This window comes from Rodentibacter sp. Ppn85 (assembly GCF_001999335.1).
Classification (GTDB): domain Bacteria; phylum Pseudomonadota; class Gammaproteobacteria; order Enterobacterales; family Pasteurellaceae; genus Rodentibacter.
Map to the genome: position 1 here is coordinate 1 of NZ_MLHS01000046.1, position 45,368 is coordinate 45,368.

The following is a 45,368-nucleotide window of genomic DNA, read 5'->3' on the forward strand; positions in this document are numbered from 1 at the left end:
AAAATAGTTTTAACAAGTCTATTAACAAGTGCCCACACAGATTGTCTGATTCGTTGTTAAAGAGCAAAAAACAACGACGCACCGCCAAATCTTCAAACTTCACAACAGCGCGTCGTTGTGTGGTGCGCATTATAGGGAAAACAAAAACGAATGCAAGCAGTTTCTTACAAAAAAATTAAAAAAATGATCTTTCGCTTGAAGTTCATACAAAATGGTTAAAATTTCGTTCTTTTCTGTTATTTTATTGCGCATTTTAAAATGCGTGGCAAATCTGTCACCGAATCCAATACATAATCAGCCAGCTGTTCGCCTTCCTCTGGCACTGCTTTTCCAGTGCGAACCAGCACATTCATTCTCACATTTGCGCCTATTCCCGCTTTTAGATCATCGACTTTATCCCCAACCATTATCGATTTTGTCGGATCGATTTTTAACTCTTTCATTGCCTGCAATAACATTCCTGATTTTGGCTTACGACAATCGCAATCTGCTTTATATTCGCCTTTTCCCTCTGGGTGATGAGGGCAATAATAAATCCCATCTAAATCGACACCTTGCTCTGCTAGTGACCAATCCATCCATTCTGTTAATTTTAAAAATTGATCCTCAGAAAAATAACCGCGTGCAATCCCCGATTGATTCGTGACCAAGACTAGCAAATAGCCCATCGCTTTTAATTCTCGTAATGCCCCTATTGCTCCATCTATAAATTTGAAATGATCAATTTCGTGTACATAGCCATAATCAATGTTCAATGTGCCATCTCGATCAAGAAATACCGCTTTATTCATTTTGTATCCTCAATTCATTAAGATTCCTATATAGTATCATGAATTGAAAATGCTTCCTTTGGAATTAGTGCACCGCGGTGACAAATCACCTTTCCTGCTACACGATGAGCAATTTCGGCCGATTCTACTTCATTGTTATTCTGTAAACGCCCCGCCAAATAACCCGCACTGAAGGAATCACCGGCGGCAGTGGTATCCACAACTTTTTTAATTTTTTGTGCCGGAATGTCAAAACGTTTGTGATGTTCCACAATACAACTCGCCGCGCCACGCTTGATCACGATTTCTGCGACCCCAAATCCACGTGTTCTTTTAATACAATCTTCAATTGAATGTACGCCCCATAGTTTTTCTTCATCATCTAAAGTAAGAAATGCGACATCCGTCAATGATAGCATTTGTTGATAAGCCATTTGAGCATTCAATAAATTCTTCCATAAAATCGCTCTAAAATTATTATCGAATACTATTTTTCCACCTTCTGCCTTAAAGTGCGGTAAAAAATCGAAGAGTTTTTGACGGCTTGATTCACTTAAAATCGCCAAACTAATTCCGCTCAAATAAAGATAATCAAAGTGCTGCAATGTCGATAAAATCCGCCCGGTTTCATTGGTTTCTAACCAACATTTCGCTGCCGCATCGCTGCGCCAATAATAGAAAGAACGCTCGCCTTGTGCATCAGTCACGATGGAATAAAGGCCCGGTAGTTTATCCTTCAATTGCTGAACCAAATCCGTATTCACCCCTTCATCACGCCAAGCATTTAGCATCATCTGGCTATAAGGATCACCACCTAAGGCAGAGACATAATGTACCGAAAAATCCTCTTTAGGTAAAAGCCGAGCCAAATAGACCGCCGTATTCAACGTATCACCGCCAAATCCCACTTGAGCGACCTCATTATGCCGAGACAGCTCGATCATACATTCGCCGATGACTCCTATCTTCATTGCTCGCCCCACTTCACGCAATCAATCGCCTGTTTCGCCAGTTGATGAATTTGCTCGAAATTACCTTTTTCGATAGCCTCTTTTGGCACAAACCAAGTTCCCCCCACACAAAGCACATTTTGAAGTGCAAGATAATCAAGATAATTTTTTTCGTTTACCCCGCCAGTCGGGCAGAATTTCACCTTTGCAAATGGTCCCGAAAAGGCCTGTAACACTTTCACCCCACCATTAATTTCCGCCGGAAAGAATTTGAGAAACTCAAACCCATATTCTGCCGCCAACATCAACTCGGAGGGTGTCGCCACCCCAGGAATAAAAGGTTTGGTATAATCTTGGCTTTTTTGTAACAATGATTGTGTCAGCCCCGGGCTAATCACAAATTGCGCACCTGCTTCAATAGCTTGTACATATTGTTCCGCAGTGGTGACAGTACTTGCACCCACAATGGCTTCCGGCACCGATTCTCGTATCTGACGAATCGCCTCTAATGCACAATCTGTTCGCAACGTGATTTCCAACACTTTCACGCCTGCCGAAATCAACGCTTTTGCTAACGGAATGGCATCTTTCAAGTGCTGAATGGCAATCACCGGCATAATAGGCGAAGTAGTAAGCACATCAAGTGCGGTTAAATTTTTCATTATTTTTCTCCTATAAGGTTACGCCACTTTTAAAAATTGCGAGTTCCCGGAATTCATTAATTTCATTTTTTGTTTTTTTACCGTTTACCGTCTCCACCATCAAATCAATAAATTGATCGAGCAACTGCTCCATAGAAACGTCATACACCAGTTGCCCTGCATTAAAATCAATCCAATGGGGCTTTTTCTCGGCTAACTCGCTATTCGTGGCAATTTTTACGGTAGGCACAAATCCGCCATAAGGCGTACCACGTCCCGTCGTAAATAACACCATATGACAACCTGAACCGGCTAATGCACTCGTAGCGACGGCATCATTACCAGGTGCGCTCAATAAATTTAATCCTGGTACTTTCAAGCGTTCGCCGTATTGCAAAACATCAACCACTTGACTATGTCCGGCTTTTTGCGTGCAGCCCAAAGATTTGTCTTCCAACGTAGTGATTCCTCCGGCTTTATTACCCGGAGAAGGATTTTCATAAATCGGCTGATCGTAAGATATAAAATAACGTTTGAAATTGTTCACCATTTGTACGGTTTTCTCAAAAGTGGCTTCATCACGACAATAGCTCATTAAAATATGCTCCGCACCAAACATTTCCGGCACTTCCGTCAGCACAGTCGTGCCACCATTCGCAATTAAATAATCGGAAAAGCACCCTAGCATCGGATTTGCCGTAATACCGGAAAGCCCATCCGAACCGCCGCATTCCAGTCCAAAATGAACTTCACTTAATTTTCCGCTTTCGCGTTTATCGTGACGCATTGTTTCATAGAGTTGTTGCAAAAGTTGCACACCTTGCTCAACTTCGTCTTCACAATGTTGAGCAATCATAAATTTCACTCGATTTTCATCAAAATCGCCTAATCCTTGCTTGAATGGTTCTATTTGATTGTTTTCACAGCCTAAGCCAATTACTAGCACAGCACCAGCATTCGGATGTTTCACCATATTTTGCAACATGATTTTGGTGTTTTCGTGATCGTCACCCAGTTGCGAACAGCCGTAATTATGATGAAACGTAAACACCCCATCAATATCCGACAAACTATTTTTCTGCATAAAATGTTGTTTGATTTGATTGGCAATCCCCACCACACACCCTACTGTAGGAATAATCCAAAGTTCATTACGAATACCAATTTCACCATGCTTACGACGATAGATCTGCACCTCCCGTTCAGGACGATAAACGGAAAGTGCGGTCAATTCCGGCTGATATTTATAGTCGTTGATATCACTTAAATTAGTTTTCACATTGTGGGTATGCACATGTCTGCCTAAGGCAATATCGTGTAAAGCATGCCCAATAGGATAACCGTATTTCACTACATTCTCACCTTGTACAATATCACGCAAAGCAAATTTATGCCCTCGTGCAATATTTTCAACCAATGGAATCCTCAAACTATCCATCTCTAAAACAGTGTGTGCCGGCAAATCCTGCAATGCCACCGCCACATTATCTTCCGGTTGAATTTTGATAAATTGCTTCATAACTCATCCTTATAGTACTGCCGTCAATGCCTCACGCATGCCTTTCGCCAAAATATTTTCTAACTGCTCCACCACGGTTTCCACTAATTGTGGTACTGCTGTTAAATCTGTTTCCCAATGGGATTTTTGGCTTAATACATGATAGACTAACTGATAAAGTGAGATCTCACCGGTATCCACTTGTTGCCACCATTTTTTGAAATTCACTAACCAAAATTCATCATCTTGTAAAGGAATCACTTGATCGTTTCGCTTACCCTGATAAAAAGCAATCAATGCAGCCAATGCGAACGTTAGACAATTTGGCAAGGCATGATATTTTGCTTGATGAGCCAATAATTGTGGCAAAATACGTGTCCGATACTTCGTCATACTGTTAAGTGCAATCGAGAGTAACTGATGCTGAATGAACGGATTTTTGAAACGTTGAACTACTGCCTGCGCAAACTGTTGTAATTCAGCTTTCGGCGAAGACAAAACAGGAATAATCTCATTTTCCACCGCACTTTTTACAAACTCACAAAGTTGCATGTCTTTCATTGCCTCGCCCACAGTATCTACTCCCGCCAAATACGCCACGGGCACGAGCGCGGTATGCGCACCATTTAAAATTGCCACTTTGCGTGCTTTATACGGCTTAATATCCTCCACTACTAACACATTCAATTTCACTTGCTCCAAGCGGAAAACCTCACGTAACCATTGTGGTCCCTGGATGACAAATAAATAAAAATATTCTGCCGCATCCAAAAATATATCGTGATAACCTAATTCGTTTTTTAACGCTTCAGCTTCCGCCCTCGGATAACCGGTCACAATGCGATCGACTAAAGTAGAACAAAAAGTATTTTTCGTTTCTAACCAATGTATAAAGGTATCGGAAAGTTGCCATTCTTTTGCATAACGCAATACTAAGGTTTTCAACTGCTCACCGTTATAATCAATTAATTCGCAAGGTAAGAGAATAAAACCAGGCGCATTTTCACCCAAAGCAACAAAACGCTCATACAGTAAACGCGTTAATTTTGCAGGATAACTCACCGGCGGACGATCATGAAAACAATCGCCTTCGTGATAGCTAATGCCTGCTTCAGTGGTGTTAGAAAAAATTATGTTGATGTCCGGATTATGCGCCAAAGCCAAATAATCATCAAATTGCTGATAAAGATTAATTTCTTCATTCACCGAGCGAATCACTCGTATTTGTTTTACCGCTTCGCCTTGCTCATTTAACCCACGAATCACTGTGGTATAAAGCCCATCTTGTGTGTTTAATGAAGGCGGAAAATCCGAATTAATCGGACGAACAATCGCCACACCGGAATTAAAATCCGTTTTTTCATTTAATAAATCAATTTGCCAATCAACAAATGCCCGTAAAAAATTCCCTTCACCAAATTGAATAATACGCGTTGGATATTGTGCGCCGGGAAAATTAGTTCTGTTTAGGGTTTTCATAGTCATATCCTTTACTTAATTATTATGCTACACCGTAAACAAGGTTAGGTAGCCACGTTGAAATTGCAGGGATGTAGGTCAACAATAATAGTTCAACTATCAACAATCCCCAGAATGGAATTACGTCTTTAATGAATTTTTCAATAGGTACTGCAGTAATAGAACAAGTCGTAAACATTACTGTACCTAAAGGCGGTGTAATCGTACCAATTGCGCCATTGAAGATAAAAACAATACCAAAATGAATCGGATCGATACCGTAAGAATGTGCGATAGGAGCGAGTAGCGGAGCAAGCACGATCATAATAGCATTGCCTTCTAAGAACATACCTAACACAAGCAATGCAACATTTACCAACATTAAGAAAGTAAGCGGGCTATTCACTACATTGGTCATCCACTCAGCCAACGATTGAGGTACGCGTTCCCATGTTAAGAATTTTGAAAAAGCAACCGCAAAACAGATAATAAGCAGTACATTTGCCGCACTGAGTGCAGATTCTCTCGTTGCCAACCAGAGTTTTTTCATATCCATGTTTCGATAAATAAATACACCGAGAATCAATGCATAAATTACGGCAACCGCACCGGCTTCTGTTGGGGTAAATACCCCCATTCGAATACCACCAATAATGATGATCGGAAGAAATAACGCAAGTACGGCATCTTTTGCAGAAAGCGCAATTTCTTTGCAGCTTGCACGTTTTTCTCTAATTGGTAAATAACCGTGTTTCTTGGAAATAATAGAAACCAAAACCATCATTAAAATACAGAGTAACGTGCCTGGAACAACACCTGCTAAAAATAAGCGACCGATTGAAACATTATTTACATAACCGTAAATAATCATCGCAATACCCGGTGGTATAATCGGTGTAATCAATGAGCCTGCTGCAGTTACCGCCGCAGAAAACGAGGCACTGTAACCACGAGCAACCATTTGCGGAACAAGCAATTTTGAGTTCATCGCTGCATCAGCAATATTTGAACCAGATAAACCGCCCATTAATGTACTCAATACCACATTAACTTGAGCCAATCCACCGCTCATATGACCGGTTAAAACCTCACAAAACTTTAATAATCTGGAGCTTATACCGGAATGATTCATAAACACACCAGCCATGATAAAGAAAGGAATGGCAAGTAATGTCACTGACTCTAATCCTCCGCCGAGACGTTGAACCAACATAATCATTGGTAAATTAGAGTTAAGGAGAAAATAACCTAGTGTCGAACAGAATATACAGAATGCGACTGGTGTACCAATGATAAAGAGAAACAATAAAATACCAATTGGGATGATGACTTCCATAATTAATGTTCTCCTCTGTTCATATTCACCTTAAAGAAATAAATAATTTTTCTTATTTCATAGAAAAACATAAACAATGCACTAATTGGAATAATGGCGTAAATATAGGCATACGAAATCTGCAATGCCGGAGTAAATCTCATTTTTGACATAGGCAATAATTTAAAGCCCAAATAGATCATAAAGCCTAAACAGAAAACCATAACCAAAGGTTGGATAACACCATCAATAAAATTAGCAACTTTATGTGGTAATTTTGTTAATAAGAAATCAATGCGAATTAATTCATTGTTTTTACATAACGCACTGGAAGCAAGAAATGTAAACCAAATGAAAAACACAACACAAATTTCTTCAACCCATGCACTTGGCGTATTAAAGCAATAACGCATCACCACACCATAGCCGGATAACAGAACAATAAGAGCCAGAAAAAAGGAAGCAAGTATTTCATCAATACCACTCAGCCAAAATTTCCTTTTGTAAATTGAAGCAGACATCTTAATATCTCCTTTATTGTAAGTACCTAAAAAAATTTTAGGCACTTATAAGTGCGGTTAAAATTGAGCAAGTTTTTCTTGAACGTTTTGATATAAATTTGGCGACCATTCAGGGAAACCGTTAGCAATTACATCTCGAACCGCTTTCTCAAATGCGAGCAAATCAACTTCATTTACCATTACGCCTGATTTCTTCAAATTTTCTAATGCTTCATTTTCCGCATTCTCAATTAGCCCTGCACCATAAGTCACCATTTCTCGACTCGTATCAATAATGATTTTTTGTTGTTCCGGCGTTAAACTACGCCAAAATGCCGTACCTGCCACAAATGGAGACATATGTTTTGTATGAGCTGTTAAGTTAAGATTTTTAGCGACCTCATAGAACTTACCGCCATATAGCACAACAGTTGGGTTTTCTAACCCCTCAATAATCCCTTCGGATAAACCAGGATACACATCCGACAAGGACATTGGAGTAGGCACGCCACCCATTGCTTTGATGGTTTGTAAGAATAATCGAGAATGTTGAACCCGCACTTTAACGCCTTTTAAATCATCCGGTTTGATAACCGCTTTTTTCGTTAATAAATGACGAGTACCGTACACAACATCAGGCACAACAATATGAATATCCTCTTTATCTAATGTATTGCTTAAATCCTTAAACCAATCTGAATGCAATAATTTTGATTTTTTCTCAAAAGATTGGCTGATATAAGGTGCATTAATCACCCCTAGATCAGGAACAATATCCATCAATGCACCATAGTCACTAATTGTGATAATGTTTGCTCCAAATTTAGCCTGTTCCAATACTTCTGTTTCACTACCTAATTGACTGGAAGGAAACAATTTAAAAATAATATCCCCATTAGATTTTTCTTTAACCTTCTCCGCCCAATAGTGCATAGCTTTATCAATCGGTTCGCCTGGCTGATTTCCGTATGCCACCATAATTTCAGTAACGGCAAATACATTAACGGATAAACCAAACAAACCTAATGAAATAACACTCTTTAAATATTTAGATAATGATTTCATAATGTCCTCACAGTATGTTTTTAATAATTACGGATAGAGACTTGATTGTTTAATACAAAATAACACTTTTAATTAATGTTTTATTTTTTGTGATTTTCTCCTCATAAATATCAACAAGCTCATCATATTTGAATGTGTGGGTTAGCATCATATCCGCACTAATTTTTCCTTCCGACATCAAATATTGTACTTTTTCAAAATCTTCTTTCGTCGCATTCCGGCTTCCCATCATCGTAGTTTCTTTTTTATGGAAATCAGGATCATTAAATTCCAACATTCCTTTAAATAATCCGACAAATACAATTCGACCACCATGACGAATAAGATTAACTGTATTATTCATTGCTTTTTGATTGCCTGTCGCATCAATCACAACTAATGGCAAACGACCATTAAAATAGTCTTCCACTTTTTCATTTAGCGGATTTACAGTCGGTACATCAAGATGTTTTTGAATATGAATACAACGTTCCCTACTTGTATCGGCAATAACGACATTTGCACCATCAGCATGCGCAATAGCTGCCGCGCCCAAACCAATCGGACCGGCTCCCACTACCAAAACATCCGTTCCCTCTGAAAGTTGTGCTCGTCTCACTGCATGAGCACTAATTGCAAAAGGTTCAATTAATGCTGCGGTAATATCATTTACATTACTTGCAATCGGTAAAACATTACTGGCTGGCGCCGCTAAAAATTCACTAAATCCACCATCCTGATGTACCCCCAAGACCGAAATACTTTCACAACAGTTTGTTTTTCCACTTAAACAAGCATCGCATTTACCACAAGATAAATAAGGCACTAAAGCGATACGTTGGCCAACTTTAAAATCTTGAACTTGTTTTCCTATCGCTGTGATTTTTCCACTTACTTCATGACCTAATACGCGAGGGTATTCAAAAAATGGTTGATTCCCTGCATAAGCATGAATATCAGTACCGCAGATCCCTACGGCTGCAACCTGAATCAATACTTCATCATCTTTTAGTTCCGGGATATCTCTTTCTTCAAAAGAGAGTTGAAAAGGATTTTTACATACCAGTGAACGCATAATATTTACCTCAAAAGGTGATTTTAACTATTGGATGAACACATTATTTAGGAGAAAGAATGTTGAGGTCTAATTTAATTTATATTATTGTGATCCATACTCAAGTTTGCCGTTCTTTAACGGTTTTTTATAAAAAATGGAACAAAATATGAGCAGAAATCTTCAACTCAGGCAGAATATTATTAATCAAATCATTGAGGATATTGCAACAGAACTACTAAGTTCCCCTCTTCCGTCACAAACAGAACTGGCTAAACTATATAGTGTAAGTCGAACAACAATTCGAAATGTACTCCAATATCTAATTCAAATAGACATCATAAAATGGGAAGGCAATCAATTTAATGTAACCCGTCTTCCAGATGATGAAGATAAAATCTTTCATATTGCACAAAAGAAGAATCACCCCTTACAACTAAAATATCTAGAGATTTACTTTCAAAATGCTATTCAACAAAAACTGATTAAACCGGGAGATATTTTCAGCGAATTACAACTAGCTAAAGATGCCAATGTTGATATCTACACTGTTCGAGAGTATTTAATGCCTTTTGCTCGTTTTAATTTGTTAACTAACGTAAGCCGTGGGAAATGGAAACTTACCGAATTTTCGCCGCACTACGGTGATAAGTTATTCGAACTAAGAGAGATTTTAGAATGCCACGCATTACGTTGTTTTATGAAACTCCCTACCGATGATCCTCGATAGAAAGATATGAAAATACTTTTACAAGATCATCAAAATTTGAAACTAGAAATTGTAGAAAATTATGCGGATTTTTCTCGTCTCGATCATCGTCTTCACACATTAATACTTTCCGCTGCAGATAACCCATTTATTGATGAATTTATTGAACTCATTACCGTAATATTCCATTTTCATTATCAGTGGAATAACAAAAATTTACGTACAAGAAATATTCTTGCAGTTGAAGAGCACCTCACATTATTAATGAAAATTATTAATAAAGATGAAAATGGAGCACTACTTGAATTAAAAAGGCATTTAAGAACTGCTAAAGTAACATTAATACATAGCACCACTGGAAAATTACCTTATGGCTATAATTACTAGCCCATAACCAATCCATCTAAAAAAGATCCCGTGACATATTGACACGGCAATCTAGACGTCTAGAATACCGAAATAAATTTGAAAATAGCAAAAGAACAAGGGCTTATATGATTAAGCTAAGTAATATTACGAAAATTTTTGAGTTATCGGGCAAAAAACTGACCGCACTTGATAATGTCTCTCTCAATGTTGAAAAAGGGCAGATCTGTGGGGTAATTGGCGCATCCGGAGCAGGAAAGAGCACGCTAATTCGCTGTGTAAATTTGTTGGAAAAACCCAGTAGCGGTTCAGTAATAGTAGACGGGGTGGAACTTACCCAACTTTCTGAGCGGCAATTAGTTCGTGCACGCCGTCATATTGGGATGATTTTCCAACACTTTAATTTACTCAATTCACGCACAGTATTTGAAAATGTTGCTCTACCACTAGAACTGGAAGGAACATCAAAAGCAAAAATTCAAGAAAAAATCACCGCACTTTTAGCACTTGTGGGTTTAAGCGAAAAGCGCGATGCTTACCCAAGCAATCTTTCCGGCGGTCAAAAACAACGTGTTGCCATCGCTCGTGCTTTGGCAAGTGATCCAAAAATATTATTATGTGATGAAGCTACTAGCGCCTTAGATCCGGCAACCACGCAATCCATTCTAAAATTACTTAAGGAAATCAACCGCACTTTAGGTATCACGATTTTACTCATCACTCATGAGATGGAAGTCGTGAAACAAATTTGTGATCAGGTGGCTGTCATTGATAAGGGGCAGCTAGTGGAACAAGGTTCGGTGAGTGAAATTTTTTCTAACCCGAAAACCGAATTGGCACAAAACTTTATTCGTTCAACCTTTCATATCAGTTTGCCTGATGAATATTTGGAAAATCTCACTGACACCCCTAAACACAGTGAAGCCTATCCGATTATTAAATTTGAGTTTACCGGACGTTCCGTCGATGCACCGTTACTCTCACAGGCATCAAAAAAATTTGGCGTGGAGCTGAGTATTTTAACATCGCAAATTGATTACGCCGGCGGTGTAAAATTTGGCTATACCATTGCTGAAGTAGAGGGGGATGAAGATGCCATTACACAAACCAAAATTTATTTAATGGAAAACAACGTGCGCGTGGAGGTCCTCGGTTATGTTCAATGATTTCTGGACAACATTTACCCAACAACTCACACCACAAATGTGGGGTGTTGTCGCAACAGCAACTTATGAAACCGTCTATATTAGTTTTGTTTCTACTTTATTGGCAGTTATCATAGGTTTACCCGTAGGCGTGTGGACCTTCTTAACCGGTAAAAACGAAATTTTACAAAATAAACGTACCCACTTTATTTTGAATATAATCATTAACATTGGACGTTCTATTCCATTTATCATTTTACTTTTGATTTTACTGCCTGTAACACGCTTTATTGTCGGCACTGTACTTGGCACTACCGCAGCAATTATTCCATTAAGTATCAGTGCAATGCCTTTTGTCGCACGTTTAACTGCCAATGCTCTAATGGAAATTCCGAATGGGTTAACTGAAGCTGCACAAGCAATGGGCGCGACCAAATGGCAAATCGTCCGTAAATTTTACTTACCAGAAGCCTTACCTACCCTGATTAATGGTATCACACTTACTCTCGTTACCTTGGTGGGTTATTCAGCCATGGCGGGAACACAAGGTGGTGGCGGGCTTGGTAGTCTTGCTATCAACTATGGTGTATATCGCAATATGCCTTATATCACCTGGGTTGCCACTATTATCATTGTTCTTTTCGTCATGATTAGCCAAAAGCTCGGTGATACCCTGGCGAAGAAAGTTGATCATCGCTAAAATACAACTTACTGTTAACTAACAAGAGGAAACCTTATGAAATTAAAAAATTTATTCGCTATCACAGCCATCGCATCCGCCCTTATCCTAACAGGATGTAAGGATGATAAAAAAACCGAAACTGCGGTAACTACCGCACCGCTTAAAATCAAAGTTGGAGTGATGTCAGGTCCGGAACATCAGGTAGCAGAAATTGCAGCAAAAGTAGCAAAAGAAAAATACGGATTAGATATACAATTTGTAGAATTTAATGACTATGCATTACCGAATACCGCAGTTTCTACTGGTGATTTAGATGTAAATGCAATGCAACATAAACCTTATCTAGATCAAGACGCAAAAGCCAAAAACCTAAATAATCTGGTGATTGTAGGCAATACTTTTGTTTATCCGTTAGCGGGTTATTCTAAAAAGATTAAGAATTTAAATGATTTACAAGAAGGTGCGAAGGTAGTCGTACCAAACGATCCAAGTAACCGTGGACGTGCATTGATTTTGCTCGAAAAACAAGGCTTAATTAAACTTAAAGATGCCAATAATCTATTATCAACAGTATTGGATATCGTTGAAAATCCCAAAAACCTGAATATCACCGAAGTAGATACTTCTATTGCAGCTCGCGCATTAGATGATGTTGATTTGGCTGTCGTAAATAATACTTACGCCGGTCAAGTTGGCTTGAATGCACAAGATAATGGTGTGTTTGTGGAAGATAAAGATTCTCCTTATGTAAACATTATTGTTTCACGCACAGATAACAAAGACAGCAAAGCCGTACAAGATTTCGTGAAAGCTTATCAAACCGAAGAAGTCTATCAAGAAGCTAAAAAACACTTCAAAGATGGTGTTGTAAAAGGTTGGTAATTTTTAGCGCACGTTAAAGGAAGCCGCAGATAAAACCTGCGTTTTTTTTATTGAATAAAAATGGGATTAGCCACTAAAAGACTGCCCCATTTTTCTTGGGTTAGAGGTTAGAATTAATCACTTTATTAAAAAATAGATTAAAGAAAATATACGCCATCAAATCCCTTAAACTTTTATACAAAAAAACCGCACTTTGTTATGCAAAGTGCGGTTAAATTTATCTAAGTTTTTTAATTCAATTATAGTGATGCTTGATCTACTGCAACACCGGCACCCATAGTGGTAGAAATGCTTACTTTCTTAATGAAAATACCTTTTGCAGTGGTTGGTTTTGCTTTTGTCAAAGCTGCCAATAATGCTTGGAGGTTTTCTTTTAATTGTTCTTCAGAGAAGTTTGCTTTACCAATTGTGGTGTGGATAATACCGTTTTTATCGTTACGATAACGGATCTGACCGGATTTCGCATTTTTTACGGCTTCAGCAACGTTTGGTGTTACAGTACCCACTTTAGGGTTTGGCATTAAACCACGTGGACCTAATACTTGACCTAATTGACCTACAACACGCATTGCATCAGGAGAAGCAATAACTACATCAAAGTTCATTTCGCCTTTCTTGATTTGCTCTGCTAAATCTTCCATCCCCACTAAATCAGCACCCGCAGCTTTTGCAGCATCAGCGTTTGCACCTTGAGTGAATACAGCTACGCGAACTTCACGACCGGTACCGTGTGGTAATACGGTTGCACCACGTACGTTTTGATCGGATTTACGAGGATCGATACCTAAGTTTACCGCAACATCAACGCTTTCAACAAACTTAGCTGTCGCAAATTGTTTTAGTAGTGCGATTGCTTCGTTAATTTCGTATGCTTTAGTAGAATCTACGCCAGCTTTGATTGCTTTCATTTTTTTAGTCAATTTAGCCATCGTATTATTCCTCCACCACTAAGCCCATAGAACGAGCAGTACCAGCGATTGATTTCATTTTGGTTTCAATAGTCGCACCGGTCATATCTGCCGCTTTAGTTTCAGCAATTTGACGGATTTGATCTAAAGTTACTTTACCCACTTTATCTTTGTTCGGTTTACCAGAACCTGATTTGACACCTGCTGCTTTTTTCAATAACACGGCAGCCGGCGGAGTTTTAGTAACAAATGTAAATGAACGGTCTGCATATACAGTGATCACAACCGGAATTGGTAAACCTTTTTCTAAGCTCTCGGTACGAGCATTGAACGCTTTACAAAATTCCATAATGTTCACACCTTGTTGACCTAATGCAGGACCAACCGGTGGTGATGGGTTTGCCATACCAGCTGCAACTTGCAACTTAACATAGGCTTGGACTTTTTTTGCCATTTTTGTTTTCCTCTAATTGGGTAATAACGCTATAAATAGCTCCCCGATGGTTTCGATACATATTCTAAAAGAAAATATGCCACACAAAAATATGAGCCAATAAATGGCTCATAATAGGCTGCGGATTATATAAAAGGTGAGGTTGTTTTTCAAGTATCTTACATAGAAAAAGATGCTAAAAAAATAACCGCACTTTATATTCTAAATGCGGTTATTATTTAGATAATTTTCTATCATTAATAAGCTTTTTCCACTTGACTGAATTCAAGCTCAACCGGCGTAGCACGACCAAAAATGGAAACGGATACTTTCAAGCGACCTTTTTCGTAATCAACCTCTTCCACTATACCGTTAAAGTCGGCAAACGGCCCTTCCGTTACACGGACTTCTTCACCAGGATGATATTCATTACGGTGACGCGGTTTCTCAGAACTTTGCTCCAAACGATTTAAAATGGTATCCGCTTCACGTTTAGAAATCGGAGCCGGCTTATCCGGAGTCCCGCCGATAAAGCCCATTACCCGCGGTACACTCTTCACTAGGTGCCAAGTGTCATCATTCATTTCCATTTCTACAAGCACATAGCCGGGAAAAAACTTACGTTCACTTTTACGACGTTTACCCGCCACATTTTCGACTACTTCTTCCGTAGGCACCAAGACCTCACCAAACTGATCTTCCATTTGATGCTGTTTAATATATTCACGTAAAGTTAATGCCACACGGCTTTCAAAACCGGAAAACGCTTGTAAAACATACCAACGTTTTTTTGATACTGTTATTTCTTCGGTCATTTTAGAATCTCAAATCGGTTAAAAAGTTAATGATTGATACGATAATAGAATCTATCGCCCAGAAAAATAATGAAGCTATAATCGTCACCCCTATTACAATCAAGGTAGTTTGACGGGCTTCCGAACGAGTCGGCCATACGACTTTACGTGCTTCATTTTTTGATTCTTTAAAGAAATTACGAGCCTTTGTTCCTTGATTAGTAATTGCAGCAAAAGCAAAAGCCAATACAAGGATAACCGCAACGCCAATCACCCGAACTGGTGTCGAATAATCTTTTTGGAAATAAGCATTGCCAATGGCAGCGACAGAGAAGAAAACTACAACCAATATCCAAAGTAATGTATTTAAGCCTTTTGATTTACCTTCTATCGGCTCTTCTGTTTTTTTCTTTTTATCAACAATTTCAGTTGCCATAATTGAATCCGTTTAAAAAGGGAGAAATAAGAATAAATTTAAGAACGTGCGATTGTAGCACTTTCTTTGCCCGTTTCCTATTGAAAAATGAGTCACCTAGAAAACAATCAAAAAATCAACCGCACTTTTATGTAAGCTAATGCTAAGAACGATAAATCAGCTTAGGTGCTGAATTATCAATAATCGTTGACTCATCCACGATCACTTTTTCCAGATTTTCTATGGATGGTAAATCATACATAGTATCAAGCAGTACCGCCTCAACAATTGAACGCAAACCACGAGCGCCGGTTTTACGCTCAAGGGCTTTCTTCGCCATGGCTTTTAAACCCTCCGGCGTAAATTCCAGCATTACGTTTTCTAACTCGAATAATGCTTGGTATTGTTTTGTTAAAGCATTTTTAGGTTGGGTAAGAATTTGCACCAGTGCCTCTTCATCCAATTCACTTAACGGAGCAATCATCGGTAAACGACCAATAAACTCCGGAATTAAGCCAAATTTCATAAGATCATCCGGCTCTACCTGACGGAATAATTCGGATAAAGATTGATCTTCACCTTCTTTTTCCACTTGTGCATCAAAACCGATGCTGGTATTCGTTTGAGTACGTTTACCGATAATTTTATCCAAGCCGGCAAATGCACCACCGCAAATAAACAATATTTTTGACGTATCTACTTTCAGCATTTCTTGTTGAGGATGTTTACGCCCCCCTTGTGGCGGTACTGAAGCGATTGTGCCCTCAATTAATTTCAATAATGCCTGTTGCACGCCTTCGCCCGAAACATCACGAGTGATAGATGCCCCCTCTGACTTGCGACTAATTTTATCAATTTCATCAATGTAGATAATGCCTTGCTCTGCTTTTTCCGTATCGTAATCACAATTTTGCAGAAGTTTTTGCAATACATTTTCAACATCCTCGCCTACATAGCCCGCCTCCGTCAGTGTCGTTGCATCCGCTATCGCAAAAGGTACATTCAGACGGCGAGCCAGAGTTTGCGCAAGCAATGTTTTACCGCTTCCGGTCGGACCAATCAGCAAAATATTACTTTTACCTAATTCGACTTCATTACTTTCATGATTGGTACGTAAGCGTTTATAGTGATTATATACCGCCACCGAAAGCACTTTTTTCGCATAGTCTTGACCAATGACATAATCATCTAAATTCGCACGGATTTCGTGTGGTGTCGGCAATTTAGCTTCATTTTCAACCGCACTTTCAGCCGTTTGTTCATCATTATTATCTTCCAACATTGAATGACAAAGTTCGATACATTCATTGCAAATATAGCCCTCTGTTCCGGCAATCAATTTATCGACTTCACTTTTCTCCTTACCACAAAAGGAACAATGCAGCTCTTTATTCTCAGTTGTCATCTTAAATCCTTAACGCTTAATCAATACGTTATCCACTAACCCATAATTTTTTGCTTCTTCTGCGGACATAAAGTTATCGCGATCGGTATCTTGCTCAATACGTTCAATACTTTGCCCGGTGTGAAAGGCTAAGCGTTCATTTAAGGTGTGCTTAATTTTCAAAATTTCTTGCGCATGAATCTGAATATCCGACGCTTGACCACGGAATCCGCCCAACGGTTGGTGAATCATAACACGCGCGTTCGGCAATGCTGCACGTTTACCCGCCGTACCGCCTGCCAATAAGAATGCTCCCATAGAACATGCCTGTCCAATACAGAGCGTTCGTATATCCGGTTTGATAAATTGCATCGTATCGTAAATTGCCATGCCGGCAGTTACCGAACCGCCTGGTGAATTAATATAAATATTAATGTCTTTCGTCGGATCCTCCGACTCTAAAAAAAGTAACTGTGCAACTATCAAGTTTGCCATACGATCTTCAACTTCGCCGCTTAGGAAAATCACACGTTCTTTTAATAGACGGGAATAAATATCGTAAGAACGTTCACCTCGTGAGGTTTGTTCTACGACCATAGGAATTACGCTCATTTTTGCCCCTAAATCATATAAAAAATCGGGCAACATTTTACTCGATTTTCAGTTAAAACAAAAATGCGGTCGAAATTCACTATAAATAACGACCGCACTTTTTAATCAAAAATAATTATGCTTGTGGATTCATTACTTCATCAAATGAAGAAACTTTTTCCGTCACTTGTGCTTTGGCAAGAATCGCATCAACCGCTTGTTCTTCTAACACAACATTGCGAATATTATTCATTAATTCTTCATTTTTGCTGTAATATTCAACCACTTCCGCCGGTTGCTCGTATGCTGAAGCAATATCTTCGATCATCGCTTTCGCGCGATCTTCATCCGCTTTTAATTCGTTTGATTTGATTACTTCTGAGAATAATAAACCGACTTGAACACGGCGTTTTGCATCCGCTTCAAACAATTCGCGAGGTAATTGTGCCGTTTGTTGGGCATTACCGCCAAAACGTTGTGCCGCTTGATTACGCAATACATTAATTTCTTCTTCAACCGCAGATGTCGGAACATCAATCGGGTTTTGCTCGATTAGACCGTTAATAACCTGTTGTTTAACACGAGAAACTAATGCATTTTTCAATTCACGAGCCATATTTTTACGGATTTCCGCACGTAAGTCTTCAACCGTTTTGGTATTTGGACCGAATTTAGCCACAAATTCATCGGTTAATTCAGGTAATACCATGTTTTCAACTTTTTTCAAAGTAATTGCAAATTTCGCGGCTTTACCTTTCAAATTCTCTGCGTGATATTCCTCAGGGAAAGTGACATCAATATCAAATTGCTCACCGGCTTTATGACCTACGATACCGTCCTCAAAACCCGGAATCATACGTCCTTGCCCCATAAACAAAACGAAGTCGGAGGCTTTTCCGCCCTCAAACTCTTCACCATCGATAGCTCCTACGAAGTCAATCGTGACACGATCATCAGCTTTTGCTACATCTTGGCTCTCAGACCAAGTCGCTTGTTGTTTACGCAATACATCAATCATTTTATCAATGTCTGCATCCGTAATTTCAACTGTTGGTTTTTCAACTTTGATATTTTCTAAACCCTGTAACTTCACTTCCGGATATACTTCAAAAGTGGCGTTAAATACTAAATCTTTGCCTTGTTCAAAAGTTTCGATTGCAAATGTCGGACGACCTGCAATATTGATTTTTTCTGCGATGACCGCGTCAAAAAAATGACGAGGTAATAAATCGTTTAATACATCTTGACGAATCGATGCGCCAAAACGTTGTTCAATAATGTGTGCAGGAACTTTACCTTTACGGAACCCGTCTACACGCACATTTTTTGTCGCACGTTTAAATTCTTCACGGGTTGCTTTTTCAACAGTTTCCGCAGGAACGGTGATAGCCACGCGGCGCTCTAAACCTTGGGTTGTTTCAATATTTAATGACATTTGTAACCTCAATTAATGTTGCACTCGGTAAAACTCACACCGAACACGTTGTTAAAAATAATAATGAAAAAACTGCGGAATTATAACGAAATAAAATCAGCCAGTCGATAGAAAGTCGATAAATCAAACAAAAAGTTACCCAATTTGATGAATTAATCAGCAAAATCTAAATAAAAAAGTGCGGTTTAAAATGACCGCACTTTTAAGTTCTTATAAACCTTTCGGTAAGCGAATTTTCTGCCCCGGGAAAATTTTATCCGCGTCTTTAATCACCTCTTTATTGGCTTCGACTATCGCTGTGTATTTTGCCCCGTTACCGTAAGTTTTTTCTGCAATTTTCCAAAGCGTATCGCCTTTTTGAATCACATAAAAGGTATCGTCAGATGATAAAGCTTCACCATTACTGATGGTTGCATCGCTGGTAACGGAAGTAATACCTTGAATGTTTCCCGCCATTAAAACCGCTTTTTCCAAAGCTGCCGCAGTAGAAGCGACACCTTGAATATTTGCCACCCCATTTTCAACGGTAACAGAAAGATTTTCTACACCAGGATTATCTTCTGCGATGTGCTGTGTCACCGCTTTTGATGCATCTTCCTCTTTAGAAAAAAGTTTTCTGCCAATATCACCAACAAAATCAAATAAGCCCATTTTTACTCCTTTTCAGTTGTGAATCTCGTTTCCTACAATACTGAAAAATGATGAGGAAGTCTATAAAACACTGCATAAATACTTGTAAATCTTTCAGCAAAAAAACTTTAAAGCTGACCGCACTTTGGTAGAATGCATTCATTTTCAATCACAGATAAAGAGGCGATTATGCGTTGGCAAGGTAGAAGAGAGAGCTCAAATATCGAAGACAGACGGGGTTCCGGCGGCAATTTTGGCGGTGGAAAAGGCACCGGTATTTTAGGATTGATTATTTTATTGGTGGGGGCTTATTATGGCGTTGATTTATCCAGTTTGGTCGGTACGCCTGATTTTTCAGGTCAATCCTCCCAACGATTAGAAACTCACGAAGAACAACAACTTACCGGTTTGTCAAAAGTCGTGTTAGCAGATACCGAAACCGTGTGGGGAAATTACTTCAAACAAACGGGGCATCAATATCAAGAACCCGTAATGGTACTCTACAGCGGTGCAACCTCTACTGCCTGTGGCACAGGGCAATCGGCGATGGGGCCGTTCTACTGCCCGAATGATCACAAGGTTTACTTGGATTTATCCTTTTATAACGATATGAAAAATAAATTGGGCGCTGCCGGCGATTCAGCTTTTGCTTATGTCATTGCTCACGAAGTTGGACACCATGTACAAAATTTACTCGGAGTCTTAGGGCAAGTTCACCGCGCACAACAAAGTACCGATCGCAAAACCGCTAACCAACTTTCAGTAAAATTGGAGCTACAAGCGGACTGTTTTGCCGGAGTTTGGGCAAATCAAGCGGTGAAAAGCGGCTTATTTGAGCGAGGAGATGAAGAAAAAGCCTTTAACGCAGCGGAGGCAGTTGGGGATGACCGCTTACAAAAACGCGGACAAGGCTATGTGGTACCGGATAGTTTCACCCATGGCACCTCCGCACAACGCCTAACTTGGTTTAGAAAAGGACTACAAACGGGCAACCCGAGCCAGTGTAATACTTTTAATTAAAAAAGAAAGGTCTAGCGTTTGCTAGACCTTTTTGCTTAAAAATTAATTAGAGGATAAAACGGCTCAAATCTTCGCTTTCGACGACTTCACCTAGTGCATCCATCACATAGGCCTCATCAATATTGACGGTTTGACCATTCATATCACTGGCATTAAAGGATATTTTATCCATCAAACGCTCCATCACCGTATGCAAACGACGAGCCCCAATATTTTCCGTTTTTTCATTGACACGGAATGCCGCTTCGGCGATTTTTTTCACCGCCTCTTGGGTAAATTCAATATTCACCCCTTCCGTTGCCATTAAGGCTTTATATTGTTCCGTTAATGAGGCATTAGGTTCCGTTAAAATACGCTCAAAATCAGCCGCACTTAGGGCGGAAAGTTCCACACGAATCGGCAAACGTCCCTGTAACTCCGGAATTAAATCGGAAGGGCGTGCCACTTGGAAGGCACCCGATGCAATAAATAAAATATGATCCGTTTTCACCATACCATGCTTGGTGCTGACCGTTGAGCCTTCTACTAACGGGAGCAAATCACGTTGTACCCCTTCACGGGAAACATCGGCGCCGCTGTATTCGCCTTTTTTACAGATTTTATCAATCTCATCAATAAACACGATGCCGTTTTGCTCTACCGCATCAATGGCTTTTTGTTTTAACTCTTCCGGATTAATCAGTTTCGCTGCTTCGTCATCAATCAACGTTTTTAATGCGTCTTTGATTTTCATTTTGCGTTTTTTGGTTTTTTCACTACCAAGATTTTGGAACATAGATTGTAACTGGCTTGTCATTTCTTCCATTCCCGGAGGTGCCATAATTTCCACCCCCATGGAAACACCGGCGGAAACATCAATTTCAATCTCTTTATCGTCTAACTGACCTTCACGCAATTTTTTACGAAATGCCTGACGCGTACTACCGTTGTTATCGTTGTTTTCAACTTTACCCCACTGATTTTTTGCCGGTGGTAACAACGCATCAAGAATACGTTCTTCCGCCGTATCTTCGGCTTTCGCACGATTTTTTGCAATTTCTTGTTGGCGAACCAATTTCATTGCGCTATCCGTTAAATCACGAATAATCGAATCGACTTCCTTTCCCACATACCCGACTTCGGTAAATTTAGTAGCCTCCACTTTAATGAAAGGTGCATTGGCTAACTTTGCCAAACGGCGGGCAATTTCTGTTTTACCCACACCGGTCGGTCCAATCATTAAAATATTTTTAGGAGTTACTTCATGGCGTAGCGGTTCTTGAAGTTGCATACGACGCCAACGATTACGAAGTGCAATAGCGACCGCTCTTTTGGCATCCACCTGCCCAATAATATGTTGATCTAATTCAGAAACAATTTCTCGAGGAGTCATTTCAGACATAATATTTTCCTTAATTCGGTAATTCTTCAATAGTGAAATTGGTGTTAGTGAACACACAAATATCACCTGCAATTTTTAATGATTTTTCGACAATTTCACGAGCGGAAAGATCCGTGTTTTCTACCAATGCACGTGCAGCGGATAGTGCGTAATTGCCACCGGAACCGATAGCTAAAATTTGATCTTCTTCCGGTTGTACCACATCACCGATACCGGTGATAATTAGGCTTTCTTTTTCATCCGCTACAATCAACATAGCCTCTAATTTACGCAACGCACGATCCGTTCGCCAATCTTTCGCTAATTCCACCGCACTTTTTAACAAATGTCCTTGGTGCATTTCCAACTTACGTTCAAATAATTCAAACAACGTGAAAGCGTCCGCCGTCCCACCGGCAAAACCGGCCAACACCTTACCATTGTATAAACGGCGTACTTTGCGTGCATTGCCTTTCATCACGGTATTGCCTAAAGAAACTTGTCCGTCTCCTCCTACCACCACTTGCCCATTACGGCGCACACTGACGATTGTAGTCATTCTTCTGTCCTTTTTTGAAAAAACTTGCCCGTTATATGGCGACAAGATTTGGAAAATTCAAGACTATTAATTGATTATTTACTTCTCGCAAATAGAAATAACCCAATGTAATTTAGAAAAATTACAAAAAACATTCAATCATGTAAATTTAGTTTACAATTCACTCAATGTAATCTTAAGAAGGCACATTTTATCGTATGTTATTGAGTGATATCGTAGAACTTCATAGCGGTCAGGCTCAGTTCCGCATAACCGAAACCAGTGATACAAATGCCTCTGTGTATAGCTATTATTCCCAAGCTCACCTTGAGCAAGATCTAAATCTATCGGACGCTCCCGTTTCATCTAAAGAAATAAGAACTTTTGATCGGATTACCAGCCTACTTTCTATCGGTGATGTTGTTTTTAGTTTAATTTCAGGAAAAGCAGCTCAAGTAGGTAAATTACATCATCATTTTTTGTACACTCAAAATTATGTCAAATTAGTACCGAAAGCCCAGATTGATGCAGGTTATTTGATTTATTTACTAAACGAAAATCAGACTCTTCACAAACAATTATCTTGTGGCTTACAGGGCTCTCAAGTGCTGAAATATACGACAAAACAGCTTAAATCACTCAAATTACCCAAATTACCAACCTTATCAAAGCAACGACTCATCGGAGATATCTACCTTAAACAACAAAAATTGACCTATCTAAAACAGCGAGTTGCTTATCTTGAAAGACAACTAGTATTGAAACAATTACAAAATGTGAGTGTAAGATGACAAATAAAATGCCAGAATTAAAATTTGAAAAAACCTTAATTGAATACCTTTGTACCGGTACGATCACTGCGACCGAAAATGCCGTTTCTGAACCAAGCGCAGACTATATCGTTCGTACTAAACTTTGGCGTTATGAACCCCATATTAAAACGACTGAAGATTTATGGGAAAACTTCAAACAAATTTTAGAAAAACTCAATCAAAAAACCTTAAATCGTCCTTTAAGTGCGGTGGAATTTGCACAAGTTAAACGAACAATATCTAATTTATCCACCCCTTATGCCGCCGGGCAATTCCTTTATGGCACAAATGGCGTATCACAAATTGAAATTGATTTAGATGATGAGCGCCATGTTTTTTTAACGGTATTTGACCAAAAACAAATTGGTGCAGGCGATACGGTATATCAAATTGTGAATCAAATTAAACGCCCCGCAGTGATTGCAGGCAAAGAAAATCGTTGTTTTGATACCACATTATTGATTAATGGCTTACCGATCATTCAAATTGAAGAAAAAAAAGAAACACGGGATATCAATGAAGCATTAAATCAAATGCATCAATATATCGCAGAAAATCAATACAGTGATATTTTTTCTACACTCCAAATCTTAATCGCAATTACCCCCAATAATGTGAAATATATGGCGAATACTACAGCCGATCGTTTTAATAAAGATTTTGCTTTTAACTGGCAACGGCAATCGGATAACAAGCCCGTTTATAAATGGAAAGAGTTTGCCGATTCTATGTTGAGTATTCCTATGGCCCATCAGATGGCGACTAATTATATGATTTTAGATGGCACACCGAACAAGCAAACGCTAAAAGTGATGCGTCCTTATCAGGTTTATGCAACACGTCGAGTAATGGATAAATTAAAACGGGCAGATTTTGATCAATCGTTAAATAAGCTCGGTTACATTTGGCATACCACAGGCTCAGGCAAAACCATCACTAGCTTTAAAACCGCTTGGCTGGCAAGCCGTTCACCAAAAGTGGATAAAGTAGTGTTTCTAGTGGATCGAATTGCATTAACTACTCAAACAAATGAGAATTATCGAGCTTATGATCCTGATGCGAGTGAAGATAGTCTAGGCAGCGTACTTGATACCAACAATACTACTGATTTAAATCGTAAATTGCATAGCAAAGGTAGCCAAATTATCGTGACCTCCGTACAAAAGTTAGATACGTTGGTTAAGCGTGCCTCTTTTAAAGCCCCTGAGAAAAATATTGTATTTATTGTGGACGAAGCCCACCGCTCCACCGGAAGTGAAAATTTTAGTGCTATTCAGAAAGCATTCAAACATTCCGCATGGATTGGTTATACCGGTACGCCGATGCTTGATGAAACTACGAAAGGTTTACGAACCGAAGATATTTTTGGTGAGCTCTTGCACGCCTATACAATTCGAGAAGCCATTGCAGATCGTAATGTCTTGGGCTTTAAAGTGGATTTTGAAACCACAATTAGCGAAAAAAGCATGAAAAAAGATCATCTTCCGAAATTCTATCGCCGTAAATATCCACATTGGAGCGAAAAACAAATTGCATTGAAAATTGCCAACTTAACCCAACAAGACATGGACGATAGCATTGAATCCAGTTTTTATGATGAAAATGAAGAGCATATAAAATTAGTCGTAGAAGATATTTTCAAACATTGGAAAAATCGTTCAAATTGGGACAATAAACGTAATTGTGGACGATACAATGCCTTGCTCACTACCCATGTCGGTGGAGGCAAAGCCAGTACACCAATGGCGATGATGTATTTTCGTGAGTTCCAACGTGTAAATAAAGTGCGGTCGGAAAATGGCGAGTTTTTGCTTAAAGTTGCCGTCACCTTTAGTCAAAATACAAGCAATAACGACACCATGCTGGAAACCAACCAAGGGTTATTTGAAGCAATCCAGCACTATAATAAGGAATTTGGCACCAATTTTTCCATGTCTGATGTATCGGCATATACCCAAGATGTCACCAGCCGATTAAACCGTACGGTGGCGGACAAACAGTATCTCGATCTTGTCATTGTAGTCGATCAACTGCTCACAGGATTTGATGCCCCCGAATTAAATACACTCTATGTTGATCGCACTTTGAAAGGAGCCGGACTAATTCAGGCTTATTCAAGAACCAATCGGGTTTCTGATATGCAGGAAAAGCCTTGGGGGCGCATTATCAATTATCGGTGGCCGGCACATAATGAAAATTTAATGAACGAAGCCCTCTCCATTTATGCTAATAAGGATTCCGCCAAATTATCTGATGAAGAGCGGAAAACTAATAATATTAAAGACAATATTACTGCACCAAAATACGAAGCATTGCTCAATGAAACCAAAAGCATTGTCAAAAAACTCCGTGAAATAACAGATAACTTTACCCAATTACCGCCATCTGAAGCGAAAAAATGGGAAATGTTTGAACAATTACGCACCTATACAGCCAATATAGCCAAAATGAAACAATATTCTGTGGAAAATGAAAACGGTGAAATCATTGGCTTTGATTATGAAAATCCCGATAAACTGATTCACGAACTTGGTATGAGCAACGAAGAAGAAAGTATGCTCACCAATACATTGACGAACGAACTCAAACTGCATTTGGCAAAAAGCCGAAATGTACCGGTGATTCAAATTGAGCTAAAAATGACCCACGTGAAAGATGTTGAAATTAACTATGATTATTTAACAGAGTTGATCACCACCTTACTCAAACAAATCGAAGCGGGTGAAACCGAAAACGCCAAAGAAACCGAGAAAGAATTGGAAAAATTTGCCAATGGCTTGGAAGATCGTAGCTTTGCAAATCGAATTAGCGGAGCTGCAAAAGCTATCATGAAAGGCTTTTTCAAATTAAAAGATGCATTTAAAAAAGACGGCGTTTCCATTGTCGAACAGGCAAATCACGCAAGCCAAGATCAACAATTTTTAGATTTCCGCCTGCAATGGGGATTAACAGAAATCCTGACGAACGCACAACTTCGTCAACTTTTTGCGAAACACCAATTTCAACAAAAAGATTTAGATGATAATGATCAACTCACGGATTTAATCAAACAAGCAGGTCTCACTTATCCCGAACTTGCGCAGAATGATGATGTAAAAAAACTAACTAAAATGAAATATCGCAATCAATTGCGTAATGCCATTTATGAGCTAGCGGATGAGTTTGTGGGGGAAAATTAACATGGTAAAAGAAATCAAATCTTGGAAAGATTATAAAGATTTACTTGAATTGTTGATAAGCCGAGGAATGGGTGTTGAGTGTCAGCAACAGGCGCTACACTATTTGGAAAATATTGGCTATTACCGATTAAGTGGCTATTGGCATCCATTTAGACAGAAGAACGAACTACAATCCCAACAAAAAGCAAAATTGGTATTGTTAGACGATTTTAAACCGGACACCTACTTTTCCACCGTTCTAAATTTATATATTTTTGACAAAAAGTTACGCCTACTCGCATTAGATGCATTAGAGCGTATTGAAATGGCAGTTAGAAATGACGTGGTACATTTATTAGGGAAATTACATCCACTAGCCCATATTGAACCTCATCAAACTGATCCACAAACAAGGAATAACATATGTTGTTTACATCCGAATTTTGTAAACACAGATAAATATGTACGATGGAAAGAAAAACACAACAAGCTCGTTGAACGAGCAAAAAACCGAGAGTCGATTAAACATTATATGAAACAATATGGAGGCGTCTTACCAATTTGGGTATCTGCTGAAGTTTGGGACTTTGGTCTATTATCACAACTCTTTGCGGGCATGCGTTTCCATGATAAAAATATGATTGCTAAAAAATATGGCGTGAAACATGGGAAAACGTTAGAACAATGGCTAAAAAGTTTAAATTTTATTCGTAATGTTTGTGCTCATCATGGCCGTTTATGGAATTTAAATATAGTGAATACTGCAGCACCACTAGATGATTTTGTCTCAATAAACCAATATCGTGTGTTTATGTATTTAGTGATTATGCAGAAAATGTTGTTAACGATTAATCCCAAATCTACATGGAATAAACGATTGTATGAACTACTTAAGTCTTTTCCAAATGCCGAAAATGGAGCAATTTCAATACAGGACATGGGCTACCCCAAGATTGGGAAGATTGGGAAGAATTAGAACTTTGGGAAAACACCGTAAACGAGAACTGACGCGTGCAAAAGCAGAGGCGCCAGTCATGTTAGTACGAATGGTATCACAAATTTCTAAATTATCAACGTAAAAATTTCGACTTCCGATATAGATTAGATTCACTCATTGCAAATTTTGCTATGTGGCATAAGAGCGAGTATATCGGCATAAAACTACACAAAAAAAACCAACCGCACTTTTAACCGTATTATAAGGAAAAACAAAATGAATAACGAAAAAAGACTTGCACCAAAATTACGTTTTCCCGAATTTACTGACGCTTGGGAACAGAGGAAGTTGGGGGAAATAGGAAATACTTTTACAGGATTATCAGGAAAAACAAAAGAGGACTTTGGACATGGTGATGCTAAATTTATTACTTACTTAAATGTATTTAATAATTCCATTTCAGATTTAAATGGTACTGAACAAATTGAAATAGATCCTAAACAACATACTGTTAAATATGGTGATATTTTATTTACAACATCATCAGAAACACCAAATGAAGTCGGGATGTCATCCGTATGGCTTGGTAATACTGAGAATGTGTATCTCAATAGCTTTTGTTTTGGCTATAGATTAAACAAGAGAATGGACTTACATTTTTTAGCATTCTTACTTCGTTCTCCTGAAATTCGTCAGAAGTTTACCTTATTAGCTCAAGGTATTTCCCGATATAACATTTCAAAGAATAAAGTAATGGAGATGAATATTTTAATTCCAGAAATTGAAGAACAACAAAAAATCGGCGCATTTTTCACCGCATTTGATCGCTACATCACCATTCATCAGCGTAAGTGATGTAAAGTAAAATTAGCTTAAATTTGATAATGAACGCATTACAAGATCAATGTCTCGATTTTCTAACTCTTGAATAATATGCAAATATGTTTTTTGCGTTGTCGTCATATTTGAATGTCCCAATCTTCTGGCAACACTGGCAATAGAAACGCCGGCAAATAAAAGCAATGAAGCATGCGTATGGCGCAAACCATGCAATGAAATAATCGGAATATTCGCTTTTTTACATCGGCGTGTCAGAATGTCATTAACCGTAGAATTGAAAATCTTTTGTTTAACAAAAATAGGTTGATTTTCTGGTCTATTTTTAATTAAATCGGAAAATTGAATAATCGTTTTCCAATCAAGCGGAATTTTACGTACAGAGGAACGGTTCTTTGTGGGTAAGAAACCGCCTCCTTCTTTATAATTCCACGTTTTATTAATTGATAATGTTTGATGTGAAAAATCAAAATCTTTTGGTGTGATCGCTAATGCTTCAGAAAAGCGCATTCCTGTTTTAGCAATCAATAAAATAAACCAATCCCAATTAAGTTCCTTCGTTAAACTTAATTGTGTAATTAACATATGCAATTCAAATTGGTTTAAATATTTGGGCTTTTTTACACGTGGCGACCGGCCTTTAATAATTGCCTTTCGAGTGGGATCTCTACCTAATAGTCCTTCATCAACGGCATCTAAGATAGCTCCTTTTAACTGATGATGAAAATCCATTGTAGTTTGTCGTTCATGATAACGAGCATAATCGTTGAGTAATTTTTGATAAGTAATGCGATTAAGATCACATAATAATAACTTAGGAATCAACCGTTTGAGCCATTCCAGTGTAAGCAGATATTTCGCCATCGTCACTTTTCTGATTGCCCCCTCTTTATAAATATGAATCCAATGTGAATAGTATTGATGGAATAGTTCTTGCTTTGAAGTTACCTCATTCATAATGAATCTCCTATAAGAATATATTTCACTTACGCTGATGAATGGTGATATAGCGATCAAGTGCGGTGAAAAATGCGCCGATTTTTTGTTGTTCTTGGATTTGTGGAATACAAATTGGCATTTCAATAAAAAGAGAATCTTTAATGGCAAAACGATCTGCTCTTGCTCCGCTATCTCCATTTTCTTTCATAAACTTATGCCAAATTGAAGTATCAAAGAAGATTTCTAAAAAATTTTTCTCAATATTTCTTACACGAAAAACATAATAGAGTGGCGACATTACGCCTGTTCGTCCTAATTTATTGCGTTTTACTGGTCCCACAGGAGCTAAATTTGAAATACGTGGGTTATATACAAAATCATCATTTTGAACAATATAATAACTCGTCAGATTGGCTGAATTTGAAATATCTTTATCAAAAAAATCTCGCTGATTAATAACACCGAACTCAGCCGAATTTGTTAAAGTTTCGGTATATTGATTATTACTATTTTTTTCAGTCACTTTTTTAGATATTTCTTTTAACTTTCTCTGTTCCCAAGCGTTAGTTTTTTATAAACAATCACTTACACATTTCCCCGCTTATATTGCTATTGCAAATAAAATGATGAAATTTTATTACACTATAAGACGGATAAACCGGCTGTACCAATACGAATTACTAAAATAAAGTGCGGTTAATATTTAAAACATTTTATATTCAATTGAGTTCTTCCTCTATGGTAAAATTTACAAAAATTTTGAGGCTTATTATGATAACTTGGATTACCCCCTCTTTTCTTACACTCCTTGGCATATCGCTTTTTATTCTAATTGTTCTCGGTTTTTTGCTCGCTCGCCGCACGCGTGATTCCCAAGAATTACAACAAGATTTAAATAAAACCAACCTTGATTTTAATCGACTTGCCGAACGCTTTGATTTGCTCAATCAACAAAAAAATCTTTTGGAACAACAAACCGTGAAAGCCCAAACAGAAAGTGAGGGGCTACAAGTTCGCTTGATCGAACGTGATGAAAAAATCGCCTATCTTTCTAGAGAATTGGATGAATCACAACTTCGTTATGAACAAATCGCTACACAAATCACAGCATTAAAAGAACGTTTTGGCATAGCCTCGGCACAGGCGGAGAGTTTACAAAGCCAACTACAACAAAGCCAGAGCCACCTCTTGCGTAAAGAACAAGAGCAACAAAATTTAACAGAAAAATTGACCGCACTTTCACAAGAACTGACCAGTTTAAAAACCACTTTGGCGGAAAAAGAAAAACATTTTGCCGAACAACAACAAAATATTGAACAATCTAAACAACAACTTGAGATTGAATTTCAAAATCTCGCCAATCGTATTTTAGATGAAAAGAGCCGCTCTTTTAATCAAACCAATCAAACCGCATTGGAAACGCTGCTCAAACCTTTTCGTGAGCAAATTGAAGGTTTTCAAAAACGTGTAAATGAAATTCACTCGGAATCATTAAAAGGCAATGCCGGTTTAGAGGCTGAAATCAAGAAAGTGCTGGAAATCGGGTTAAATATGTCGCAAGAAGCGAATAATTTAACCTCCGCGTTGAAAGGTGAAAAGAAAACCCTTGGAAATTGGGGTGAAGTGCAATTGGAACGGGCATTACAGCTCGCCGGCTTAGTTGAGAACGTCCATTACAGCGCACAAACCCATTTTAAAAATGAACAAGGCGGGCGTAATTACCCTGATTTTGTACTCAATTTACCCGATGATAAACATCTCATCATTGACAGTAAAATGTCTTTGATCGCCTATGAAAGTGCGGTCAATTCTGAAGATGATTTTGAGCGTGAGCGTCTGCTTCGAGAGCATATTAAAGCGTTGAAAAATCATATTGATGACCTGCACAAAAAAGATTACAGCAACTTAATCGGTATGCGTAGCCCGAATTTTGTGTTGATGTTTATTGCCGTAGAACCGGCTTATATCGAAGCGTTAAAATTAGATCCCCATATTTTTAATTACGGCTATGAGAAAAATGTCATTATGGTGTCGCACACAACTCTTATGCCTATTTTGCGTACAGTTGCCAATTTGTGGCGTATTGAGCGAGGCAATGCAGAAGCGAAAGAAATCGGTGAGAAAGCAGGGGAAATTTATAACCAAATTTGTTTAATCGCAGAACGTTTAAATAGACTGGGAAATACCCTTTCTACTGTCAGCAACCAATATAATAGTACGGTTACTGCATTGGTAGGACAACAAGGCTTAATTGGTAAAGTGGAACGCTTTAAGGATTTATCCGCCAAAGCCAATAAAATAATGCCGAATGTGGAAATGTTAAATAATGAGGTGGATTTAAGCCGTTTATCCCTCATAACTCAAGAAAAAAAATAGTCTGCACATTATTGCCATTTTCAAAAAAGCTGCTATTTTTCACAGTTTTTATTAGCGACACAACTTTATTTAGGAAACAAAATGGAACAGCAAAAATCACCCGTCGATCCCTATTCCAAATATAACGCCCAATCCAGCATACTCAGTAAAATTATTTTTACTAGCCGTTGGCTACAATTACCCATTTATTTAGGGCTAATTGTCGTACAAGGGATCTATGCCTATAAATTTCTGAAATCCCTTTGGCATTTGATTATTAACGTCAATGAAATGAACTCCGAAACCATTATGTTAGCGGTACTTAATCTAATTGATGTAGTGATGATTGCCAATTTATTAGTGATGGTCACACTTGGCGGCTATGAAATTTTCGTGTCGAAATTAAAAACCCGCAATCATCCGGATCAACCGGAATGGATGAGCCATGTCAATGCCACGGTGTTAAAAGTAAAACTTTCTATGTCAATCATCAGTATTTCATCGATTCACTTATTGCAAACCTTTGTTAATGCGTCAAAAATCCCTGAAAAAACAATTATGTGGGAACTATTTCTTCACCTAGGTTTTCTTATATCCGCCATCGCTCTCGCCTATACGGATAAAATTCTATACAGCACCAGTCACAAAAACCACTAGCAATAAGTTGTATTTCTCCTACAGAAACGCCAACTAAAAGTTGGCGTTTTTTTAGTTTGTATAAAATTATCTAAAATAACCTTGATACTGTACATCAATACAGTTAAAATACCTTAAATTTTGTTTAATGAGGAAAAATAAATGGCATCACAAGACGAAAAAAAGAAAGGAAAAACAACGGCTACAACGCCTGCGACAGCGGAAGAAAAACAAAAAGCCCTTGCAGCAGCACTGGGGCAAATTGAAAAACAATTCGGTAAAGGTTCCATTATGAAATTAGGGGATAATCAAAAACTTGATGTGGAATCTATTTCTACCGGTTCTATCGGGCTTGATGTTGCTTTAGGTATCGGTGGTTTACCAATGGGGCGTATCGTTGAAATCTTTGGCCCTGAATCTTCCGGTAAAACAACATTAACACTTTCAGTTATCGCTCAAGCTCAAAAAGCGGGTAAAACCTGTGCATTTATTGATGCCGAGCATGCTTTAGATCCTATTTATGCGGCTAAATTAGGTGTTGATGTCAAAGAGTTATTAGTTTCTCAGCCGGATAACGGCGAACAAGCCCTTGAAATTTGTGATGCTTTGGTACGTTCCGGAGCAGTTGATGTGATTATTGTTGACTCTGTGGCGGCCCTAACGCCAAAAGCCGAAATTGAGGGAGAGATGGGAGACTCCCATATGGGGTTACAAGCGCGTTTGATGTCCCAAGCCTTGCGTAAATTAACCGGGCAAATTAAAAATGCAAACTGCTTGGTTATATTTATTAACCAAATTCGGATGAAAATCGGGGTATCTTTTGGAAATCCTGAAACAACAACCGGCGGGAACGCACTAAAATTTTATGCATCGGTTCGTTTGGATATTCGTCGAATCGGGTCGGTAAAAGATGGTGAAAATGTTATTGGTAATGACACTAGAGTTAAAGTGGTTAAAAACAAATTAGCGCCCCCGTTCCGCCAAGTCGAATTCCAAATTCTTTATGGAGAAGGCATTTCTAAAACCGGCGAATTAATCGAGCTTGGCGTTACACATAAATTGGTGAATAAATCCGGTGCTTGGTACTCTTACGATGGTGAGAAAATTGGTCAAGGTAAGATAAATGCAATGAAATGGTTACTGGATAATCCTGACAAAGCGCAAGTATTAGAAAACAAATTGCGTGCCGAATTAGTTGCAAATCCTGATCAGGGTTTAGTCGCCGATACTGAACAAGCGGATGAGAAAGTAAGTTCAGAAGATGAGTTTTAATTTATTTGCTATTTTAATTCTTAAAAGTGCGGTCAAAATTGACCGTACTTTTTTCTAAAGGAGCTGTTATGTCCTCTATTGCACTAGGTTATGTGGTTAATTTACTTGCTCGACGTGAATATAGTGAGTTTGAACTGCGCAATAAAATGCAAGAAAAAGCCTTTTCCGAATTAGAAATTGATGAAGTTATTGCTCACTGCCAACAAAAAAATTGGCAGAATGACAAACGTTTTGCGGAAAACTATTTACACTACCGGAGCCAACGAGGCTATGGTGAAAATAGAATCAGACAGGAATTAAAACATCTAAAGGGAATATCATCAGAGATTATCAATGAAGTATTAGCGGAATGTGATATAGATTGGTGTGAACTTGCTTTAACCGTTTTAAGTAAGAAATTCCCTAATTACAAGGAAAAGCATTCTCCAAAAGTAAAACAAAAAATTTGGAACTATATGCTTTCCCACGGTTTTTCTTCTGAACAATTTTCACACTTTATTGGGAATGAATCGGCATTTTTTGACTAATCTACATTCATTTTGATATGAAGCGTCCGTTTCTATGCTTTTTCTATAGGGAGTGCAACTTTAAAGCAACTTCCCTTCCCTAATTCACTTTTTATTTCTAATTCCGCATTGTATTTTGCCAAAGCAAATTTTGTAATAGAAAGACCAAGCCCCGTTCCACCGGTTTGACGTGAGCGGGCATTATCAACACGATAAAAACGTTCTGTTAATCGAGGGATATGTTCTGCCGCAATACCTACGCCGGTATCGGTCACAGAAAAAAACGCCTTATCTCCCAGCTGGGTAAGCTGAATTGTAATCGTGCCTTTTTCCGGTGTATATCGAACCGCATTGAAAGTCATATTACTTAATGCGCTGTACAACTCAGGTTCCAATCCGTAAAAATTAATATTCGGTTCAATTTTTACAATAAACTCATGCTTTTCTCGTGAAAAATTTTGTGTTGCTTCAACAACCTGATAAACCATTTTGGATAAATCAAAATATTGAAATTCTCCGGCGGTAGACTGTCCGCGTTCTAAACGAGACAGCGTCAGTAAATCCGATAAAAGATTTAACATTCGCTGCCCTTCTTTTTGCATTAAACCTAAGAACTGTTGACGCTGTTCAATAGGTAAATCGGGCATATCCGATAATGTTTCTATAAAACCGTTAATCACGGTAAGTGGCGTTCGTAACTCGTGGGAAACATTAGCAACAAAGGCAATTTGAGCATCATCTAATTGTTCTTCTTGAGTAATATCTTGCGTTATCAACAATTCGCTATTTTGATAAAAAGGTTGGCGACTGATCCGTAAAATCCGCTTGAAATAATTTCCGTTAGGTAGGCTAACTTTTAATGTAAGAGGCTCATTTTCCAGTTTCTTTTGTAGAAATTGTTGGAATTCAGGTAAACGAATGAGATTTTGCAGGATACCTTTGAGATCATTTTCATAGTTCAGATTAAGATGTTTGCAAGCAAGAGGATTAAACCACTCAATACGACCTTCGGTTAAAATAACAATGCCACTAGGAATAGCCTCTATAACTTGATTAAAACGATCTAAAGAAACGGAAAGTTCCTTTTTACGTTTTATACTGGCTTTCCGTAAAGATAAAATCTTCTCAAAAATATGTCCCCAAAGTCCAAAACCCTGTATCGCATTTTCCTGATCGTTCAACCAACGAATTAAGCGGACTAAATAAAATAGCTGAATACTTATCCATCCCAACAATACAATATTAACTGAAATCCACATCATTTCCGTACCGGCAATTAAATAACCCACTCCGGCAGTACAAAATAGAGTGAGCATTAATCTGAATAAGGTCGGAAAAAATAATTTCATTATTCTTCTTCCGCATTGAAACGATAACCGGAACCTCGTACGGTTTGTAATAGACCTTCTAATCGCCCCGGTTCAAGGGCCTGGCGTAAACGACGGATATGCACATCAATAGTTCTCTCTTCCATAAAAACGTGATCACCCCAAACAAAATCAAGGAGTTGTGTGCGGCTATATAGACGATTTGGGTGAGTCATAAAGAAGTGAAGTAATTTAAATTCGGTTGCCCCTAAGTTTAACCTAATATTATTGCCAATCACAATTTTATTAACCGGATCTAAGCTTAATCCTTTAATATTGATCGTTTGATCCGTTTTATGGGGATGGTGGCGACGTAAAAAAGCGTTGACCCGCGCCACCAATTCTCTTGGAGAAAAAGGCTTGGTAACATAATCGTCGGCACCAATATTTAAACCTTTTTCCTTATCTAATTCATCACTACGCGCGGTTAATAAGATAATAGGTAAACTTTCCGTACGCTTCATTGAACGCAATTCTTTGGTAAATTCAACACCAGAAACACCAGGCAGCATCCAGTCCAATAAAATAAGATGAGGGAGTTGCTCATTAATGTGTTGCCTTGCTTGTGGTACATTTTCCGCTGTACGTACCTCAAAACCGGCTTGTTCTAAGATAAATTTAATTAATGTAACAATAGACTCTTCGTCTTCAACCACTAAAATATTTGCTTTTGGCATAGTCTACTCCCTGGATTTTTCTGAAAAGTGCGGTTAAATTTAGAGCCGTTTTAACCGAATTTACCTGTAATATAATCCTCGGTTTCTTTACGTTTCGGTTTAGTAAAGATCTGTTTGGTATCACCGATCTCGATAAGCTCGCCAAGATACATATAAGCCGTCATATCAGAGACCCGTGCCGCTTGTTGCATATTATGGGTTACAATTGCAATAGTATAGTCATTTTTAAGTTCTGTAATCAACTCTTCAATATAAGCCGTTGATATAGGGTCAAGAGCGGATGTGGGTTCGTCAAGTAATAATACTTCGGGCTGACAAGCTATGGCTCGAGCAATACATAAACGTTGTTGTTGTCCACCGGAAAGAGAATTACCGGATTGTTTCAATTTATCTTTCACTTCTGTCCACAAGGCAGATTTTTTTAATGCCCATTCCACTCGGTCATCTAAATCGCTTTTGCTGAGTTTCTCATATAGTTTTACACCAAAAGTCACATTATCATAAATGGACATTGGGAAGGGGGTTGGTTTTTGGAAAACCATTCCAACTTTAGCTCGTAATAAGTTAACATCAACATCCGCATCAAGAATATTTTTGTTATCCAATAATAATTGACCTTCCGCACGCATATTAGGATAAAGATCGTACATACGGTTAAATATGCGCAACAAAGTGGATTTACCACAGCCGGAAGGACCGATAAAAGCCGTAACTTTTTTTTCTAAAATATCCACATTAATATTTTTTAATGCGTGGAAATGCCCATAGTAAAAATTTAAATTTTGGGTTGAGATTTTGGTTTTCATCATCATTCCTTAGTGTTTTTTACGACCTAAAATTCTCGCTGCTACATTAGCAATTAATACTGTAAAAGCGATAAGTAGGGCTCCAGCCCAAGCGAGCGATTGCCAGTCCTTATAGGGACTCATCGCAAATTGATAAATAACATTCGGTAAATTTGCGATAGGTTGATTCATATCCGAACTGAAAAATTGATTATTTAATGCAGTGAATAACAAAGGTGCGGTTTCACCTGAAATTCGGGCAAATGCAAGTAGAACGCCGGTTAGCACGCCGGTTTTTGCTGCTTTTAGTGTGACCATTGAAACCATTTTCCACTTTGGCGTTCCTAAAGCATAAGCCGCTTCCCGTAAACCGTTCGATACTAATTTCAACATATTCTCAGTTGTCCGTACAACAACAGGAATAACCAGTAAGGATAATGCAAGGGAGCCAGCCCAACCGGAAAAATGCCCTTGTTTCACAATAATAATTCCATAGATAAATAAACCGATAACAATAGAAGGGGCGGAAAGCAAAATATCGTTCATAAATCGGGTCATAGCGGCTATTTTGCTATGTCTGCCGAATTCCGCTAAATAAACTCCGGTTAAAATGCCGATTGGCGTACCGATAAAAAGCCCGAATAAGGTGATGAGTAAACTCCCCCAAATAGCATTGCGTAAACCGCCGCCGGCATCAGGAGGCAAGGTATCAACCTGAAAAAGATGCCCCCCCAATCCGCTTATACCATTTGTTAGAAGAGTGTAAAAAATCCAACCCAACCAGAATAAACCGAATCCCATCATTACCCAAGCTAACATTAAATAGAAACGGTTAAGCCATTGGCGGCGTACATATAACGAATGATTTATTGTGTTTTTCATCTAACGTCCCTCTGATTTTACCGCTTTTAATAACATTAGTTTTGATAGACACAATACGGTAAAAGTGATAACGAAAAGAATTAACCCAAGATAAAGTAGAGAAGATAAATGCATCGGATCAACGGCTTCCGCAAATTCATTTGCAAGTGCAGAAGTGATCGACACACCGGAGTTATTTAAGCTGGCACTGATATTAAAGGTATTTCCAATAACAAAGGTAACTGCCATTGTTTCACCTAATGCACGTCCTAAACCAAGAATGACTCCTCCAATTACCCCTACTTTTGTATAGGGCAATACCACACTACGAATCACTTCCCAACGTGTACAACCCAATCCATAAGCAGATTCTTTCAACATTGTCGGGGTTACTTCAAACACATCGCGCATTACCGAGGCGATATAAGGAATAATCATAATCGCAAGAATTAAACCGGCCGCAAATAACCCTATTCCCATCGGGATACCGTCAAATAATACGCCGATTAACGGAATGTCGCTAAAATGTTCAATCATAAACGGTTGAACCGTTTCGGAAAATATAGGGGCAAACACAAACAATCCCCACATCCCGTAAATGATTGAAGGAATACCGGCTAATAATTCTATTGCTATACTTAATGGACGGCGCAGCACGACAGGGCAAAGTTCGGTAAGAAAAACCGCAATCCCAAAGCTAACCGGTACAGCAATAATCAGAGCGATAATAGAAGTCACTAACGTACCGTATATAGGCGCCAGTGCACCATATTTGCCTTGTACGGTATCCCATTCGTTTGAACTAAAAAATTCAAAACCAAATTGTTGCATTGCGGGATAAGCGCCGATAATCAATGAGAGTAAAATACCACTGAGTATCGCGAGTACAAACAAAGCAAAAAAACGGGTAGTATTAACAAATAAAGCATCAATAAGTGCTTGTTGTTTTAGTTTTTTGGAAAGTGTCATCATTTTTCCTTATCCCCTCCCGTTAAAGGGAGGGAATATATTTTTATTTCAAATTAACTTTTTTCCATTCATCGCGCACAAGCTGTTTTACATTATCCGGTAAAGGAACATAATCCAATTTTTGCGCTTGCTCATTACCTTTTTTGTATGCCCAGTCAAAGAAATTCAAGACGGTTTCCGCTCTTTGCTTATCCGCTACGTTTTTAGGTACTAAGATAAAGGTTGCGGCGGCGAGTGGCCAAGCTTGCGCGGAAGGCTGGTTAGTTAATACTAAACTGAATCCTTTTGCTTTGCTCCAATCAACATTTGCAGCCGCAGCAAAACTTTCTTGAGAAGGTAAAACAAAGTTACCCGCAGCATTCTTTAACTGAACGTGAGTCATTTTATTTTGTTTCGCATAAGCATATTCAACATAACCGATGGAATTCTTAACACGCCCAACATAAATCGATACGCCCTCATTACCTTTTCCCGCAGCACCGCTTGCAGAAGTCGGCCATTTAACTGTATTCGCCGCACCGACCTTATCTTTCCAATCTGATGAAACTTGGCTCAAATAGTGGGTAAAGATAAAACTTGTACCGGATCCGTCCGCACGAAACACAGTGGTGATTGCTTTATCCGGTAAATTTAACGAAGGATTTAATTGCTTAATTTTTTCATCATTCCAATGAGTAATTTTTCCTAAGTAAATATCGGCTAACAATTCACCGGTTAATTTTAACTCTCCGGGTTTTATTCCCTCTACATTGATTACCGGTACGACCCCACCGATAACGGTTGGAAATTGGACAAGATTATTTTTTTCAAGATCATCTTCTTTCATTGGTGAGTCTGACGCTCCAAAATCAACAGTACCGGAGAGAATTTGTTTCACACCACCGGAGGAACCGATAGACTGATAATTTATTTGATTACCGGTTTCAGCCTTATAGTTCATTGCCCATTGCACATAAATCGGTTGAGGGAAGGAAGCCCCGGCTCCGGTTACCGTTGTTGCCTTTGCCGCCTGGCTAAAAGCAAAAATAGACAATAAAGCAAGAGTGACAGTACGTATTTTCATTGTATTCTCCTTAAGTTTGGATGATTAAGTAGTCACATTACTAATATAGTAAAGAAATATTTCATAAGTATGACAAACAAACATTTATTTACATCAAGTGGAATGAGCTTTGCCCGCATTTTAAAACAAAGCAAAAAATCAACCGCACTTTTCCACACTTATTTTAAGTTAGACTCAATTTCTGCCAGCGCTTTATGGCGAATATCAATACCACGAACTAAATACACAACATGTTCCGCGATATTTTTAGCATGATCGCCAATCCGCTCTACGGCTTTATTCATCATCATGACATCAATCCAAGTGCTGATATTTTGAGGTTGTTCAAAAATATTCGTGGTAAGTAAGCGTAATTGATTGCGATAATCCATATCTAATTTTTCATCCGATAAACGTAACTCGACTGCCGCATTCTCATCTAATCGGGCAAAAGCATCCAATGCACGACGAATCATTATAGATGACATTTCTAAAATACGATGGGTATCGTATAAGCCGGAAGCCGAAATTTTGTTATTAATTAATAAATTATTTGTATAGAAGGCAATTTTTTTTAATTCATCGCCAATACGTTCCAGATCAACAATAATTCTAGAAGTCGTTAAAACAAAACGTAAATCACCGGCAGCAGGTTGGCGTCGAGCAATAATTGTTTGGCAATGATCATCAATTAATTCTTCCATTTCATTGATTTTCTTCTCACTTTCAATGACTTCCTGTAACCCTTGCGGATTAGCTCGGCTTAGGCTTTGTAGAATAATTTGAATTTGCTGCTCGACTATCCCCCCCATTTGCATAACTTCTGTGCGAACGCCTTCTAATTCTTGATTAAAATGTGAAGAAATATGCTGATTTTTCATTTTGATCCTTAAAAATAAATTCAATGCGCTCGAAGTATAAAAGAGAAATATTTCAGGAATATGACAGCTTGTAAGATTGTGCTAAAAGCAACAGTCTTCACTCGCACTTTACAAAAATTCCGACATTACGTAGCAAACTCAAAAATGAAACATTTAGGCAAAATGTAGCAACATACTAAATATGCCTATTTGATAAATTATTGATATTGGATACACGCAGTGTGTTCCTACGCTCACATTAAAATGTCAGTTTTATGCAACTGCAACATAAGGGATTATTCATTACAATTACACTAAAGATTGAAGAAAGGAGTTATTTAGAAAGGAAATTAAGATTAGAACAAGGTGCAAATTGCACCTTATTTCTATCATTAAAGCATCGGTTGAGCATTTTCTACCTGAACAAAAAAACCGTTCCCATTCAGAATAACACTATAATCCGTTTGGTATTGCTTACCATGGGTTTCCACCAACGCGTGACAGCTCCGAATACTTTGTTGCGGATAATATTGTGTTTCATGTACTTGTCTAATTTGTTTCACGGTCATTTGCGTTCCGGTCATCTTACCTTGTTGCTTAAATGCGTCAGAAAGCACTTTAGCGACCTGATTATCTTGGCATTTTGGGACGATAACGGCTTTTGTCGTTTGTTTAGGCGGTATATCTTTTAATGTGTGAGCTTTGCTTTCCACCTTCTCAATTTTCTTTGCAGAAACTTTTTGCACGGCTGTTTTCGTTTTTTCAATTTTCTTTATTTCTTTCTGCTTATTCTTAATCGGCTGTGATTTCATTACTTTTTTACCGGTTGAAACCGGATTCTTAACAGTAGTTTTCCTCACTTTGGTTGCCGATTTTTTCTGTACTTTTTTTTTCTTCTCTACCGCGTTGTTCGTTGTTTTTTTCTCTCTCGTTTTTTTCGCTTGTGTTTGTTTAGTTTGCTTAATCACTTGTTTTGTCGTTGTATTTTTATTTTGTGATGCGGCAACAGTATTGCTACCAATAAAGAAAAACACAGCAAATAAAATCTGAAATAATTTTTTCATAAATGTCTCCTTAAACAAAAAGTGCGGCTAAATTAACCGCACTTTTATCAAACCTAAAATTAAAGATAGTAATGTTCTACATAGTTTAACTTATCGTCAAGTTTTAACACTAACGGCTGACCTGTTGGAATTTCAAAATCCATAATTTCTTCGTCAGAAATCCCGATAATATGTTTTGCCAACGCACGAAGCGAGTTACCATGCGCCACCACTAAAACACGTTTACCAGAAAGCATTGCCGGAGCAATTTGATCTTCCCAGAACGGAAGAGCACGCTCTAAGGTAAGTTTTAAGTTTTCTGCATTCGGCACAACATCTGATGGAAGATTCGCATAACGGCGGTCATTGTGTGCGGAGTTTGGATCTTGCGGATCTAAATCCGGAGGAGAAATATCATAAGAACGGCGCCAAATATGAACTTGTTCATCACCGTACTGCTCTGCTGTTGCTTTTTTATCCAAGCCTTGTAATGCACCGTAGTGACGTTCGTTTAAACGCCAGTTTTTCACTTGAGGAATCCATAATTGATGCGATTCTTCCAACACGATATTACAAGTTTTAATGGCTCGAGTTAATACGGAAGTAAACGCAATATCAAATTCATAGCCGGCATCTAACAATTTTTTACCTGCTGCTTTAGCCTCTTCTACACCACGTTCGGTCAAATTAACATCACGCCAACCAGTGAATAAATTTTTCGCATTCCATTCACTAAAACCGTGACGAATGAATACTAATTCCATAGGGATCTCCTAATATTTTAAGTAAAAAAGAATGCACACTTTATAACAAAAAATCCCTTTATTTAAAAGCAAAAAGGCGGGATTTCCTGATCTTCCGCAAAAAATTAAATCTAGCCATTTTAGCCCCATCAAAATAATGCTACTATTTGCGCTTTGTGGACAAAAATAGCTTTCATTGATTTTTATCTCTCGAGTTTAATCTATGCAATATTGGCAATTGATGACAAAAACATTTTCAAAATCAACCGCACTTTTAGTTGCATGTGGACTTATAGGATTTTCATCAGCCGGTTATGGCAATGGCAATGACTTTAACCAAATCCAACAGCAAATTAAGCAACAAGAGTCAAAACTTGCCAAACAAAAACGTGAACAGGCAAAACTTCAGTCCACCTTAAAAAATCAAGAGAGCAAAATTAATGCGGTTGCCGGGGAATTACGTGAAACCGAATTAAATTTAAAAGAAATCCGTAAGCAAATTTCAGAAGCCGATAAACAAATCAAGCTACTAGAAAAGCAAGAAAAAGAACAAAAAGCAAAACTCGCCAAGCAAATAGACGTCATTTACCGCTCAGGGTTAAATCCTTCCGTTCTGGAAAGAATGCTGTCGGAAGATGCCAAGAAAGCTGCTAGGATGAAGGTTTATTACGAGCATTTAAACCAAGTCCGTATTGAGATGATTACTAATATCCAAGCGACACAGGGACAAATTATTAAACAAAAAGAGGTAATCCTAGGACAACAACAAAATCACCAAAATCAGCTTTTCACGCAGAAAAAACAGCAGCAAGAATTAGAAAAAATTCAGCGTAAACGGCAATCTACGTTGAATGAAATTAATAAAAATATCAACAAAGAGCAAGATAGACTAGCGAGTTTACGGGCGAACGAAAGGGCATTGAAACAAGAAATTCAACGTGCCGAGCAGGCCGCACGCCAGCAAGAACAACGCGAGCGGGAAGCACTGGCTCAACGCAAACAAGCAGAAGAAAAACGAACCGCGAAACCTTACACTCCGACTGCGCAAGAACGTCAGTTAATTAACAGTACTAATGGATTAGGTGCGGCAAATCGTCAATATAATAAACCGGTAAACGGTTCGACGCTTTATACTTTTGGCTCCACTCAAGCCGGTGAGGTCCGTTGGAAAGGTATGGTGATTGCCGCATCAAACGGTACGCCAGTTCGCGCCATTGCCAACGGTCGGGTCATTTTAGCCGGGCAACTCACCGGTTATGGCTATATGGTTATTATCAAACACGGCGACAGCGATCTGAGTTTGTATGGTTTTAACCAAGCCGTTTTTGTCAAACCAAACCAACTTGTTTCAGCAGGTCAAACTATTGCACAAGTAGGTAATACTGGTGAAATTTCTCGCCCCGCATTATATTTTGGTATCAGTCGCAAAGGCGTGCCCGTGAACCCTGCCAGATGGATTAAATAATAATGAATAGAGCATTTAAAAGTGCGGTCAAAAATCTTGTCGTTTTTTCCACCGCACTTTTCTCCACATTTACAGTCGCACAAAGTAAACTTGCCATCGTCATTGACGACGTGGGCTACCACCCCAAAGAAGATGCGGCAATTTTTGCTATGCCGCGTGAAATTTCCGTGGCGATTATTCCCTCTGCGCCCTACGCGCAAACCCGTAACCAAGAGGCTAAAAAACAAGGTCGTGATATTCTAATTCATATGCCGATGCAACCTTTGAAGCAAACAAAAATTGAAGAAGGGGGATTGCATTTGGGAATGTCGGCAGAACAGGTGATAAACCGCGTTCAAAAGGCAAAAAATATCGTTAGTCACGCAATCGGTATGAATAATCATATGGGCAGCGCCGCCACTGCTGACACGACGTTAATGACACATTTAATGAATGCGCTTCGCACACAGCATTTATTCTTCTTAGACAGCCGAACGATTGGTCGCTCCGTTGCCGGAAAAATCGCCAAAGAACAAGGAGTTCGTTCGTTAGATCGCGATATTTTCTTAGATGATAGCAATGAATTTTCTGATGTGCAGCGCCAATTTCAAGCTGCCGTTCAATACGCGAGAAAGCATGGTACAGCAATCGCTATCGGACATCCGCGTAAAAACACCGTTGCGGTATTGCAACAAAATTTGCGTCATTTACCCTCGGATATTCAGCTTGTCGGTATGGGAAGTTTATGGCGAAACGAACGTATCGTGCCGCCAAAACCGTTTATTTTACTGTTTAGCGATGTCCCCGCCCCGACTTCAATAGCGCCTTACGAGCCCATTCCGCTATTACGAGGTGTACCTAAATAAAAAAAGTGCGGTCAGAAAAATACTTAATTTCTGACCGCACTTTTATCTAATAGCAATGTGTTTTAGCGTCCGTTGTACTCAAAATATAACACGGTAGCCGCGACACGGGAATGTACGTTTAATTTACGCAATAAATTACGAATATGTACTTTTACCGTTTCTTCGGAAATAAATAACTGCCCTGCAATTTGTTTGTTCGATAATCCGGTGGCAATTAAGCGTAAAACGCCCATTTCACGATCGGTTAATAAATCCATCGGGTCACGATTATGCTCACGTTCAATCAATAAATCTTTGATTGAGTTACTTAAAATAACCTCGCCTTTTGCAATACGTTTGATTTCTTCAAGTAAGGTTTCCGGTTCCGTATCTTTTAATAAATAGCCGTCCGCTCCTGCATCAATTAAGGCGAAAATATCATTTTTAGCATCTGACACCGTCAAAATAACAATACGAGCATCCACCCCTTCAGCACGCAAGCCCTTCAGGGTATCCAAGCCTGAAAGCCCTTTCATATTAAGATCTAAAATAATTAAATCCGGCGATGTCTGTAACGCAACAGAAATTCCCTCCGTACCACTCCCAACACCAGCAACGACTTCGAAATTTTCTTCTAATTCAATTAGTTGTTTGATACCTCGACGCATTAACGGATGATCGTCGATGAGTAAAACTTTTAATTTTTCTTGCATATTCCTCCCATTGGCGAACAATAAAATTAGGGGCTGACGTAGATT

General features: G+C 38.6%; 46 protein-coding genes and 1 pseudogene. 16 read left to right on the plus strand and 31 right to left on the minus strand.

Annotation, left to right across the window (positions count from 1 at the left end; translation table 11 throughout):
• Positions 1-236 precede the first annotated feature (236 nt).
• The 9 genes from gmhB to BKL51_RS08555 are packed head-to-tail and all read right to left on the minus strand — an operon-like array spanning position 237 to position 9,251.
• Positions 237-791 carry a D-glycero-beta-D-manno-heptose 1,7-bisphosphate 7-phosphatase gene (gmhB, locus tag BKL51_RS08515; protein WP_077466281.1) on the minus strand — a complete coding sequence of 185 codons (555 nt, stop codon included), beginning with the start codon at positions 789-791 and terminating at the stop codon, positions 237-239.
• Positions 792-817: 26 nt separating this feature from the next.
• Positions 818-1,741, minus strand: a complete 924-nt coding sequence (locus BKL51_RS08520) for a sugar kinase (protein ID WP_077466282.1) — start codon at positions 1,739-1,741, stop codon at positions 818-820.
• Positions 1,738-2,382: a bifunctional 4-hydroxy-2-oxoglutarate aldolase/2-dehydro-3-deoxy-phosphogluconate aldolase gene (locus tag BKL51_RS08525; protein ID WP_077466283.1), complete on the minus strand. Its 645-nt coding sequence runs from the start codon at positions 2,380-2,382 to the stop codon at positions 1,738-1,740. Before BKL51_RS08525 ends, BKL51_RS08520 begins: the two co-directional genes overlap by 4 nt.
• Positions 2,383-2,392: 10 nt before the next feature.
• On the minus strand, positions 2,393-3,880 hold the full coding sequence (locus BKL51_RS08530) for a UxaA family hydrolase (protein WP_077466284.1): 1,488 nt from the start codon (positions 3,878-3,880) through the stop codon (positions 2,393-2,395).
• 9 nt (positions 3,881-3,889) lie between these two features.
• Complete coding sequence (locus BKL51_RS08535) at positions 3,890-5,338, minus strand: tagaturonate reductase (protein ID WP_077466285.1); 1,449 nt, start codon at positions 5,336-5,338, stop codon at positions 3,890-3,892.
• 22 nt (positions 5,339-5,360) lie between these two features.
• Positions 5,361-6,653 (minus strand): TRAP transporter large permease, encoded by a 1,293-nt coding sequence (locus tag BKL51_RS08540; RefSeq protein WP_077466286.1) that lies wholly within the window; start codon positions 6,651-6,653, stop codon positions 5,361-5,363.
• A gap of 2 nt (positions 6,654-6,655) precedes the next feature.
• On the minus strand, positions 6,656-7,153 hold the full coding sequence (locus tag BKL51_RS08545; protein ID WP_077466287.1) for a TRAP transporter small permease: 498 nt from the start codon (positions 7,151-7,153) through the stop codon (positions 6,656-6,658).
• 57 nt (positions 7,154-7,210) lie between these two features.
• Positions 7,211-8,197, minus strand: coding sequence for a C4-dicarboxylate TRAP transporter substrate-binding protein (locus tag BKL51_RS08550; RefSeq protein ID WP_077466288.1), 987 nt, complete (start codon positions 8,195-8,197; stop codon positions 7,211-7,213).
• A 49-nt stretch (positions 8,198-8,246) separates the two neighbouring features.
• Entirely contained in the window at positions 8,247-9,251 is a 1,005-nt protein-coding gene (locus tag BKL51_RS08555) for a zinc-binding alcohol dehydrogenase family protein (RefSeq protein WP_077466289.1), read from the minus strand.
• A gap of 148 nt (positions 9,252-9,399) precedes the next feature.
• Between BKL51_RS08555 and BKL51_RS12115 the strand changes: the two genes are divergently transcribed.
• From BKL51_RS12115 to BKL51_RS08575, 5 genes are all read left to right on the plus strand, one after another.
• On the plus strand, positions 9,400-9,960 hold the full coding sequence (locus BKL51_RS12115; protein WP_233127103.1) for a GntR family transcriptional regulator: 561 nt from the start codon (positions 9,400-9,402) through the stop codon (positions 9,958-9,960).
• A 6-nt stretch (positions 9,961-9,966) separates the two neighbouring features.
• Positions 9,967-10,326 (plus strand): FCD domain-containing protein, encoded by a 360-nt coding sequence (locus tag BKL51_RS12120; protein WP_233127104.1) that lies wholly within the window; start codon positions 9,967-9,969, stop codon positions 10,324-10,326.
• A 107-nt stretch (positions 10,327-10,433) separates the two neighbouring features.
• Positions 10,434-11,471, plus strand: a complete 1,038-nt coding sequence (metN, locus tag BKL51_RS08565) for a methionine ABC transporter ATP-binding protein MetN (protein WP_077466290.1) — start codon at positions 10,434-10,436, stop codon at positions 11,469-11,471.
• Positions 11,461-12,150: a methionine ABC transporter permease gene (locus BKL51_RS08570; protein ID WP_077466291.1), complete on the plus strand. Its 690-nt coding sequence runs from the start codon at positions 11,461-11,463 to the stop codon at positions 12,148-12,150. Before metN ends, BKL51_RS08570 begins: the two co-directional genes overlap by 11 nt.
• A 36-nt stretch (positions 12,151-12,186) precedes the next feature.
• Entirely contained in the window at positions 12,187-13,014 is an 828-nt protein-coding gene (locus BKL51_RS08575; RefSeq protein ID WP_077466292.1) for a MetQ/NlpA family lipoprotein, read from the plus strand.
• Between the two features lie 239 nt (positions 13,015-13,253).
• Here the strand turns inward: BKL51_RS08575 and rplA are convergent, their stop codons facing one another.
• The 8 genes from rplA to lysM all read right to left on the minus strand — a co-directional run bounded on the left by rplA (position 13,254) and on the right by lysM (position 19,625).
• Entirely contained in the window at positions 13,254-13,943 is a 690-nt protein-coding gene (rplA, locus tag BKL51_RS08580) for a 50S ribosomal protein L1 (protein WP_059365973.1), read from the minus strand.
• Positions 13,944-13,947: 4 nt separating this feature from the next.
• On the minus strand, positions 13,948-14,376 hold the full coding sequence (gene rplK, locus BKL51_RS08585; protein WP_077466293.1) for a 50S ribosomal protein L11: 429 nt from the start codon (positions 14,374-14,376) through the stop codon (positions 13,948-13,950).
• A gap of 236 nt (positions 14,377-14,612) precedes the next feature.
• Positions 14,613-15,170, minus strand: a complete 558-nt coding sequence (nusG, locus tag BKL51_RS08590) for a transcription termination/antitermination protein NusG (RefSeq protein WP_077466294.1) — start codon at positions 15,168-15,170, stop codon at positions 14,613-14,615.
• Between the two features lies 1 nt (position 15,171).
• Positions 15,172-15,585 (minus strand): preprotein translocase subunit SecE, encoded by a 414-nt coding sequence (secE, locus tag BKL51_RS08595; protein ID WP_077466295.1) that lies wholly within the window; start codon positions 15,583-15,585, stop codon positions 15,172-15,174.
• Between the two features lie 142 nt (positions 15,586-15,727).
• Entirely contained in the window at positions 15,728-16,969 is a 1,242-nt protein-coding gene (clpX, locus tag BKL51_RS08600; RefSeq protein ID WP_077466296.1) for an ATP-dependent protease ATP-binding subunit ClpX, read from the minus strand.
• A 9-nt stretch (positions 16,970-16,978) separates the two neighbouring features.
• The gene (clpP, locus tag BKL51_RS08605; RefSeq protein ID WP_077466321.1) at positions 16,979-17,560 is read right to left on the minus strand and encodes an ATP-dependent Clp endopeptidase proteolytic subunit ClpP; all 582 of its coding nucleotides are present in this window, start codon (positions 17,558-17,560) and stop codon (positions 16,979-16,981) included.
• A gap of 115 nt (positions 17,561-17,675) precedes the next feature.
• On the minus strand, positions 17,676-18,974 hold the full coding sequence (tig, locus tag BKL51_RS08610; protein WP_077466297.1) for a trigger factor: 1,299 nt from the start codon (positions 18,972-18,974) through the stop codon (positions 17,676-17,678).
• Positions 18,975-19,184: 210 nt separating this feature from the next.
• A complete protein-coding gene (gene lysM, locus BKL51_RS08615; protein WP_077466298.1) occupies positions 19,185-19,625 on the minus strand; it encodes a peptidoglycan-binding protein LysM in 441 nt (146 codons plus the stop codon).
• Between the two features lie 168 nt (positions 19,626-19,793).
• Here lysM and BKL51_RS08620 point away from each other — a divergent pair, with 168 nt between their 5' ends.
• Positions 19,794-20,624 carry a neutral zinc metallopeptidase gene (locus BKL51_RS08620; RefSeq protein WP_077466299.1) on the plus strand — a complete coding sequence of 277 codons (831 nt, stop codon included), beginning with the start codon at positions 19,794-19,796 and terminating at the stop codon, positions 20,622-20,624.
• Positions 20,625-20,670: 46 nt separating this feature from the next.
• On the opposite strand, the gene hslU is transcribed toward BKL51_RS08620, so the two are convergent.
• Both hslU and hslV read right to left on the minus strand, forming a co-directional pair.
• Entirely contained in the window at positions 20,671-22,005 is a 1,335-nt protein-coding gene (gene hslU / locus BKL51_RS08625; RefSeq protein ID WP_077466300.1) for an HslU--HslV peptidase ATPase subunit, read from the minus strand.
• 10 nt (positions 22,006-22,015) lie between these two features.
• On the minus strand, positions 22,016-22,543 hold the full coding sequence (gene hslV / locus BKL51_RS08630) for an ATP-dependent protease subunit HslV (RefSeq protein ID WP_059365982.1): 528 nt from the start codon (positions 22,541-22,543) through the stop codon (positions 22,016-22,018).
• Positions 22,544-22,740: 197 nt separating this feature from the next.
• On the opposite strand from hslV, the gene BKL51_RS08635 reads away from it, so the two are divergent.
• The 4 genes from BKL51_RS08635 (at position 22,741) to BKL51_RS08650 (ending at position 28,284) form a co-directional block, all read left to right on the plus strand.
• Complete coding sequence (locus tag BKL51_RS08635; RefSeq protein WP_077466301.1) at positions 22,741-23,313, plus strand: restriction endonuclease subunit S; 573 nt, start codon at positions 22,741-22,743, stop codon at positions 23,311-23,313.
• Positions 23,314-23,321: 8 nt separating this feature from the next.
• On the plus strand, positions 23,322-26,513 hold the full coding sequence (locus tag BKL51_RS08640) for a type I restriction endonuclease subunit R (protein ID WP_233127105.1): 3,192 nt from the start codon (positions 23,322-23,324) through the stop codon (positions 26,511-26,513).
• A 1-nt stretch (position 26,514) separates the two neighbouring features.
• Positions 26,515-27,468 (plus strand): Abi family protein, encoded by a 954-nt coding sequence (locus BKL51_RS08645; protein ID WP_198930122.1) that lies wholly within the window; start codon positions 26,515-26,517, stop codon positions 27,466-27,468.
• Between the two features lie 237 nt (positions 27,469-27,705).
• The gene (locus BKL51_RS08650) at positions 27,706-28,284 is read left to right on the plus strand and encodes a restriction endonuclease subunit S (RefSeq protein ID WP_077466303.1); all 579 of its coding nucleotides are present in this window, start codon (positions 27,706-27,708) and stop codon (positions 28,282-28,284) included.
• A gap of 12 nt (positions 28,285-28,296) precedes the next feature.
• Here the strand turns inward: BKL51_RS08650 and BKL51_RS08655 are convergent, their stop codons facing one another.
• Entirely contained in the window at positions 28,297-29,223 is a 927-nt protein-coding gene (locus BKL51_RS08655) for a site-specific integrase (protein WP_077466304.1), read from the minus strand.
• A gap of 25 nt (positions 29,224-29,248) precedes the next feature.
• A pseudogene (locus tag BKL51_RS08660) lies at positions 29,249-29,752 on the minus strand (restriction endonuclease subunit S); the annotation flags it as partial.
• A gap of 224 nt (positions 29,753-29,976) precedes the next feature.
• Here BKL51_RS08660 and rmuC point away from each other — a divergent pair.
• From rmuC to recX, 4 genes are all read left to right on the plus strand, one after another.
• A complete protein-coding gene (gene rmuC / locus BKL51_RS08665) occupies positions 29,977-31,581 on the plus strand; it encodes a DNA recombination protein RmuC (RefSeq protein ID WP_077466306.1) in 1,605 nt (534 codons plus the stop codon).
• 81 nt (positions 31,582-31,662) lie between these two features.
• On the plus strand, positions 31,663-32,217 hold the full coding sequence (locus BKL51_RS08670) for a TIGR00645 family protein (RefSeq protein WP_077466307.1): 555 nt from the start codon (positions 31,663-31,665) through the stop codon (positions 32,215-32,217).
• A 141-nt stretch (positions 32,218-32,358) separates the two neighbouring features.
• Positions 32,359-33,468: a recombinase RecA gene (gene recA / locus BKL51_RS08675; RefSeq protein WP_077466308.1), complete on the plus strand. Its 1,110-nt coding sequence runs from the start codon at positions 32,359-32,361 to the stop codon at positions 33,466-33,468.
• 68 nt (positions 33,469-33,536) lie between these two features.
• The gene (recX, locus tag BKL51_RS08680) at positions 33,537-33,995 is read left to right on the plus strand and encodes a recombination regulator RecX (protein ID WP_077466309.1); all 459 of its coding nucleotides are present in this window, start codon (positions 33,537-33,539) and stop codon (positions 33,993-33,995) included.
• Positions 33,996-34,027: 32 nt separating this feature from the next.
• Here recX and phoR read toward each other — a convergent pair whose 3' ends face one another.
• From phoR to BKL51_RS08725, 9 genes are all read right to left on the minus strand, one after another.
• Positions 34,028-35,323 carry a phosphate regulon sensor histidine kinase PhoR gene (gene phoR / locus BKL51_RS08685; RefSeq protein WP_077466310.1) on the minus strand — a complete coding sequence of 432 codons (1,296 nt, stop codon included), beginning with the start codon at positions 35,321-35,323 and terminating at the stop codon, positions 34,028-34,030.
• Positions 35,323-36,018: a phosphate regulon transcriptional regulator PhoB gene (gene phoB / locus BKL51_RS08690; RefSeq protein WP_077466311.1), complete on the minus strand. Its 696-nt coding sequence runs from the start codon at positions 36,016-36,018 to the stop codon at positions 35,323-35,325. Before phoB ends, phoR begins: the two co-directional genes overlap by 1 nt.
• 50 nt (positions 36,019-36,068) lie before the next feature.
• On the minus strand, positions 36,069-36,830 hold the full coding sequence (gene pstB / locus BKL51_RS08695; RefSeq protein WP_198930123.1) for a phosphate ABC transporter ATP-binding protein PstB: 762 nt from the start codon (positions 36,828-36,830) through the stop codon (positions 36,069-36,071).
• A gap of 3 nt (positions 36,831-36,833) precedes the next feature.
• Complete coding sequence (pstA, locus tag BKL51_RS08700; protein WP_077466313.1) at positions 36,834-37,685, minus strand: phosphate ABC transporter permease PstA; 852 nt, start codon at positions 37,683-37,685, stop codon at positions 36,834-36,836.
• Positions 37,686-38,633: a phosphate ABC transporter permease subunit PstC gene (gene pstC, locus BKL51_RS08705; RefSeq protein ID WP_143530578.1), complete on the minus strand. Its 948-nt coding sequence runs from the start codon at positions 38,631-38,633 to the stop codon at positions 37,686-37,688.
• 43 nt (positions 38,634-38,676) lie between these two features.
• Complete coding sequence (pstS, locus tag BKL51_RS08710; protein WP_077466315.1) at positions 38,677-39,696, minus strand: phosphate ABC transporter substrate-binding protein PstS; 1,020 nt, start codon at positions 39,694-39,696, stop codon at positions 38,677-38,679.
• 158 nt (positions 39,697-39,854) lie between these two features.
• The gene (phoU, locus tag BKL51_RS08715) at positions 39,855-40,556 is read right to left on the minus strand and encodes a phosphate signaling complex protein PhoU (protein WP_077466316.1); all 702 of its coding nucleotides are present in this window, start codon (positions 40,554-40,556) and stop codon (positions 39,855-39,857) included.
• 371 nt (positions 40,557-40,927) lie between these two features.
• On the minus strand, positions 40,928-41,599 hold the full coding sequence (locus BKL51_RS08720) for a hypothetical protein (protein WP_077466317.1): 672 nt from the start codon (positions 41,597-41,599) through the stop codon (positions 40,928-40,930).
• A gap of 59 nt (positions 41,600-41,658) precedes the next feature.
• Positions 41,659-42,342 (minus strand): 2,3-diphosphoglycerate-dependent phosphoglycerate mutase, encoded by a 684-nt coding sequence (locus BKL51_RS08725; RefSeq protein WP_018356893.1) that lies wholly within the window; start codon positions 42,340-42,342, stop codon positions 41,659-41,661.
• Positions 42,343-42,562: 220 nt separating this feature from the next.
• Between BKL51_RS08725 and envC the strand changes: the two genes are divergently transcribed.
• Positions 42,563-43,786 (plus strand): murein hydrolase activator EnvC, encoded by a 1,224-nt coding sequence (gene envC / locus BKL51_RS08730; protein ID WP_233127107.1) that lies wholly within the window; start codon positions 42,563-42,565, stop codon positions 43,784-43,786.
• Positions 43,787-43,788: 2 nt separating this feature from the next.
• Positions 43,789-44,631 carry a divergent polysaccharide deacetylase family protein gene (locus BKL51_RS08735; RefSeq protein ID WP_077466319.1) on the plus strand — a complete coding sequence of 281 codons (843 nt, stop codon included), beginning with the start codon at positions 43,789-43,791 and terminating at the stop codon, positions 44,629-44,631.
• A 62-nt stretch (positions 44,632-44,693) separates the two neighbouring features.
• On the opposite strand, the gene BKL51_RS08740 is transcribed toward BKL51_RS08735, so the two are convergent.
• A complete protein-coding gene (locus tag BKL51_RS08740) occupies positions 44,694-45,323 on the minus strand; it encodes a response regulator (RefSeq protein WP_077466320.1) in 630 nt (209 codons plus the stop codon).
• Positions 45,324-45,368 lie beyond the last annotated feature (45 nt).

Coding starts and splice junctions, on each gene's coding strand:
- BKL51_RS08655 (WP_077466304.1), bottom strand. CDS start 29,223: ATGAATGAGGTAACTTCAAAGCAAGAACTATTCCATCAATACTATTCA.
- BKL51_RS08650 (WP_077466303.1), top strand. CDS start 27,706: ATGAATAACGAAAAAAGACTTGCACCAAAATTACGTTTTCCCGAATTT.
- BKL51_RS08530 (WP_077466284.1), bottom strand. CDS start 3,880: ATGAAGCAATTTATCAAAATTCAACCGGAAGATAATGTGGCGGTGGCA.
- lysM (WP_077466298.1), bottom strand. CDS start 19,625: ATGGGCTTATTTGATTTTGTTGGTGATATTGGCAGAAAACTTTTTTCT.
- BKL51_RS08550 (WP_077466288.1), bottom strand. CDS start 8,197: ATGAAATCATTATCTAAATATTTAAAGAGTGTTATTTCATTAGGTTTG.
- clpP (WP_077466321.1), bottom strand. CDS start 17,560: ATGAGCGTAATTCCTATGGTCGTAGAACAAACCTCACGAGGTGAACGT.
- BKL51_RS08540 (WP_077466286.1), bottom strand. CDS start 6,653: ATGGAAGTCATCATCCCAATTGGTATTTTATTGTTTCTCTTTATCATT.
- nusG (WP_077466294.1), bottom strand. CDS start 15,170: ATGACCGAAGAAATAACAGTATCAAAAAAACGTTGGTATGTTTTACAA.
- BKL51_RS08525 (WP_077466283.1), bottom strand. CDS start 2,382: ATGAAAAATTTAACCGCACTTGATGTGCTTACTACTTCGCCTATTATG.
- tig (WP_077466297.1), bottom strand. CDS start 18,974: ATGTCATTAAATATTGAAACAACCCAAGGTTTAGAGCGCCGCGTGGCT.
- BKL51_RS08725 (WP_018356893.1), bottom strand. CDS start 42,342: ATGGAATTAGTATTCATTCGTCACGGTTTTAGTGAATGGAATGCGAAA.
- BKL51_RS12120 (WP_233127104.1), top strand. CDS start 9,967: ATGAAAATACTTTTACAAGATCATCAAAATTTGAAACTAGAAATTGTA.
- pstC (WP_143530578.1), bottom strand. CDS start 38,633: ATGACACTTTCCAAAAAACTAAAACAACAAGCACTTATTGATGCTTTA.
- BKL51_RS08635 (WP_077466301.1), top strand. CDS start 22,741: ATGTTATTGAGTGATATCGTAGAACTTCATAGCGGTCAGGCTCAGTTC.
- pstS (WP_077466315.1), bottom strand. CDS start 39,696: ATGAAAATACGTACTGTCACTCTTGCTTTATTGTCTATTTTTGCTTTT.
- hslV (WP_059365982.1), bottom strand. CDS start 22,543: ATGACTACAATCGTCAGTGTGCGCCGTAATGGGCAAGTGGTGGTAGGA.
- pstB (WP_198930123.1), bottom strand. CDS start 36,830: ATGATGATGAAAACCAAAATCTCAACCCAAAATTTAAATTTTTACTAT.
- BKL51_RS08720 (WP_077466317.1), bottom strand. CDS start 41,599: ATGAAAAAATTATTTCAGATTTTATTTGCTGTGTTTTTCTTTATTGGT.
- envC (WP_233127107.1), top strand. CDS start 42,563: ATGACAAAAACATTTTCAAAATCAACCGCACTTTTAGTTGCATGTGGA.
- clpX (WP_077466296.1), bottom strand. CDS start 16,969: ATGACAACTGAGAATAAAGAGCTGCATTGTTCCTTTTGTGGTAAGGAG.
- hslU (WP_077466300.1), bottom strand. CDS start 22,005: ATGTCTGAAATGACTCCTCGAGAAATTGTTTCTGAATTAGATCAACAT.
- BKL51_RS08570 (WP_077466291.1), top strand. CDS start 11,461: ATGTTCAATGATTTCTGGACAACATTTACCCAACAACTCACACCACAA.
- pstA (WP_077466313.1), bottom strand. CDS start 37,685: ATGAAAAACACAATAAATCATTCGTTATATGTACGCCGCCAATGGCTT.
- rmuC (WP_077466306.1), top strand. CDS start 29,977: ATGATAACTTGGATTACCCCCTCTTTTCTTACACTCCTTGGCATATCG.
- BKL51_RS12115 (WP_233127103.1), top strand. CDS start 9,400: ATGAGCAGAAATCTTCAACTCAGGCAGAATATTATTAATCAAATCATT.
- gmhB (WP_077466281.1), bottom strand. CDS start 791: ATGAATAAAGCGGTATTTCTTGATCGAGATGGCACATTGAACATTGAT.
- recX (WP_077466309.1), top strand. CDS start 33,537: ATGTCCTCTATTGCACTAGGTTATGTGGTTAATTTACTTGCTCGACGT.
- secE (WP_077466295.1), bottom strand. CDS start 15,585: ATGGCAACTGAAATTGTTGATAAAAAGAAAAAAACAGAAGAGCCGATA.
- BKL51_RS08640 (WP_233127105.1), top strand. CDS start 23,322: ATGCCAGAATTAAAATTTGAAAAAACCTTAATTGAATACCTTTGTACC.
- BKL51_RS08735 (WP_077466319.1), top strand. CDS start 43,789: ATGAATAGAGCATTTAAAAGTGCGGTCAAAAATCTTGTCGTTTTTTCC.
- BKL51_RS08535 (WP_077466285.1), bottom strand. CDS start 5,338: ATGAAAACCCTAAACAGAACTAATTTTCCCGGCGCACAATATCCAACG.
- phoR (WP_077466310.1), bottom strand. CDS start 35,323: ATGAAATTATTTTTTCCGACCTTATTCAGATTAATGCTCACTCTATTT.
- rplA (WP_059365973.1), bottom strand. CDS start 13,943: ATGGCTAAATTGACTAAAAAAATGAAAGCAATCAAAGCTGGCGTAGAT.
- BKL51_RS08545 (WP_077466287.1), bottom strand. CDS start 7,153: ATGTCTGCTTCAATTTACAAAAGGAAATTTTGGCTGAGTGGTATTGAT.
- BKL51_RS08645 (WP_198930122.1), top strand. CDS start 26,515: ATGGTAAAAGAAATCAAATCTTGGAAAGATTATAAAGATTTACTTGAA.
- metN (WP_077466290.1), top strand. CDS start 10,434: ATGATTAAGCTAAGTAATATTACGAAAATTTTTGAGTTATCGGGCAAA.
- rplK (WP_077466293.1), bottom strand. CDS start 14,376: ATGGCAAAAAAAGTCCAAGCCTATGTTAAGTTGCAAGTTGCAGCTGGT.
- BKL51_RS08670 (WP_077466307.1), top strand. CDS start 31,663: ATGGAACAGCAAAAATCACCCGTCGATCCCTATTCCAAATATAACGCC.
- phoB (WP_077466311.1), bottom strand. CDS start 36,018: ATGCCAAAAGCAAATATTTTAGTGGTTGAAGACGAAGAGTCTATTGTT.
- recA (WP_077466308.1), top strand. CDS start 32,359: ATGGCATCACAAGACGAAAAAAAGAAAGGAAAAACAACGGCTACAACG.
- BKL51_RS08555 (WP_077466289.1), bottom strand. CDS start 9,251: ATGCGTTCACTGGTATGTAAAAATCCTTTTCAACTCTCTTTTGAAGAA.
- phoU (WP_077466316.1), bottom strand. CDS start 40,556: ATGAAAAATCAGCATATTTCTTCACATTTTAATCAAGAATTAGAAGGC.
- BKL51_RS08520 (WP_077466282.1), bottom strand. CDS start 1,741: ATGAAGATAGGAGTCATCGGCGAATGTATGATCGAGCTGTCTCGGCAT.
- BKL51_RS08620 (WP_077466299.1), top strand. CDS start 19,794: ATGCGTTGGCAAGGTAGAAGAGAGAGCTCAAATATCGAAGACAGACGG.
- BKL51_RS08575 (WP_077466292.1), top strand. CDS start 12,187: ATGAAATTAAAAAATTTATTCGCTATCACAGCCATCGCATCCGCCCTT.
- BKL51_RS08740 (WP_077466320.1), bottom strand. CDS start 45,323: ATGCAAGAAAAATTAAAAGTTTTACTCATCGACGATCATCCGTTAATG.